Genomic DNA, 57,671 nt, shown 5'->3' on the forward strand with positions numbered 1-57,671 from the left:
TGATTCTATTTCTTGAACAACCTGAAGCTTAAAAGAAATCGAATAATCTTTTTGAGTACGCTTTACATACCCACTGTTTTCTGGTGTTTTCATTACACTAAGGTTTGAGTGTATCGCTATTGCAGGACGGGACAATTGAATCAATTAAAAAAAAATCCTAATATGACATTAGGATTTTTTTTGTGAGTTATACGAAGGACTACTAAAATCAATTTACTAATGCAGTTTTGTTTCGATTTTTAGATTTTCCAACAAATAAACTAAGGGTTATACTGGCCGTTAAGCCTCCAATAGATGTTGCGGCTACATCAGCTGCATCAAATTTATTCTGAGGCTGGGTACTGTCATAAACCTCTTTGGCAATACCAATTAGAGTTGAAGTTCCTAAGCTGTACCAAAATGCTTTCTTTTTGTTTTTAGTATTGGAATACACTAGTGTATAAGTTATGGCAGATACCGCTGCACCAGCAAGAACATGATATTCTCCATTATTTGAAATAAATTGTGCATGACCAATACTTGAAATCATAAAAAGCATGATTAAAAAAGGGAATGTAATTTTCATTGGGATTAATTTTATGGTTGGTTGTAATAAAACTATCCATTAAAATTATAAAATTGTCATATATCCGTTTTTTTCAAATATTTTCACGATAAAGTGAATCATTTTTTATTCGTTTGATGCTTAATTATTAGAAACATTTATTAAAACCCATCAAAAACAGTAGTTTTAATGTCGTCCCATTCCTCTTTCAAAATCCCATAACAGCAAGTATTCCGTTTAAAACCATCAAGCATTAACGTGTCTTTTCGTAAAATACCTTCAAGTGTAGCACCTAATTTTTCAACCGCTTTTCTCGATTTTATATTGCGCTCATCAACCCGAAACTCTACCTTATCAAACTCTAAAGTTTCAAATGCATATTGTAGCATTAAAAATTTCATGTGTTTGTTCAATCCGTTTCCTTGAAATTGACTTCCAATCCAAGTCCAACCAATGTGCAGCACTTTATGATGCCAGTTTATAAGTCCAAAACGGGTGCAACCGGCATAAGTATTCGTCTGTTTATCAAAAATTATAAATGGTATAGCGGTTTTATGGTGATAATCATCAATGGCGGTTTGTACATATGCTTTTAAATCCTCGGGAGTATCAATTTTGCTAGGCGAATAGAAAACCAAATTGGGTTGTTTAGCTATATCTAGTAGATGTTCGTAATTATTCAAATCTAAAAGTGATAACTTAACTCGTGGGTTTTCTAAGGTTACTACATTCATAAGTTTGTTATTTTGTTCAACTAGAAAGCTTTATAATTGAAACTGATTTTTTATAGTCTTTCCATGCGTATTTTGTACTTTTACATGCAAGATTAAAAATACAATATTTTATGATTTTAACTAAAGAAACTGTCATTGCCAAAGCAAATGAGGCAAGCAAAAATACGTTAATGGAAACATTGGGTATTGAAATTATAGATTATGGTGATGATTTCTTAGTAGCGCGTATGCCCGTAAACTCTAGAGTACATCAACCTGATGGTGTATTGCATGGCGGTGCAACAGCGGCATTAGCTGAAAGTGTTGGTAGTTTTGCATCGCATATTTTTATAGATACCGAAAAGTTTTTTGTACGTGGTATTGAAATTACAGCAAACCATTTAAAGAGTATAAAGGAGGGGTTTGTGTATGCCAAAGCAACATTTATTCATAAAGGCAAAACAACGCAATTACTCGATATTAGAGTAACCGATGAAGCTAATAACCTGATATCGGTTTGTAAATTATCGACCATTTCGTTACCAAAAAGAGATAATTAATGACTTTGGAAGATTTTTTTGCCCGTATTGAAACCCAATACAACAACCAATTACCTTTTGTTGCATACAGAAAACCGAGAGAAAACAAATTAATTGCTTTATTTCAAACTACCAATGAGATACATAAGGTAAACGATTTTACTGAAAAAGGCTTTGTTTTTGCACCATTTGATGATGCTGAAACTTCAATTTTAATCCCTTTTGATGATTCTGAGCTTATTTCTACAAATTCTGAAATATTATGTTCAAATGAAATGTTTAAAGCAACTAATTTTATCGATGAAAAAGAAAAATTTCAACATGTAAATTTAGTCGCCAAAGCTATTAAATCCATAAAGGATAAAGCATTTGAAAAAGTGGTACTATCAAGAAAAGAAGAGGTTTTAATTGAGGAAATCAATCCTGTTTTCATATTCAAAAGGCTTTTAAGTTCCTATACATCATCGTTTGATTATTGTTGGTACCATCCCAAAATAGGCTTATGGTTAGGAGCTACACCCGAAACGCTTGTAAAAATTGAAGGCAGCCAGTTTTCTATTATGGCATTGGCGGGTACTCAGGTTTATAAGGAGAATTTGGATGTTGTTTGGCAAGATAAAGAAATAAAAGAACAGAAATTTGTAACCGATTTTATTGTTGAAAGTTTAAAACCTTCAGTTGAAAGTTTGAGTATTTCGGACACCGAAACCGTAAAGGCAGGTAATCTGGTGCATTTAAAAACCATGATTTCTGCACGATTAAAACCCAATTCTACATTAAAAGATGTTATTAACGCCATTCACCCAACACCAGCTGTTTGTGGGGTTCCAAAAGTAATTGCAAAACAATTCATTTTAAATAATGAACATTATAACCGTGAATTTTATACAGGTTTTTTAGGTGAGCTAAATTTTGAAACTACCACTGCGCCACGCTCTGGAAAGCGGAATATTGAAAATAGAGCTTACGCCATTACTAAAAAAAGGACACAATTGTATGTTAATTTACGATGCATGCAAGTAAAAAACAATAAAGCCATCCTATATATAGGTGGAGGCATTACAGCAAATTCGAACCCCGAAAGTGAATGGGAAGAAACCGTATCAAAATCTTTAGTTATTAAAAATATTTTGTAATTAGCTAATATTAAGCCCTATTTATTACATTTACATATTGATTCAAGTATATGATTTATCCAAAAATTCCTCTAGCCCAAACCGTTGTAGAGCTTTTTAAAGCTAAAGGTATCAAGCACATTGTTATTTCTCCAGGTAGCAGAAATGCGCCATTGACCATAGGGTTTACCAATAACCCGTTTTTTACATGCTACAGTATTGTAGATGAACGTAGTGCTGGCTTTTTTGCTTTAGGAATAGCACAGCAACTAAAAAAACCAACTGCTGTTATTTGTACATCGGGTAGCGCCGTAGTAAACTATTATCCAGCTATTACCGAAGCTTATTATAGTAATATTCCATTGGTGGTAGTTTCGGCAGATCGCCCTAAACATTTAATTGGAGTTGGAGATGGACAAACCATTAACCAAAAAAATATTTTTGAAAACCATATTCTATATTCAGTTAATTTAAAATTGGATGTTAAGGACGAAAATAATATTCCTGAAAACGAAGAATTGCCTATGTTGAAAAACCTTGAAGGTAAATTAGAACGTTTTTTAGGATTGCAAAAAGATATTCAAACACATAATGAAGAAGAAATTAATGAAGCATTGAATTTTGCTTTGTTAAAAAATGGCCCTGTGCATATTAATATTCCTTTTGATGAACCACTTTATGAAACGGTTGAAAAACTAAGGGTAAATCCTAAAGCAACCAAACCAGTAATAAAACCAAAAGTAATTGAAGAATATGTGCTTAACGAGTGTTTAGAAGATTGGAATTCTACATCCAAAAAAATGATACTTGTAGGTGTTAATCAACCTAACATAGTTGAACAAAAATGGTTAGATGAATTGGCGCAAGATGACAGTGTAATTGTGTTTACAGAAACAACGTCTAACTTGTATCAAGACAGCTTTTTTCCATCTATTGATCAAATTATTTCTCCGTTAACCGAAGAAGAAAAAAAGGCGCTACAACCAGATATCTTATTAACTTTTGGCGGGTTGATAGTGTCTAAAAAAATAAAAACGTTTTTACGAAAATTTCAACCTAAATATCATTGGCATATTGATGAGAAAATGGCTAATGATACGTTTTTCTGTTTAAGCAATCATATTGATGTGTCGCCAAACCAGTTTTTCTCCACCTTTTTGCCAAAAATAACGCATTATGTTAAGAGCAACTATAACGCTTATTGGACAGAGGTTAAGAACAACCGTTTAAAAAAGCACGATGCCTATATAAAAAGTATTCCTTTTACCGACTTAAAAGTGTTCGATATGTTGTTTAAAAACATACCACATGGCACTATTTTACAAATAGGAAATAGTTCGGCAATACGTTATTCACAATTATTTAATATCAATAAATACAACACGGTATTTTGTAATAGAGGCACTAGTGGTATTGACGGGAGCACTTCTACCGCGATAGGTTGTGCTGTGGTGAATGATAAACCCACTACGTTAATAACGGGCGATTTAAGTTTTTTATACGATAGCAATGGGCTATGGAACAATTATATCCCTAAAAATTTTAGGATTATTGTGATTAATAACCAAGGTGGAGGTATTTTTAGAATCCTCCCAGGGCATAAAGACACCAAGAATTTTGAAACTTATTTTGAAACCACACACCACTTAAATGCCAGACATTTATGTAGAATGTATGGTTTTGCTTATAAAAGCGTTTCAAAAGAAAAACCATTGGAATATTATTTAAAAGAATTTTTTGTGGAAGAAGAACGCCCTAAATTATTGGAGATTTTTACACCTAAAGATTTGAATGATGAAGTATTGCTTCAGTATTTTGAATATTTAAAATAAATAATTTTGTGACTTTCTTACTTTAATTGTGTCTAAAAAATAGGTATCTTTAAAACAGTTATCAATTTAAATATTTATAAACACATTAAAACAATTTATTATGAGTAAACGTGATGAACTTATTGCAAAGTATGCTGCCGATTTAAAAGAAAAATGTGGTGTTACAGCAGACATGGATTTATTAACTAAAGTAACAATTGGTTGTGGTCCATCAATTTACAATGCAGACGCTGCAACGGTTTCAGGCTCGGATGAAAGTGAGCTTGCAACGGTAAAAAACAATTTCTTAATTAAGAAATTAGGATTGAAGGACAGTGCAGATTTAGATAAAGGAATTAATGCAGTTATTGAGCAATATGGTAAGTCTAACCGTAATAAATACAGAGCTGTTGTTTATTATTTATTAACGAAACATTTCAAAAAAGAGTCTGTTTATAAATAAAAAACAGATTTAATGATAATAAAGCGTTGCAATTTACATTGTAGCGCTTTTTTTTTGAGTTTACCTTTTTAAATAATTCAATTTTAACTAGCTGGGAGCTTTGATAGCAAATATGCCCGCGTTAGGGAGTGTACTGGAAAGCCTACAGCGACGCAGGAGCGAGGACTTGTAAGGGAACGCCCGACCCGATAGGGGAACGCCCAATACATTTGTTTAAAAATATGATGAATATTGTTACCTTTGCGGCATGATAAGAATTGGGCAAGTTAATACATTGGAAATACTACGTGAAACCGACCACGGCGCGTATTTGGTAGATACAGAAGATAATGAGGTTTTATTACCAAACAGGTATGTGCCTGAATCGTTTAAAATTTGGGATAAGTTAGATGTTTTTGTTTATTTAGATAATGAAGAACGCCCTGTAGCAACTACAGATATGCCGTATATAAAGGTGGGTGAGTTTGCCTTATTGCGTTGTAATGCCGTAACCGAATATGGTGCTTTTTTAGATTGGGGTTTGGTGAAGGAATTGTTCTGCCCATTTAAAGAACAAGCTTTTAAAATGAAGCCCAAAGGTTGGTATTTGGTATATTGCTATTTAGATGAAAAAACCGGACGATTGGCAGCTTCGAGCAAAACCAATAGTTTTTTGGATAATAAAGTGCTAACCGTTAACCAGTTTGATGAAGTAGATTTAATTGTGTCGCATCCATCGGATATTGGTATGAACGTGATTGTTAATAAAGTGCATACTGGATTGATTTACAATGACCAAATTTTTACTGAACTAAGTGTTGGTGATAAGTTAAAAGGTTTTGTAAAAAAGATAAGACCAGGAAATAAATTGGATATCTCATTAGGACAAATTGGTTATAGAAATATTGAACCTAATGCCGAACGTATTATGCACGAACTTCATGATAATGGTGGGTTTTTAAACTTAACCGATAAATCGGATCCTGAAGCGATAAAAGAAATGCTCCAAATGAGCAAAAAGAACTTTAAAAAGGCTGTGGGTACTTTGTATAAGCAGAAACAAATTGAGATTAAACCAGACGGTATTTACTTAGTTTAAGCTAGCTTAACTGCAATTTTACTAACTTATTGTTTACTGCTTCAAATGCTGCATGTAAGCTATCATAGTTTATTTTACCTTTTTTGTAAAAGGTGTTTTCTATTTCAGCATTCATTTTACTTGCAAGATTGTGGCCTACAACGGCATAAGCACATAAATTTTTCAATTTTTTTCTAAATAAATCTAAATCCATTAGATTTACGGAATAGGAGTTTACTCTGTTTGCTATCACTCCAAAAGGTTTGGAGTTACCATAATAGTAATCTAACTCCTCAAATATTTGATCGGAATTATAAATGTCTATGTGTACGCCTTCATTAAATTCTATCACAGCAAAATTGTGGAAAAAATAAATATCTCCTAATTTCAATTTTTTTGAGTTTAAAATATGATTAGAAAAAACTGAAGCACTAATTTTCATGGACTATTAATTATTTGACTTATATTATTTAAGACACCATAATTTATTTAAAGTCACATAGTTAAAAATTTATTTATAATTTAAAATGAGATGTTACGTAAAAAAAACTATGTACGCATAGTATTTATAGGGGCTACAGCTGTTTTAAAAAATTTTAAATTAAGCCATATATTTTATTTTTTTAATCGTAAGTCAAAATATCAAATCTATTATGACGTATATTCTACTATATTTTATAAAAAGAGCGTGGTATTTAGCATTTCAAATTTAGTATTTTTGCTGCATGATACATCACGACACCATAGTAGCATTAGCGACACCATCGGGTGCGGGTGCCATTGCCGTTATTCGCTTGTCAGGAAAAGATGCGGTTGCAATAGCCGACGCATGTTTTAAATCCGTTAAAAACCTAAAGAAGCTTAGCCTACAAAAGACACATACCATTCATTTAGGGCATATTATAGATGGAAATAAAACTATAGACGAGGTATTGGTTTCGGTATTTAAAAACCCGAATTCCTATACAGGTGAAGATGTGGTTGAAGTATCGTGCCATGGTTCCAATTATATTCAACAGGAAATTATACAATTATTTCTTAGAAAAGGTTGCCGAATGGCTACAGCGGGCGAATTTACCTTGCGTGCCTTTTTAAATGGGAAGTTGGATTTAAGTCAAGCCGAAGCAGTTGCCGATTTAATTTCATCGGATAATGAAGCATCACATCAAATAGCCATGCAACAAATGCGTGGAGGGTTTTCATCTGAAATAGCAAAACTACGTGAAGAATTACTCAATTTTGCGTCGTTAATAGAATTAGAATTAGACTTTGCTGAAGAAGATGTTGAGTTTGCCGATAGAACCCAGTTTAAAGAGTTGGTAGAGCGCATCAGTTTTGTTTTAAAACGTTTGATAGATTCATTTGCAGTTGGTAATGTTATTAAAAATGGTATTCCAGTAGCTATTGTGGGCGAACCCAATGTTGGGAAATCAACACTTTTAAATGCGCTTTTAAATGAAGAGCGCGCCATTGTATCGCACATTGCAGGAACTACCAGAGATACTATTGAAGATGAAATCTCCATAGGTGGTATAGGCTTCCGTTTTATTGATACCGCAGGTATCCGTGAAACTAAAGATGTAGTTGAAAGTATTGGTATTAAAAAAACCTTTGAAAAAATAGATCAAGCACAAGTAGTTGTTTTTCTTGCAGATAGTTTAAATTTTAAAGTAGATGTGTTCATCAATTCTTTTAAAATTGAAATTGAAAAAATTAAAAATAAATATCCTTTAAAACCCTTATTGATTGTTGCTAACAAGGTTGATAAGTTGAATGAAAATCAGATAAAATCAATAAAAAGTGAGATTCCTCAAATTCATTTTCTATCAGCAAAAAAAGGTATTGGAGTCGATGAATTAAAAGACAAACTCTTAAGTTTTGTAAATACGGGTGCATTAAGAAATAATGACACTATAGTAACAAATTCAAGACATTACGATTCTTTATTGAAAGCCTTGGATGAAATTGAAAAAGTGAAACACGGCTTGCAATCTGGCTTGTCTGGCGATTTGTTGGCGATTGATATTCGTCAAGCTTTGTATCACTTCGGTGAGATAACAGGTGAAATAACCAATGATGATTTGTTGGGGAATATCTTTGCTAATTTTTGTATCGGAAAGTAATTTACCTTCCTTTGATTGTTAACTCCCTGTTTTTCTTCACTTTATATTCTTTTGTTTGTTGCTTATTTGCCATTTTTTCATTATATTTGTTGTATATCTGTTGCCCTATTAATGGATTTGTTGCCCAAATCCGCTGGCAAAGAGATTGGCGAAATGATGCACCATATTGCCCCACGTTGCACCATAACGCTATATAAAGCACCATTTATGAGCAGTAATTTATTCATTCCGAAAACCTGTAAACATTGCGGTAAGGCTTTTACTGCTCGTACTACTGTCACTAATTATTGCGGTGATACCTGTGCGAAGAAAGCTTATAAAGCACGCAAGCGCAATGAGAAAATTCAAACTACACTTGATAACGCTGTGCAACAGTCAAAAGAAATCATTAACCACTACAATTCAGATGCTATAAACAACAAGGATTTTTTAAGCGTTACAGAGGCTTCTCAACTTATTGGAGTAAGTAGATGGACCATCCAAAGAATGATACAACAAGGACGTTTAAAAGCTGTTACTTTTGGCAGAAAGCATATTGTTGCCCGTTGGCAAATTGAAAACCTCTTTAATTGATTTACTATGAAAGTTACATTAAGACAGCGCAAAAAAAATGATAGTATCAGTTTGTATTTAGATTATTATCATAAGGGGAAACGTAAAACGGAGTATTTAAGATTATATCTTACGCCTAATCCTCAAACCAAAACAGAAAGAGAAGTCAACAAGAAAACCAAGCAATTGGCTGAAACCATTTGCGCACAACGGCAAGTTGAAATACAAAATGGTATATATGGGTTCCATGACATAGAAAAATTAAAGGGAAGTTTCATAACTTACGTAACCACTTTAGCAGAAAAGAAAAACACCAGTGCTGGCAATTATGGGAATTGGAATAGTATGCTCAAACATTTAAAACTCTTTTGTCCATTGGATGTAAGTTTTCAGGATGTAGATAAAACATTCGTTCAGAGGTTCAAAGATTATTTAGATAAGAAGGCGATGGGTAAGGCAGGAAAAAAATTATCTCAAAATTCAAAGTATTCCTATTTTGGGAAGTTTTCAGCAGCTTTAAAGCAAGCGGTAAAGGATGGAATTTTAAAAATGAATCCTGCCAACGGTGTTGAGTATTTCAAACAAGGAGAACCTCAACGAGAATTTTTAACGCTTGATGAATTACAACGAGCTGCCAACACAGAATGCGAGTTACCTTTACTAAAGAAAGCCTTTATATTTTCAGCAATAACCGGATTAAGATGGTCAGACATTGAAAAGTTAATATGGTCAGAGGTACAGCATTCTAAAGAGATGGGATATTATATTCGATTTAGACAAAAGAAAACAAAAGGAGCGGAAACTTTACCTATTTCTGAACAGGCTAGGGAATTACTAGGTGAAGAAGGCGAGCCAAAAGATAAAATTTTCAAAGATTTACATTACAGTGCCTGGTCTAATTTAAAATTACAACAATGGATAATGAATGCAGGTATAACAAAAAGTATTACTTTTCACTGTGCACGCCATACATATGCAACTTTACAATTGACTTTGGGTACTGATATTTATACAGTGTCAAAGTTGTTAGGCCATAAAGAATTGAGAACGACACAGATTTACGCAAAAGTTATTGATGATAAAAAGAAAGATGCTGCCAACCGTATACAATTAGACCTATAATGAATCAAAATATATTTTCAAGTTTAGTGTCAATCACAAAGGGATTACATCGAGACCAAAAATCTGAAAGAGAATTTAAAATGTTGCTTGGTGATTTAAAATTGAAACCAGTTGCAGAAAATGCCGTTTTTCACTTACAATTTAAAAAACCATTAAACAGTAAAAAGGAGTATTATCAAATAAATATTTTTAATAATACTCAAGATACAATTACCAAATTTCAGGATGACTTTCCTCAAGACGCTACGACGGCCGAGAATAAATATTCTTACACAGCTCTGTCAAATAAGCTTGAAAAGTATCTAAATGATATTGCTAAATATATTAACGACCGGAATATTACTAATGATTTGGCGGATGACTCCAATTACATTATTAATTATCTGAAAGCATCAGCAATCAAACTATATGCAGAATTGCAATCACAATATGGACACTATTCGGATGCTCATTTATATACAGTTCCAGAATTAGCCGAAAAATATTTCTATGATAGCAACTTTGATGAATCCTCAATAAAACAATTAGATGCAATTCAACCAAAAAACACTAATAAGGCTAAACCAATTCGAAAGCCAAAAACCTCTTTTGGCTTTAAAAGTCGTGATATATCAATTCTTCTAAAAGTTCTCCAGGATTTGCAATTAAAAATTGATTTATTGCAGAACAGAACTAAAGTTGAAGATTTGCATAAACTTTTATCTGCTGATGATTTTAAGCTTTTAGATTATCAAGTTTATTTTGGTTGTGAAACCACACAATTAAGTTACATAGTAAAACAACTCAAACCTTTTTTTAATAATTTTAATCCTACTTCAATGGAACGGTCTGGAAAATTTAAAACTACATCAGACACACCATTAACTGCAAATAATCTTCACAAAAATCAAGTTCATAATCCCAAAGGAAAAGAAGAAATAGACAAAATCATCCAACAACTGCAATAAAAAACAGTAAGAATAGTAATAAATCTTACTCTTGTCTTACCGTTGTTTTACACCCTTACTAAAATCAACTTCCCATTTTTCAACCTTTGTCCTGTTCTTGAAAACCAAGAATGACATTAGGCCTGATGTCCTTATTTATTTTAATCACAGATAAAGATGGACTCAAACATCACAGAACAATTAGACCGCATCGAAAAAATGTTGCAGGAGCAACATAGGATGCAAAAGCAAGTATTGAATTTCAATGAAACTTGCAATTATTTAGAACTTTCCCAATCACACTTGTATAAATTGACAAGTACGGGAGCCATTCCACATTATAAACCGAATGGCAAAAAGATTTACTTCCAACGTGAGGAATTAGACCGTTGGTTACTGCGTAACCGTATGGACTCACAAGATGAAATCGAGCAGCAAGCTGCCGACTTCTTAATTAAGAAAGGAGCGGTGAAGTTATGACTGAAATCATCGATTTAATCTTGTCAATTTCCCAAGAAATTAAAGACATAAAAGCCCGAATAGAAATTTTTAGACAATCAAGGGCAGAACTATTAAAGGAAACATGGTTGGACAACCAAGACGTATTGCAAACCTTGCATATTAGCAAGCGAACGCTACAAACCTTTAGGGATAATGGAACATTGCCATACAGCAAAATACAAGGGAAGTTCTATTACAAAGTGTCAGATTTAGAGCAATTGCTTCAAGACAACTACTATAACCATAATTTCAAACAAAATGGAAGTAAGTAGGCAAGCAATTTTGGATAGAACACATTATGGTTTAAATATTTACGCCTATGTGTTGAGACAGTATTATCCTGAAACTACAGTCCTTTCCGTAAAAGGAAGGGACTGCGGGATAACCAGAAACCCTTTTAATGGTGGTAAAGAAACGCTTCGTATTCATATCGATGGTGTGATTGCAACCCATAGAGATACCGAACTTGAAACCTTCCAAGGCGATGTATTCGATTTTGCGCAATACCACTTTAAAATGGCTGATGAAACAGATGTATTGCAGATGATAAATCAAGAATTGCATCTGAATTTAGAAATAAAGGTAAAAGATGAATTGGTATGGTTGAATGGTCCAGACGATACCTGGTATGCGCGCTGTAGTTTTTTTAAAGCACCTGTTCGCAATGTGTTTCCTGTGGAAACCTTGCGATTGCATCAAGTATTCGAATTAATCACAAGTGATAAATACAAAAAAATCACTGATGCCTTAAGAGCGATTACAGATATAAAAGAAGCTCGGAAATTCAAAGCGAATCATTTTGACTACGTCACTTTTTCAGGAACTTTTGAAAAACGTAATGACAGCAATTTATTGAAGCACTCAAATTTATTGACAATTGATTTTGACCACTTGGAAAACCTTCAAGAATTAAAAGAACAGTTGTTGAATGATGAATACTTTGAAACGGAAATGCTATTCACTTCACCTTCTGGAGATGGTCTTAAATGGATAATCAGAATTGACATTTTAGAAGTATCTCATAATGAATATTTCAAGGCAATAGCAAATTACATTAAGCATACTTATAACATAGAGGTTGACCAGTCAGGTAAAGACGTTTCCAGAGCGTGTTTTTTACCATACGACCCAACAGCCTTTTTACATAAAAGACACCAAGCCTTATGAGCAAAACATTTAACCCAAAAGATTGGTTGGACGTTCCACAAGAGCAACAAAAACCAGCAGTCAGCAATAAAGCAACAACGAAATTTGTTGCTGTTGCTAATAACGACATAGAATCCTACATGGTAGCAATTGAGCAATCAGGGATGGATATAACAGGTAATTATGGAACTTGGAGAGATTTAGGCTTTGCGTTGGCTGAAGAATATGGAGAATTAGGCAGAGAGTATTTCCACCGAATAAGTAAAAATTATGCAGGATATGATACCAAAGAATGTGATGAACAATTCAATAAATGTCTAAACGCCAAAGGACACGGAATAAGTATCGCAACCTTTTATCATCATGCACATCATGCGAATATTAAACCGACAAAAAATGAGGTAATTCAGCCGCAACAAATTGAGGAAAGGGAACAGCAAAACATGCCAACATTTCCCGAAAAAGTGTACGAAAGTATGCCCCAGTTTTTGCAACAAGTAATAAACCCAGCAAATAGTCCAGAGGAAAAGGACATTTTGTTGTTAGGAGCTTTGACGGCTTTTAGTGCCTGTTTCCCAAAGTTATTTGGTGTTTACGACCAAAGGAAAGTATTTAGCAATTTATACCTATTTGTAACCGCACCTGCTTCTGCAGGTAAAGGAAGGTTGAACCAAATCAAAAATTTGGTAGAACCTGTGCATAAATTAAAACGAGAGCAAGCCAAAGTATTAAAACAGCAATTTGAAACAGAAACAGCGGTCTATAACATGAATAAGGGCAAAGATGAAAACTTGGAAAAACCGAGCAAACCACCTGAAAGAATGTTATTCATTCCTGCCAATAATAGTGTAACCGGTGTCTATCAGTTGATATCTGATAACGAAGGTAGAGGCTTGATTTTTGAAACCGAAGGCGATACCTTGGCGCAAGCTTTTAAAAGTGATTATGGGAATTATAGTGATGGATTCCGTAAGGCCTTTCATCACGAAACGATTTGTTATTATCGAAGAACCGATAGAGAATATGTGGATATTGATAAACCCTGTTTATCAACAGTCCTATCTGGCACACCAAAACAAGTGGCAACCTTAATCCCAAATGCCGAAAACGGTCTATTCAGTAGGTTTATGTTTTACTATATGAACATCAAGCCTACTTGGAAAAATGTCTTCCAAAACAATCATAAATTAGGATTGGATGATTATTATAACCAGTTGGGCAGCGAATTTTTGGAATTATATAAAACCCTTAAAAATAACCCAGAAATTGAAGTAAGGTTAAAGACAGCACAACAAGAGCAATTCAACACATTTTTTGAATCACTGCAAACGAAATACATCAATTTACAACCTGAAGAATATATTGCAACCATTCGTAGATTAGGTTTGATTGCCTTTAGAATAATGATGCTATTTACAGTATTTCGCATCATGGAAGATGGTGATGTAAATGCAGTTAAAGAATGTGAAGATACGGACTTTGCCAATGCACTTACCATAATTTCAATTCTTGTAAAACATAGTAGTAAAGTCTTCAATGATTTGCCTATAGAACAGAAATCTGCAAAACGATTGAATCGAAAAGAACGATTTTTAGACACTTTGCCCACTCAATTTAGTCGTCAAGACTATTTAGATTTAGCTACACAACAAAGCATACCACATAAAACCGCAGAGGGCTATATCACTAAATTTGTGGATGCTGGGCTTATCCATAGAGATACCCATAACAACTACTCTAATCTTCAAAAGAGTAATTAAGGAATTGAGGATTTTAAGGAAATGCGAATTGTATTTCTTTAAAATCCTTTAAATCCTCAATATTCTCAACATTAATTTTTCATGATACGGTTTCCCGCATAAATACTGAAATGTTAAAAACTACTTTTAAAATAGTGTTTGTTGTTGGTTGGGTGTTGTTTTCTTTTTCTTATTTTAGACAAATATTGACAAGTCAATTTTAGAACTATGAGATTCGGCGAACACATAAGGCAATTAAGAGAAAAAAAGAATTTATTATTGCGGCATTTAGCAAGTGATTTAGACATAGATACAGCTATGATGAGTAAAATTGAGCGTAGCGAGCGTAAAGCGAAACGTGAACTTATTCCGCAATTGGCTAAACTTTTAAATACTTCGGTAACAGAATTACAAACCCTTTATATGGCAGACCAGATAATAGAATTAATTGATGATGAAGAAAATCCTCAAGATATTTTGAATGCTGCTGAAAAGGAAATTAATCAAATTAAAAAACAAGATAGTTAGACAATAATGGAAAACACACTTCAAATTAAAGACAACAAAATATATGCGCCATTATTGGAAAAATGGTTGGTACTAAAACCAGAGGAGTTAGTTAGGCAAACATATATTCTAAGACTAATTGATAATTATGGATTCTCACCAGACCAAATGGCGCAAGAATTGAAGGTTAGCAACTCCCAACGTGGACAGGGTAGAGCAATGGCTGATATTGCTATTTGGAAGTCGAAAGAAGATAAAAATAAAAGAAAACATGCCTCCATTGTTGTGGAATGTAAAGCAGAACATTTAACGATTCGAGAAGAAGATTATTTTCAAGGATTAAATTATGCAACATGGGCAGGAGCTGATTTTTTTGTGACGACAAATCTAAAAGAGACAAAGATATTCAAAGTTGTAAAAGGGCATATTCCTGATAGATTGGATGAGGTTATTGACATTCCAAACGCAAATATGATTACTAATGCGAAAAAGGTTGATGCTTTATTAAAGCAAACAAAAGCGTTTACTCGTGATGAGTTTTCTAAACTACTATTCAAGTGTCATAACATTATTCGTAATAATGATAAATTATCACCGGAAGCTGCATTTGATGAAATTAGCAAAATCCTATTCATCAAAATTAGATACGAAAGAGAAAATTCTAAAGCACAGGTATTTTCACAAGAACAATTTTTAAAAGATAAAGAAGCCTACAATCGATATTCTTCTTCTTCAAGTAGACCGTTTTATCAACAGTTGTTTGAAAACACTAAAGAAGAATTTAAAGATGATGATTTGTTTGACCCTAATGAATCAATTAGAATTAGAGAAAATAGTTTTGAAGCGATTGTAAAGGAGTTAGAAACATACAATCTCTCTACAACGTCAGATGATGTAAAAGGGATAGCTTTTGAGCAGTTTTTAGGAAGAACATTTAGAGGAGAGTTAGGACAGTTCTTTACACCTCGTACGATTGTAGATTTTATGGTAGAAGTATTAGACCCACAAGAAGGAGAAATAATTTGTGACCCCTGCTGTGGTTCTGGTGGTTTCTTAATTAAAGCATTTGAATATGTAAGGGCAAAAATTGAAGAAGATATCCACGAAGAGAAAGAAAAAATCAAAAGTATTTATTATACGGAAGAATACGAGAAGCTTACAGAAAGTAAAAAAGAAGAAGTGGACGAGATAGTAAACGAGCTATTCAACAAACTTAATCAAGAGTTGGATATCACCAATCCAAAAAGTCGTTTAAGAGTATTGAGTTACGAATGTATTTTCGGTACAGATGCCAATCCTAGAATGAGCCGCACCGCAAAAATGAATATGATTATGCACGGTGATGGTCATGGAGGTGTGCATCATAATGATGGATTATTGAACGTGAACGGCATATTTGATAATCGTTTTGATGTCATTCTTACAAATCCACCATTCGGTTCAAGAGTAGAAAAGAGCTTAAAAATCACAGAGGCAGATAAGTATAAAGATTTAGACCGTATTCTGAAATATAAGGAAAGGTATGATGTTCCGGGAAATCCAGCATATACAAATGCTCTAAAACAAATAAGTGATAACATTGGTAAGCCTTTATTAAGCTTATATAAAACAGGTACTATGAGTTCCCTTACTGAAGTCTTATTTATAGAGCGATGCCTTAACTTATTAAAACCAGGAGGAAGAATTGGCATTGTATTGCCCGAAGGTGTTTTAAATAATTCCAATCTTCAAAAAATACGTGACTTTGTAGAAAGCAAAGCTAAAATTGTGTTGATTACTTCCATACCGCAAGATGTATTTATTGCTTCTGGTGCAACTGTAAAACCAAGTTTGCTGTTCTTTAAAAAGTTTACTGAAGAAGAAGTTAAACAATACAAGGCAATCGTAGTGTCAGCCACAAAAACTATAAATGTCAAATTCAAACCTCAAGAGGAAGAAGCGTTGACAAATTATAAGAATATAGAAACTGCGTATAACGAAGCGGCTAAAACCTTAAAAGATATTAATAATTTAAAAGGTCAAAAGAAGGGAAATATAAAGCTAAACCCTAAAGAATATGACGATTTATTGTATAAGGTTGGCGATTTAAAAGAAAAAGAAAAGGAAGCCAAAAAAGAATATAAAAGTACTATAAAAACCATAGCACAAGAAAAAGAAATTGAAAAGAAAGCTTTAATAAAAGAAAAGTTCAATTACGAAATACCAATTGCAGAAGTTGAAAAGGCAGGGATTAGTACTACAGGGGCTAAAATTGATAATGAGCTTGAACCTTTAGCGAAGGAGTTTACAGAATATCGTGAACAAAATCATCTTTGGGAAAACATCATTAATAAAGTAGAATACCAAATAGTGGACGATAAAAAAATGTACCGCATTCCTTTATCTGGTGAGAACAAAGCACAAGAACCTGAAATATTTTATAATTAATAGATGGCAGAATTAGTAAAAATACCCTTAACAAACCTTATTAATTGGAGTGTAAGATTTCTGCTTGAATCTAGTTTTAATTATAATCCAGATTTTGAGTTAGTTCATATAGATTCCTTATTGAAAAAAAATAATAACAGAATACAAATTGAGAATGATGTACTATATAAGCGCATCACTGTTAAGTCTAAAAATAATGGTGTTATATTAAGAGATGAAGTTAAAGGGGAACAAATTGGAACTAAAAATCAATTTAAGGTTAAGAGTGGTCAATTTATATTATCAAAAATAGATGCTAGAAATGGGGCTTTCGGCATTATTCCCACAGAATTGGACGGGGCTATTGTAACTAATGATTTTCCTACTTATGATATAAATAAAAAACTAGTAATTCCTGATTTCTTTTTATTGATAACAACAACTAAAGAATTTATAAAGTTTGCCCAAAGTTGTAGTGTTGGCACTACCAACAGGCAAAGAATTGATATGGAAATGTTTCTAATGCAGCAAATTCCATTACCAACTTTAACAGAACAAAATCGTATTGTGTCACAATACGGACAAAAAATAAAATTGGCTCAACAGCAACAAGAAGAAGCAGATATTGTTGGAAACGGTATTGAAGAGTATTTGATGAATAGATTAAGTTTAAAAAAACTTGAATTCAAGGAAAATATAAAAGGGTTACAATTAATTAGTTTTAAGAATATTGATAGATGGGATATTCTTGCTAAAGATATGCGTATCCTTAATGGACTGGCAACCTCAACATTTCAATTAAGAAAATTAGGTGATGTATTTAGTTTTGCAAATCGCTCTTGGAATAAAAAAGATTATGACAAAGAGACATTCAGATATATCGAATTAGGTGCTATTGATACTATTGAAGGTATTACAGAAGTGAAAGAATTGAATGTAAAAAAGGCACCAAGTAGAGCTACTCAACAAGTCGTTGAAGGAGATTTTTTGATTGGAACTACAAGGCCCTATTTAAAAAGATTTGTAATAATTGACAGTAACTATGATGGTGATATTTGCTCTTCAGGATTTGCAATTTTAGAACCAAATCAAAAAACTGAATTAGCCTATCTGAAAGAATTTTTAATGTCTTACTATGGTTTAGAGCAGTTGAAAAATAGAATGACAGGAGCAACATATCCTGCAATTACTTCAAGTGAACTTAAAGAAATCCTTGTTCCTTTTCCACCAAAATTCATTCAGACTGAAATTGCTTCTGAAATTAAGAAAATGAGGGATAAAATTAGGGAACTTCAAAATAAAGCACAACTAAATAAAGGTGAAGCCTTAAAGCAGTTTGAACAAGAAATATTCAACTAATGAAAATAACAAATCTCAAAATTGAAGGTTACAAGAACCTAGAAGCTAAATTAGTTGCTAGCGCAGATATTATTGCATTAATCGGGAATAATGGAAGTGGCAAAAGTAATTTACTCGAAGCTATTAGTTATATTTTTAGGAGCTTATACCGCAGCAATGAAAACGTATCTTTTGATTATCTTATTGAATATACAAATAGTAACAATCAAAAAATCAAGATTGAAAAGAATCGTTCAAAAGTTACATCATTTGTAGATGGCGTTGCCACAATAAACATAAAAGAGTATCTGCCAAAAAAAGTAATAGCAATTTATAGTGGCGAGGAAGATAGATTATGGAATAAGTGCTTCTTCCCTTTCTACGATGATTATGTTAAGAATATAAATAAATCAAGCAACACAGGTATTTTAAAGGCTACATCTTTAATGCCTCAAATGCTTTATTTAAATAAATTTTATTGGCATCTCTCTTTATTAAGCTTATTACTTTCAGATTTAGATGATAATAAGGCATTTGTTGAAAATGTTTTAAACATAACACAGGTAGATAAAATATCGATAAGCTTTAATAAATCTAATTACACTCAATACAATGAAGGATTGGTATTGGATTTTATAAAGAAAATCGATAAAAAAAGTGAATATACATTACAAGAATTCAAACAACTTATTGAGGGAGAGGGTTATATTCCCGATGACGTATACAAACTGTTGTACATCGCTTTTTCACCAAAGAATACAAAAATTATTACTGATATTATTATCCGTTTCAATCAGCATCTCACAATTGAAGATTTAAGTGAAGGCGAAAAAAAATTGCTGCTTATTAAAGCGGCATTTGAATTTGCAGAGCAAGAAGATAGCTTGTTTATATTAGATGAACCAGATGCACATATACATTTAAATAATAAAGAGCAAATAGTAAAAACATTTGAACCTTATAAAAATAATAGACAAATTGTGATTACAACTCATTCACCTACAGTTACAAAAGCAATGAATGATGATTGTTTATTTATGGTGAATGAGGGTAAAATAATATCAAAAGAAAAACAAGAGATAATTGATGATTTAGCGGGAGATTTTTGGAACAAACATCAACAAAGCACATTTCTTTCAAGTAATAAAAATTTAATTTTATTAGTAGAAGGTGAGCATGATAAAATCCATATAAAAAACGCCCTGAACAAATTAAAACCAAAGTTCAAAGATTTGGACTTTGATATATTTTCTTTTGGTAGTGAGTCTAAAATCCAACCCTTTATGCTTGGATTATTTGAAGCAAACTTAAATAATAATAAAACTTATGTTGCTATTTATGATAATGATTCACCCGGTCAAAATTCATTAGGAAAATTTCAGAATGAAGAAAATCAAAATGGTTTTAGAAAAGGGCTTAAGGTTGAACCAGAAAAACAACAATGGAATAACAATTTTTATGCAATAACATTGCCTAAACCTAGTGGTCATTCAGCGGATTGTACAATAGAAAACATGTACGAATCTGTTAAGTTTGAGGAAGCTTTTGAAAAAGCATTTCAAGATAAAAAGGGCTTTTTCTCAAATTTATCAATCGAAAAAATTGGTTCAGATTTAAAAAAATCAGCAAAAAATATTTTAGCTCAAAATTGTGTGTCTTTTGAAATAAGTGACTTAAAACATTTTGAACCTTTGTTTGATACTATCCAAAAAATAAAATTAGATATGTTATCAACGCAAACAGCAAAAGTCGCAAAAGAAATGGTTACTAAAAAGGTAAATAAAAAACCTAATTTGAAAGAACTTGTTCCACTTACTATTGTAAGAAAAAAATACACAGAAGAAGACCACTTCAAAAAGGGCACACCCAGAACAATTAAAATATATAAGGAACTAAAGGCTGCGATTTCAAAATTAGACGCTAATATTAAGATTCAGCCTTTAAAAGATTATATAGCGTTCAAGAAGAATACAAATATTTTGGATATCTCAATCCAAACTAAACAAATAAAGATGTGGATTAATCTTAAAAAAGGGAAGCTAAAAGACCAAAAAGCCTTAACTCGGGATGTGTCAGAAATTGGTCATTGGGGTAATGGTGATTATGAATTAACTATAAAAGACAATTCAAATTTTGAATACATAATAAGTCTAATCGAGCAGGCGGTAGAATGAACACGGAATATATTATGGCAACAGAAGAAATGAAAGCAAAAAGACTTGAAAACTTTTTAGATAGAGCTTTTAGGTTAGATAAACGTATTACAAGACCCTCAAAAGGAGAATATTATACCCTTACAAGAGCAGAAGTAAAGGGGAATAGTCAGAAGGAGTTATCCGTTCTGAAAAAAAGAATAGAACAAGCAATAGACATCTTTTTTAAGCAAGATTTGAGCTATGAGACTCAAGAAAATTTAAAGATAATTTTATCCTTAAATGCACAAGCTAAATCCAGTAATGATATTGTAGATGTAATAGATAGGGGTTTGGTATTTACACAACAATTTAAATAAATAAAATTCCTCTTATTAATAGAAAAAAACTAAAGTATGTAAAAACCCATCACCCGCTTAATCCATGCAAGAACACCTAAAAACCAACATCCTCAATTTCAATTGGCCTAATCCAGCTCCTACATTCTACTTTTTTATAGAAGAAATAGAAGGAAGTCATCCCATTCACAAATCAAAGTTTTCTGGTCAAATCAAAGAGGCCTTCCTTGATAAAGATTTGTCTAAATCAGACCAAATTTTCACTTCTTACACGCAATCTACACCAAATGCCAAAAGTATCAAAATAGACCTAGAGGATGATAAAGAGTTGAGCATTTATAAGCAGTATTTAAAACTGCAGCTTCGGGAATATTTTAAGGCAAAAGGTTTTATCGTCGTAAAGAATTTTGTGCGCGATGTTCAAGTTTGGTTACCTTCAAAAAATGGCAATACTACTGATTATAATTTGTATTATAAATTTTCTTTTAAAATACAGTATGCCCAACTTACAGACCTACCAGAGCTTGTGGTAGCATATGATGGCACGTCAAAAGTTCTCACAAAATCCGTTATGGATATTGAGGATACAATGCATATCAAACGCTGCGTGTATGGTCAAAAAACGTTCAATTATCAAATGAATTTAGATAGTGACGACAAACAGGAGTTCTTTAACAGTATTGACTTTTCTATTTCCTTTCCCATTTTCAATTTGCAATTGGCGAAAGACTTGAACATTCCCCTTGAAGAACTTGAAAGAGGCAAAAATCGATATCAAAAATATGTGTCCCTCATTGGTACATTTGCCAAACAACAGCTTTTTACGTCAGAGTTCAAAACCATTTTTCCCTTTGTACAAGATGCCTTTATCGATGTTCCAGAAAACCGCATTAATCATATCGACCCAAACCTCGGCTTATTAGAGTTCGGGAAAGACCATAACGGCAATAAAAAAACACATTTAGTGCCAAAAATTGCCCTGAACTATCTTAATCCATATCGACGTCCTGATAAACCAAACATTAAGATATTTTTCATTTGCCATACATCGCATAAAAATTCAGTACTTTCATTTTACCAGAAATTAATAAAAGGTGTCACATTAGAGGATAAGAAAAAATACTTTTTTGGATTGGAAGCCTATATGAATATTAAGGCATCAGCTTCAAAAGAACATTTCATAGAATTTGACAATGCAAATGACCCAATACCGGAGATTATCCAAAAACTGGAAGAATTAAAATTTGACCAAGAAAATGTGTTATATGCAGCATTTTATATAAGTCCTTTTGATAGATACACTCCAGAACCTGAAGACCGCGAAATTTACATCCGCATTAAAGAATTATTCTTAAATGAAGGTATCGTAACCCAAGTGGTCGATTATGAGAAGATGGTGCTGAATATTGAGGACCAATATAATTTTCAGTTTTCTCTTCAAAATATGTCTTTGGCCCTTCATGCTAAATTAGGTGGTGTCCCATGGAAGTTGGCAGTAACAGATAAAAAGGAATTGGTAATTGGAGTAGGGGCATTTACCCATCAGGATGAAAACCGACGCTACATCGCAAGTGCCTTTAGTTTTCAAAATAATGGTCTCTTTAGAAATTTCGAATACTTCAATCAAAACCAAACAGATTTATTGGCCTCAAGTATAAGTACGGCAATTCGTGATTTTACTTCAAAGGCACAGGCGGACAAGGTGGTGATACATTTCTATAAAGAAATGAGCTACGAAGAACTAAAGCCAATTAGAGAGCGAATGAATAAGTTAAGCTTAAAAGTTCCCTTGTATATTTTGAATATAAATAAAACCGACGCAGAGGATATTATTGCATACGACCTTAATTGGGGAGATAAATTGATGCCTGTAAGCGGCACATATATTCGCATTGCCGAAAATCAATTTTTATTGTTTAATAATGCTAGGTATCCCACATCTCAATATTATGCTGACACAGATGGGTATCCATTTCCTATCAAAATTAAAATTAGCAGTCCAGATGAAGATGCTTTTGAAGATGTTGAGGTAGTTGACGAATTATTGACCCAAGTGTATCAATTTAGCAGATTGTATTGGAAGTCTCTACGTCAACAAAATGTACCCATCACCATAAAATATCCCGAAATGGTAGCACAAATAGCACCACGTTTCAAAAGAGGTATTAAAGATGAAGCTAAAGATAAATTATGGTTTTTATAATTAAATTTAGAGCTAAAATTATACATCCTTCTTAAAATCCTGGCAGTATTAATTTAGCAGTTAAATATTTCCCTTATTTTTCTTTATATAGTCAGCATGTAATTGCCCACAAGCGGCTTCAATTCCTGAACCAAATTGTGTCCTCCGTGTTGCGTCGATACCATGTGCATTTAACTGTTCCACAAATTCTGAAACTTTTTCTTTTGTGGGCTGTTGGAAAGATGGATTTGCACCAAAAGCTGGATTATAACGGATGACGCTAACATGAAAAAGTTTGGGTCTTTCACGTAATTTTATCAAATCTACCAATCTTTTCAAATGGTCATTTGTGTCATTTAAACCAGCAATCAGCAAATAAGCGAGGTAAACTTTACGGTTAAACTTCTTCACATAAGTGTCAAGGATGGCTAGATTTTCCTGTAATGAAAAGCGTTTTTCTAGAGGTATTAATTCTGCACGCTGTACTGAAAAAGGTGAATGAACAGAAAGGGTAATGGTCACCTGTGGAAACTGATTAACTAATCGCTCTAAATTAGGAGCAAAACCCACTGTGGAGACAGTCATTCTTCTTTGAGAAATTCCACCATAACCTTTAGTGGTAAATGCTTTAAGAGCCTCAAAAATATTTGGATTCGCAAGTGCCTCACCCATACCCATAAAGGCAATACTGTCAGGTAATTGTTTGTTCCAATGTGAATGAAATACTTGCGCACATATTTCATCAGCGGTAAGATTCTTCATTAAGCCCATTGCTGCTGTTGCACAAAAGGTACAACCCAATCCACAGCCAGATTGTGACGATATACACATGGATGTCCAGCCTTCGCGATAGTGAGATAATACCGTTTCTATTTTCGCACCTGATTTAGTTTCAAAAAGTACTTTTTCTACCTGATTTGCTGAATGAATTACAGCAGGTTTCAAGGGCAGCGGTGTTTCACCAAACTGGACTTTTAGTTTTTGTCTTAAGCTTTTAGGAAGTTCCTGTACATCTTCAAAATATTCAGTTCCATGTTGTAGTGATTGAACTATTTGGTTAAATCGGTAATCAGGCATATCCATAGATTTCAAATACGCTCTAATATCAGCCAAAACACCACCTGTTGGCGGATTGGGATACATGGATGAGGTTCTTATTTGTCTTGTCATTTTAAATTAAATTTTATATGGTGAATGCAATTGTTCGTTTAATGTTTATAGATTCCAAAAAAATCTCATCATGAGATACCACAATCAATGTCCCTTGATATTCGTTAATAGCTGCTGTCAGTATGTCTATGTTTTGAATGTCTAAATTATTGGTAGGTTCATCTAAAATGATGATATCTGGTGCTTGTTTTCCAATGGTCAGACAGCATAGCATCAACCGCATTCTCTCACCACCACTTAAGGCAATACAAGTTTTGTCCCAATCCTCTTGACCAAACAAAAAACGGTTGAGACGTGTTTTGATATCGTGTTCTTCTAACGCTGTTGTATTAAATTGTTGGACTTGTTCATAAACTTTTAAAGTATTGTCAAGCAAAGAATAGTCTTGGTCAATATAGGCAGATTGGTTATCTACTCGGTAAATTGTTCCTGTTGTAGGTTCAAGGTCACCCAAAAGGAGTTTAATAAAAGTTGTCTTTCCTGAACCGTTTTGTCCTTTTAAGGCAATCCTTTCGCCGCTTGTAATTTGAATGTTCAAGTTGTTCTTCCACAGAAATTGCGATGGGTTATATGCGAAATTGATGTTGGTTGCTGTAAACAAAATTTTACCAATGTGCAATGCAGAGTTATCAAACCCAAATTTTATCTTATCAATATCTGGCAATGAAGAACGAAGGTCCATTAAGTCTTGTGCAATACCACCAATTTTTTCGGTGTGAACACTTTTAAGCCTTGATGTACTTTTTTCGGCATCATTTTTCATTTTGTCTCTCATTGCCTTTGGAGTACCTTCTTTGTTTTGTTGTTTTTTTCCTCGTGAATTTTGTTTTTGTTGTCGCTCTAACGTCTCTCTCTCTTTTTCTTTGGCTTTTCGTAATGCTTTTTCTTTGTTCTGTAAATCCTGATTTAAAGTGTTCTTTTCTATCAGTTTTTGTTGTTTATAAAACTCATAATTGCCACCATAAAGTTTAATGCCACTTTTATTCAACTCGCAAATAGTAGTCATAAAACCTAATAATGTTTTGTCGTGGCTCACCACTATCAAAGTACTTTTTGTAGTTTGAATAAATTCATATAAAAGTTGTCGACTTGTAAAGTCTAAATGATTACTTGGCTCGTCTAACAAAATCAATTCAGGCTTATGAATAAAAATTCCTGCCAAAAAAACTTTTGTTTTTTGTCCACCACTCAAAGTTTTCATTTTTTGGGACAGCTCTAAATCTGTCAATTGCCAATGTTGTAAAGCCTCTTTGCAACGCTCTTCAATCGTCCAATCGTCATTTAATGCATTAAAGTTTTCTTCAGAGGTGTTTCCCTTTAAAATTTCTTGCAATGCGTTTATTTTACCTTCAACCTGTAATACTTGAGCAATGCTAAAATCATTGAATTGTCCGAAAAGCTGTGGTATAAAATAGGGCTGCTCATCAACCCTTATATGTCCTTCCGAAGCTTTTAATTTTCCAGTAATAACCTTGAGTAATGAAGATTTACCAGAGCCGTTATTACCTACAATGGCAATTTTATCCTGTTTGTTTACTGTAAGATTTAAATTTTGAAATAGTAAATCAGTATTGGTATGGGTATATGTAAGATGTTGTAAAGTAATCATTAGTCCTTTCTTTAGAGATTCACAAATAGACCAATCATTATAAATATGGTCTTGTTTTATTTGTTTTGAAAGAAACTATTTAATCACATATGGCTATAAAGGTTTTATGAGGGCAAATATAAAGAATTATTGATTTATTGAAAAAATTGTTGTGAAGTCATAATTTGTAAAAGTGGCTTTCTTAAACTGAACTAATTTTAGAGGGCGATTCTCCAAACATCTTTTTAAATACAAAAGAAAAATGCGAAAGGTCTTCAAAACCCAAATCCAAATAAATATCGGAAGCCGTTTTCCCTTTTCGTGTAATTAAATAATAGGCTTGTTCTAACCTTTTTTGCTGAAGCCAACGACCAGGTGAGCTATTAAAAATTGTTTCAAAATCCCTCTTAAAGGTGGCAAGACTTCTACCAGTAAGGTATGCAAACCGGTCAAGTTTAACATTAAAATGGTAATTCTTGTTCATAAAGGCTTCCAAATCAATCTTATGAGGGTCTGTAAAGTCAAATAAAACGTCCTTTAGTTCTGGGTTGGTTATTAATACCAATGTAATGGCTTCTTTTAATTTTAGGTTCATCAGTTCTTGACTCTCCAATCCGCCCATTTTATGATATCTAAACAATGAATCAATGTAACCTAAAAACAAGTTGTTCTTTTGTAAATTCAATAGTTTGATGCTGTTCGGTGTGTGTTTGCCTTCAATACCATACTCCAAACAGTAATCTTTCAGCGTTTGCTGGTCGAGATAAATAGATACGGATTGATACTCCCCATGTTCAGGTGGCTGTTTCAAAAATTTCATTAACTGGTTTCTTCTCAAAAAACGGAATGAACCATTCGAAGAGACATACTCATTGCTGCCATCGTTGAATGTGAGCGAACCTGCTATTTGGTAACTTAATGTATGTTCGGGCACAAAATGTTCACCTTCCCAGTTTTGTTGATGATAACAATGGAAAACTATACTCGATGGTTTTTTATGTTCTTTATCTAATTGCATCCAAATATAAAATTAGTAAACTTATTTGATACTACAGATGTTAATGTGCAGTACCCCTTAACAAATTCACTTTATTTTTTTGCAAAGTTATTTGGATTTAAATAATGAAACTTTGTTGAAAAGCTCAATGGTTGTTTGTTAAAAAGCTCATTTTTAAAAGTTCTTTAAATCAAAATTGCTTTTGGCTCTAATTGTGCTTCTAGTCCATATATTCCACCCTCTCGGCCTATACCCGACATCTTGAAACCACCAAAAGGAGCGTAAGGGTCATGTGCCATAGTATTGATGGAAACCCTACCTGCTTGGATACGTTTTGCCATTAAATTGGCTTTATCAATATCATTACTACTTATAAATGCATGTAAACCAAAAACTGTATCGTTGGCAATACTAATGGCTTCCTCTTCTGTTCGGTAAGTAAGGATAGATAATACGGGACCAAAGATTTCTTCTTTCGCAATTACCATATCTGAAGTTACATTAGCAAAGGCGGTGGGCTTTACAAAATATCCTTTTGTGTTTCCTTTTGGTTTTCCCTCACCACCAATCAACAATTCAGCTCCTTCTTCAATTCCGAAACGGATATAGTTTTGCACTCGTATAAACTGTTTTTCATTAGCCAAAGGGCCAATATCATTTTTTGGATTTCTTGGGTCACCTACTTTAAGGGCTTCAATGCTTTTTACAACTATTTTTTTGACTTCAGGTAGTAATTTTTCAGGGACAAGCAATCTAGAACCTGCAATACAAGCTTGGCCATTATTTTGAAAACAGCATTGTACAGCCATGGGAATTGCTGTTTCTAAATCGGCATCTTCAAGAATAATATTGGGTGACTTTCCACTTAATTCCAAAGTTAAACGTTTCATGGAGTTTGATGCGTTACGGGCGATTATTTGACCTACTTGAGTAGAACCCGTAAAGCAAATTTTTGAAATATAGGGATGCGTAGAAAGTAATTCGCCTAATATAGCGCCTCGGCCATTAATGACATTTATAACCCCAGAAGGTAAATTAGCCTTATGGAAACATTCCATCAGGATTTGTGTTTGTTGTGCACTAAATTCACTCGGTTTTATAATTACTGTACATCCTGCGGCTATGGCAGCGGCAAGCTTTACACATATAGAACCTGCACTAGAGTTCCATGCGGTTAAAATAACTGTTACACCAACAGGTTCCATAACTACGCGGGAATTTCCAACTGTTTTTTCAAATTCAAATTCATCCAATACGTTTTGAAAGTAAAGAAAAATATCCGCAGCATATTGGTTTGACCATAACGCGCGTTGCTCGCTGGCACCATATTCTTCAACTGTAGCTTCCTTGAGCATATCCATTTTTTCTGTTAAGGCATCATGCAAGCTTTTCAAGTAGCTTTTTCTTTGTTGAACCGTAGTTTGTGAAAAGTGTTCCATGGCATTTTTAGCAGATTCTATAGCTTTTAACGCATCGGTTTCTGTGCTCATACGAACCTCGGTGATAACTTCTTCGGTAGTGGGATTTTTTAGGAACAGTACTTCATCACCTAATATATCGATGAAAGTACCGTTGACATAATTTTGATTAAATATTCTCATAATAAAAATTTTCAACAAAATTATAGCCTTACTTCTGTAACCATATTGTTAAATGGCTCTAGGTTGCATTGTTGAAAAGCTCATATGTTTCAATCATCTTAAATAACCCTTATTCATTTTTTGAGCCTTACAGCATATCAAAATTGAGCCAACTAGCATAATTGAAAATTGCTTTCAATAATAATTTTGTTCATCAAAAATTAAATAATTAAACATGAGAAAAGTATTAATAACGGGAGCAAATAAAGGTTTGGGCTTTGAACTTGCAAAATTTCTGTTAGAACAGGGGTATTTTGTGTATTTGGGCTGTAGAAGTATTGAACAAGGAAAAATAGCTTTTGAAAAGCTAAAAGAAGAAAGATTGAATAATTGCCAATTCCTGAAGATTGACATATCCAATCAAGATTCTATATCGGAAGCAGTAGAAACGCTTGCATCAAGCACAGAAGTACTCGATATTCTAATCAATAATGCAGGAATTTTAGGTAAAAGACAGAGTTTAAATGACCCGTTGACAGTTAAGGATGTTCGGGAAGTATTTGAAACCAATTTTTTCGGAACAATAATGGTGACTGAAGCTTTTTTGCCGTTTTTAAAGAAATCTTCACTTGCAGTTATAGAAAACATTACGAGTGATTTGGCTTCACTTACGTGCCATCAAAATGAAGATTGGCATCTCTATAAAGCTAAATCCATTAGTTATGGACCTTCTAAAACAGCTTTAAACGCCTATACAGTTGCATTAGCCTATGAATTGAAAGATTTGAATTTTAAAGTCAATTGTGTGACTCCAGGTTGGACATCCACAGATTTCAATGGTCATAGCGGTGGAAAATCGGCTAAAGAAAATTGTATCAATCTTTCTAAATATGCTATGCTAGATGAGAATGGTCCAACTGGTAAATATTTTGGTGAACATGGAGAATTGCCTTGGTAAAATGTATTAGAAAGAATAATCATTAATGTCTAATTTTAATTGCAATGACAACAAAAAAACAAAAAACAATTTATAGGATTGGAATAGCATTAACCTCAATATGGTTTGGCTTAAGTGGCTTATTTGAAATTACAAAAAATCCAACTGTATGGGATAAAACCATCGCGTTAGGCTATCCCGCCTACTTTATAATAACATTAGGAATAGTAAAACTTCTTGGTATTGTGTTGCTAATAATTCCTATGAAATCGACCTATAGCTGGGTAAAAGAATGGGTTTTCGCAGGACTCTTTTTTGATATTTTCTTCGCACTGGTTTCTGGATGTGTAGTATTTGGACCTTCTGAAATTATTGCTCCAGCTATCGCTTATGCTATTGTGTTCAATACCTATATTTTTTACAGGAAAATTAAGCTGGCAGAATCAAACACACAATAGTCATGAAAAAGCGAACTATAAAGATTGTACTAATAGCTCTAACTGGAATTATAATACTATTTCTGATTCTTCAGTTTGCTGATAAACCGTTGGAGAATAGACCTGTTATCTCCGAAGTAAATATTAATCCTGAAATTAATGCGGTTTTCCAACGTGCTTGTTACAATTGCCATTCTAATGAAGTGTCTTTGAAATGGTTCGACAAAGTGGTTCCAATTTCATGGATTGTAAAAAGAGACGTATCATATGCTCGGGAAGTAATGAATTTTTCAGAATGGGATAGTACCCCTGCTGCTGAAAATGGAAAGTTATGGGCTATTTTAAATATGGTAAAATCTTATAAAATGCCTCTCGAAAATTATTTAACGGTACACCCTGAAGCCAATGTTACAGACCAAGAGATAGCACTTATTGAGGGTTACGTTCGGGCATTGCCAGATGAAAACTTTGCAAAAGACACCCTTCGTAAAAAGATTTCTGACGACGAATTTAAGCTATGGAGAAATATAGAACACCATATGGACTCTGTCCCTTTATCTCCTAACGGTATTAAATACTCCGACGATTTCAAAAACTGGAAGGTATTAAGTCTAAATACACTTTACGGAGAAACCATGCGCGTAACATATGGTAATGATATCCTTGTAAAAGCGATAGAATCCGAACAATTTAATTCGATACCAGATGGAGCCATAGCTGTAAAAGCCGTTTGGGAACAAACACAAAATAAATATGGTGAAATAACACCTGGTAAGTTTATTAATGTTCAGTTTATGGTAAAAGATGCTAAAAAACATAAGGATACAGAAGGCTGGGGTTTTGCAAAATTCTCAACACAAAACTTGATACCTTACGGAAAAACACCGGATTTTGCTGTGAATGCCTGTATAAGTTGCCATCGTTTGAAGGCTAAAGAAACAGGATATCTATTTAATGTTCCCGATAAAATCACCTTCAAAAAATAAATTGATATGAAGTATATGGTAAAAAATAAAACTCTGGCTCTTTTGTCTGCTCTATCTATAATGGCTTGCAGTAATAAACCAATTGCGGAAACGGACTCTAAAAGACTCATTTTTGACCATGAAAGTATGATAGTTATAACAACAGTTATCAATCCGAAATTAGAAACTATGGCTGTACTTTATGGTAACAAAAGAGCCTATCAAGCGGCACTTTTAGAAAATGACGTACACAATCCCGGAGAGGAATATATCTATGTAACATGGAAATATATTGAAAACCCTCGATGGTTTGGTAGTAATATAAGCAAAGATTTAGTCTCGGTGGAACGTATAAGAGTAAAGCAGGATGAAGAAAGAGAATATCTAGTTTTTGATTACAGAATCGAGAAAGGAAATCCACTTCCAGTGAATGGTGTTCAGTTAAATAAGAAGGCACGAATGGACTATATATTCGAATATCGACCTTCTGTGTTACCTTAAATACGAGAACCTTTATAGTAAAAGCATATAATCTTAAATTAAAATCAAAAGTCATGAAAAACGAAATTCAAAAAGTATTGTACACAGCCAAAACCCATACTATAGGTGGGAGAGACGGAAAAGCAATAAGTAGCGACGGCAAACTGGACATTAAACTTACACCTCCAGGAATAAAATCTGAAGGCACCAATCCAGAACAAATGTTTGCGGCTGGCTGGTCTGCCTGTTTTCTGGGCGCATTAGGATTGGCAGCTAAAAAGAGTGAGGTGATGTTACCTTCAGATACGTCAATAGATGCCGAGGTTGATTTAGGTACAACAGTGGATGGCTTCCAGTTAGAAGCTCGTCTTAAAATAAACATGCCAGGTCTTGACAAAGATTTAGCGAAGCAACTTGCTGAAATGGCTCATCAAACTTGTCCATACTCGAAAGCCGTAAAAAGTAATATTAATGTTACTATTGAGGTAGGAGTAGAAATATTAAAACTTCAAAACTCTTGAAAATGAAAACCATTTTAAGAATAAAACCATTTGTAATTTCAGTGGTTTTAATAACAGTGTTGGGATTTGTAGATGTCACACATTCACAAAATTCAAATGTGAAGAATGTAGTGTTAGTTCATGGAGCGTTTGCCCCACGTTCGGGATGGCAACAAGTGTATTCAATTTTAACCAAAAATGGATATCATACAACCGTAGTGCAAATCCCCTTGACATCCCTTGAAGATGATGTAGTGGCTGTTAATCGAGCATTAAATAAATTGGACGGTAAAGCTGTTCTTGTAGGACATTCATGGAGTGGAACTGTAATTACTGAAGCTGGAGTACATCCAAATGTTGCATCATTAGTCTTTATCAGTGCCTTTCAGCCTGATGTTGGGGAAAATACCTTACAGTGGGTGCAATCTGAACCTTCAGCTCCAGAAAGTGGACTCTTGCCTCCAGATGATAAAGGCTTGGTGTATTATGATAAAGAGAAATTTCATGCTGGTTTTGCAGCCGATTTAACCAAGGAACAAGCAAATTTTATGGCAGATGCTCAACAACCTATTGCAGCCTCTTGTTTTACAGATGTGATTTCAAAGGCTGCTTGGCATGATAAAAAATCTTTTGCAATCCTTGGTTCTGAAGACAAGAGTATCAACCCACTCATTTTAAGAAAAATGTATGAACGCTCTGGAACACAATTAACAGAGATTAAAGGAGCGAGTCATGTAGTATTTATGTCACATCCTAAAGAAGTTGCAAACCTCATCATTTCAGCCGCCAATTAGCCAAGTTAAAAATATGAGAATTGCTTCATTTTGTTGATTATAAAATGAAGCAATTTCCTGTGTCTTTAACATTCATTAGCGTTATATACATAATTAACGCTGGTATTGAGAATTTGGGGGGCAGGTAATAAGGTGTTCGTCAGTCGTTCATTTTGTTCCATAAAACATATCTGCAAGCCATACAGTATTTTCAATATCATTCCAATCAAGGCGAAGCACTCACTCAATCAATTTTATTAGTATCTTCAAAGGGCTTGCATATACCATAAATAGCACCACTGCGGCGACACGTCCTCGTTGGCGCTATTTATTTGTTTTACTTCACACATTGCACTCCTTCCTCACCCGCAGCTACTCTTGTACCCAAACCCAATAAGGTTGCGCTTCGCGCGCTCTTTTAATTGGGTACAACCGCTGCTTCACTTTATGCGAGCCTGCGGGTCGCTTCGGGCAAAACCCACAGTCAAATTGTTATACCATAAGATCATTCGACAATAATAAAATATAGGATTACTTCAAAATCATCCTATTTAAAACTGTGGGTTTACGGGTGTCACATTTTTTGAACGTCCCAAGTTTGCAAATAAGATAACCGCAGTACAATTCAGAAAATTTGTTATTGAATTGACAATTTTGTATTTAAGGATATCTTAAACTTCAATTAACACTGCGGATTATCCTATTTTGCAAAGTGTACACAAGAGCAACTCATTCAGTCCGCAAATTCCATCCAACGCTCAATAGTTTTTACATTCCGGGTTTGCCTTACTTTAGAATGGAATGAATTGATTCCTCAAAATCCTATAATTCCTCAAACCCTATTTGCGTAGGATATTTGGCAATCCCAAAATGAAAACTATTCCCAGCCCTTCCATTTGCTTCCTTCAATCCTTGCACTTGCATAAACTTGAATATTTTGAACTACCCATAAAAATCCACCTGATACAATATAAAAATCAAAAAATGCGCCACCCTTGCGGTAAACCGTTGCTGTGGTACGCCCTTTTGCAGAAAAATGCAATGGGCTATTACCACACCACCCTTGCTCAACTCGCAGCCGGCTCGCGCCTTTTAGATTACCTGCTAAATAGAAGTTCCAATTGAAATTAGATGGAATATAAAGACAATCAGCTTTTTGATTTTTATTGAATATTGATAGACTTTAAACGTCAAATCCGATTATATAAAAAAAACTCATACATAAAGCAAAGGTACAGGCGTGCGGATGCGAGAGCCACAAGGGTTCACTACGCCTGTTGAAAAAAATCTCCACCCTTGCTTTTTGCTTGCATTATACTTTTTATTGTTAATCATACTGCGTACTGCTATTGAACACTGTGAACTAAAACACGGGTAGTATTTTTTTTACAGCCCTTGCGTCAATCGCACCGTCCTGTGAAACAAGGGCATTATGTTTAAGTCTTTATTTACAGTCCGTTTAGGTAGCAGATGGTTACTGGCGGGCATACGTACATCAGGTAGTCCATTCCATGTAGGTGTTCATTACGTTGGCTTTAAAGAGTACACGTTGCGCATCTTTTGGTTCGAGTGCTGTCTTTCAGAGCTTCCTTTTTAGGAGGCTCTTTTTTTATTCGCTTCTAAAAAAATACATAAAAGATGGAACCAAAAGAATCTGGAAAAATTATATCCATCAGGAAAAACGGATTGAACAAGTCAAAACATACGGATTTAATGCATTGCTGCGCAATGTCATAATATCCATCTGTCATTAGAACAAAAACCATATAAACCTTTCAACTCTTGACTGCAATGCAAAAGAATGCAATTCTACGCAACATAATCTTGATTGAATTGTATGCATAATTATTGCCATACATTTAATCGGAAGGTATTGCTTCAGGCCAAAGCCGTATCAAGTCCAAACAAAAAATTGTTTCATTTAAATTAATAGAAAAAATGGGTAAAATTGCTCAAGGTATTTTAGGAGGGCTTTCAGGTAAGGTTGGAAACATTATCGGTGGAAGCTGGAAAGGGATTGACTACATTAGAATTAAACCTTCAAGTGTAGCAAATCCAAGAACTGTAGGACAGGTAAATCAAAGAACGAAGTTTACCGCTACTTTAGAATTTATTCAAGCTATTAAACCTTTTATCCAGAAAGGATATAAGTTTTTAGCTGTGAAGAAAACTGCATTTAATGCGGCGATGTCGTACGTGCTAAACAATGCGATTACAGGGATTGAACCCAACTTTGAGGTTGATTATGCAAACGCCCTGGTGAGTAGAGGAGGTTTGTCTGGTGCTTTAAACCCAACTGTAGACCTTGCTGTTGCGGGTGAAGTCACTTTCAATTGGGACGACAACTCTGCCGAGGGTAATGCCAATGTTACGGATAGAGCGATGGTGCTTGTTTATAATCCTTCAAAAAAGGAATCTATGTCCGGTACTGAAGGAGCTGCAAGAACAGTTGGAACGCAAACTGTGCCAATCCCAACGACTTACGTAGGCGATACTGTAGAGCTATTTATGGCATTTATAGCAGCTGATGGTAGTCAGTTATCGAATAGCACTTATTTAGGCTCTGGAATAGCTAATTAAGGCTTGGTGTTTTATGTTTGGAAACCGCTCAAATTGAGCGGTTTTTTTTATGCTATATTCGTTCTTATAGCAATTATAGTTTTGTTTTTAGTTGTTGCAAATATTCCCTTTTTTATCAATTTTTGTATCCTATTTGTTGCCCAAATGCTGTAACCTCAATGGATTCAAGGGTAGTTAGATATTGTATCGGGAAATAATCCGCCATTATTTAAAGAATACCGAAAACACACTAAACCGCTATAAAGCTCTTTAATTAGGTATTCAACTTTAGTAAACAACGCAATACTTACGTTTTATGAATGATAAAAATCAAGCGAAAATAAAATTAACACAGGAACGAAGAGAAGAGTTGTTAAAATTATTAAAAGCACCAACAGAGATTTATATCGAAGTTTCTCCTTCTAAGGAATCAAACTTGCAATTCAGGGAATTAATAGAAAAAGGATTCAAAAAGAGTAAAACCCGGAAACCCTAAATTAGAGCTAAAATTTAAACTTGACTTCTAACTAAGATAATTACATATTACATTCACATTTTATGAAAGACAAAAAAACATCAAGAGGCAAATTAACACCGACGAGAAGAGAAGAGTTATCATTACTCTTAACGTTGCCGAGGGAGATTTGTAAAAAAGTACAGCCATCCATGAAATCCAACATGCAATTCAGGGAGATGATACTAAAAGCGGATTTGGAGGCGGAAACGCCCAAGACTTAAGCCGAACCAACTAAATCAAACCCTTGTATAAAAATATTATTTTGTTATTTCTTAAGTGAAAATTCTGAAAATAGTTATTAATTTAATTTAAATCGGCTAAGTTTTAGAATTAATTATGGACCTAAAATTACAACTAACCGATATTTAGATTAAGTTGTATTCTGTATCGGGAAGTAATTAAATTTAATTAGCACAATTTGAAAGATTTATTTTGCTAATCTCTATTATTTAAAGCTGTAATTGACTACTTATTAAAATTTATAAATTTTTTAAAGTTCAAAGTATCTTTATTTGAATGACTTTAAATTAACCTGGAAATAAGTATCATTCATTTTTAAAATTGATTAAAAATTTTAACATACTTGTTTGACTTTTAATGTTTAAACAATACTTTTGTTGTAGTCATTCTGTAAAGTTTAACTTATGAATCTATTAAGGGGTTTATTATCTAAAATTATAGAAGAAAATGCTTTTGAAAAAAGTGTTCATCTTAAAAAAAATGAATATTTAAAAATTGCTGGAAGTTCAGATACCAATTTGTATTATGTGGAAGAAGGTGCTTTATCTGTTTATTCAGTAGACAAGTTTGAGGAGCACATAGTTTGTATTGGCTATAAGAAATATAATGATTTGGTCTTAGATCTAGAAAGTTTTATTACTGAAAAATCAACGGATTATTATATACAAGCCATAAAGAAATCCGAGGTGAAGGCTATAAGCAAGAAAAGAATAACTTTACTTTTGGAACAATACCCTCATTTAAATAAGGAATGGAGTGAGTTTCTTGAAAAAATAATCCTCATTATGTACGATAGAGTACGAGAAATATTTACATCCACTCCAGACGAACGCTATTTTAATGCTTTAAAGGAAAACCCTCATTTGTTTCAGGAAATTCCATCAAAATATATTGCTTCTTATTTGAGAATGACACCTGAAACTTTATCCAGGATAAAAAAGTATTAAAATTATATCTTCTACCATTCCGCACCAATTTTAATGCTGTAAACATTAAGTTTTTTTAATAAATCTAAATTCTTGATTTCAATCAAGGTTTAGGTAAATACAAGTGCTGATATTTGTCAAAAAAAGCAATGAATATCAATTAAATTATTTAATTAATGATTTAGTTGAAATCATTAGAAGCAATTTAAACCGTGCTGAAGAACTGAAAAAAATTCCTTTGAGGGATCTTGCTATATAGCATCATCATCTTCCTGGACTGTTTTAAAATGCATAGAACATCTGAATTTTTATGGAAGTAACTATTTGCCGGAAATAGAGAAAAGTAAAGCACAACACAATTAATAAAACTAGTATAATTTAAAAAGTTAAAAAATGGCAGCATATTGTTTATTTGACATCATTGAAATTCATAATGAAGAAGCAATGAATACCTATCGAAACAACGTAATCGATGTTGTAGGTAAGTTTAAGGGAAAATACATTGTAATTGGCAATGGCACTGTAAAGGAAGGTTCATATAAGCCCGTATACCCCGTGATGATAGAATTTCCTTCTTTAGATTTGGCTGAGGCTTGGTACAATTCTAAAGAGTATAGTAAGCTTAAAGAATTACGACTAGCAGCTGTTACTTCCAATGCTATTTTCTTTGACGGTTTTGTACCCAACCATGAAACGTATTAATTACAGGAAATCCAAAATCAAGTAAATAGAATGGCTTTTAAATATGTTAAACTATGTTAAAATTTATTAATAATCTGTAACAGAATATTATGACAGTAGTCATAGGGTAGTTCAAAAATCAATTAATCAAAAATCAAAAACGAACAGAATTATGAAAACACACATTTTTAAATTTGCAACAATTGCAGCTGTATTAATGCTAATTGGCTGTAATAATTCCAAAGAAGAGAAACAAGATTACCAAAACAAAGAATCAATTCAAAATCAAATTGAAAGGGGTAAAAATTTAGTTGACGTTATTGGCTGTAACGATTGCCATTCTCCAAAAGTTATGACGGAAAGAGGTCCAATTCCTGACCCCAATAGGTTGTTGTCTGGACATGACTCAAATGAAGTTTTACCTTCGTTTGATCCTGAGGCAGTGAAAGGATATGTATTATTTAATATGAATAGTACCGCCGTAGTAGGGCCTTGGGGAACTTCTTTTGCTGGAAATTTAACACCTGATGATACAGGTATTGGAACCTGGACAGAGGCTCAATTTTTAAAAGCCATGAAGGAAGGGAAATACAAAGGTCTTGAGGGGAGTAGACAATTATTGCCACCTATGCCCTGGCCAGCGTATTCTAATATGCCAGATGAGGACATAAAAGCCATTTTTGCCTATTTGAAAAGCATTAAACCGGTTGAAAATATAGTGCCTCAACCTGTCCCACCAATACAATAAAGATATAGTCATTTTTTACGGTTTTATTCAACATCATTCGTGGTGCAGAGTGAACTATGCCCTTAAAAAACCAAAAAACAGACGTGTTGAGTTTAAAATAATTTAAAATAACAAAAATGAATTTACAAAAAATGAAAAAACGTTTAACAATTATAGTCTTGATGGGAACAAGCATTTTGTTTTCCCAACAATCAAAACCATCTGTATTAGGAAATATAGATTTTTTTTCACTGATAGAATCGGCTCCTGAGTTAAAATCAACAACAGAAGCTGCATTTGAATATGCTTGTAATAATAATATTAACTGTCAAGGTGATTCTCAATTAGAGTTACAATATGAAAAATTTAAGAAAAAGATGGAGAATTATACTAATCAATTGGCATCATCAATACAACATAAGACCCAAAGTTTTTATGGTAATAAAAACCATGACGAAATATTTAATGACACAAAAAATCAAGTAAACCAAAATGAATTGATAAAGCAAATGGGTGGAGTAGATAGAATAAGTCAAATGAGTGAAAAGGAGAGAGAAGAGGTAGCTAAAAGAGAACTTGCCAAAAACACTTCAACGCTGTCATTTAGCCCTTTTTCTGAAGAAGAAATGCAACGTATGATGAATGACCCAGAATATGCCAAGCAAATGGCATCGAAGTATAATAACATGATCGAAAAGCAGAAAGCAGACATGGTTATGAATCAACTTGAAAAAAAAGACATTTATGTATCTAATGAAGAATTTGAAAATAGTTTAAAAAAACGGCAAGTGTACAAAAACACAATGGATATAAATCTGTTTGTAGCTGAGACTACAAAGCAATTAATAAATGCCTTTGAAAATTATAGCTTTAAAATCAAAGAATTTAAAAACACAAATGGAAATCATGATGAGCTAGAGCTTAGTTATGCCAAAGAACATGCTAAAATCCCTTTAGTGGTAATGGGAGAGGGTAGAGAACCAGACCCCAAAATGGAAAGAGAATTAAAATTGAATTATGCTTTAAAACATAAAAAAAGAGCAGCTTTGGAACTTGCACAATTACATGCAGAGCATAAAAATTTAATATCGGTTATTAATAAAACTATTTCGGATTACTATGACTTTTTAGATAAGAATGAGTACCGTGTAAATGGAAAAATGAATAACATTATTGATGGTACCAATACAGAATTGTCACTTGCTCAACTAGAAATGAGTATAGGGGAAACAATTGGCAAAGTTGCAGAAATCTGTTATCATGAAGTTTCTAGCGCTTCAGATTATGAACAAGTGTATCAAATAATATTAAACACGAAATAAATATTTTTTTCAATCATCAATTAAGATTTTTTATCATGAAGCATAAAATTATTAAAAACGGATTCATTGTAGCTGTGCTATTCTTGTCTAGCATTTCATTAAAGGCCCAAATTAAATATGGTGCCCAAATACATGGGCAGTTGAATACGGCATCATTTACAGCCGAAACAAGCCCTCTACCTGATAAAGATTGGAAATTTGGTTATGGCGGAGGTTTCTTTGTTGAAATTCCTATTTCTAGCGCATTTAGTTTAAAACCATCTTTAAATTATCTTCAAAAAGGTGTTAAGACAACTGAAAAACGGCCTGGAGGAGAGGGAGGTGGTACATTTACTCAGAAGACACGTATAAATCTTGATTATATAGAAGTGCCAATATTAGCTATTTATAATTTGGACAATAACCAAAGTAAATGGTATGTTGGAGTCGGTCCGTCATTTGGTTATGGAATTTCTGGAAATGCAGAAGTTTTTGATACCATGCAAGTAGGTCCTCAAACTAATACGGAATTTTTTAAAGTAAAAACATTTAAAGATGTTGAAGATGGGGGTATGGGGTTCAAACGTTTTGATTTTGGGCTTAATGCTATTGTAGGAATTCATTTTTTAGAAAAAGGGATGGTACAATTAGGGTACATTCATGGCTTATCTAATATTGCCAATAAAGATGATTTTGAAGGGAATAAATATAATAATAGAAGCATCCTGTTATCTTTAGGTTATCAGTTTAAATAAGAGGTTTATGTTTTGTTCATTTTAGCATCATTATTTTATTTCAATGTAATTTGGAAGGTGGCTGGATTCTTCAAGGTTAAGCAACAAACAGAATCTTGTGAAAAAGTTTTCATTCTTGATAATGGGCATACAAGAGATATACATAACCCACAGTATAAAAATAGATTCACTTCGTAGCGTTCGAAGACACTAAAGACGTTACAGATAGTTTTAAATCACTATAAAGTTTAAAGTTCATTCTGCAAATCCTGTTGCCGCTGAACAAATAAGGGCTTTTGAATACTTACATATATCATTTAAATAAAGTGGAGTAAACTTGGCATGCAAAAAAATATTCAAATAGACTTTAGAAAGTTTAATGAATTAAATTTTCAAAAAGATAATATAAATGATTATTCAACAAAACTCGAAAACAGGAGTGAGTTAAACTTTTCAGACTTTATAAAAGAACTTAATAAAGCCATTAAAACAGCAGGCGCTACGCCACTTACCAAAAAAGATGAGTTTGAGTGGTTAGAGCTTTTTGAAGACAACAAGAAAAAAGCCCAAGCCCTACAAACCCAAATAACCCAAACCGAAAAAGCAATAGACAAAATGGTTTATGATTTATATGGTTTAACCGATGAGGAAATTGCTAAAGTAGAGCAATCATAATTTTAACAATGTATATTTGACTTGTTATAAAATTTTTTGCAACAGCATTGCATTAAATAATTTATATCTTTGTTTTCGTAATGAAATTAATCATATCCATATCATTGTCAATATTATTTATGCTTCAGGCAATTTTGCCTAGTATGGATATGGGTTGCGAGTTCCAAAAGATTACAGCAATCTATTCACATTATCAAGAACACAAAAGCTTTGATGGGGATTCGTTTTTTGAGTTTATTATGGAAGATTATGTTCTGGGTGAAGAAGGTTCAAAAGAGCATCATGAAGACTCAAATCATCATGAAGCACCTCTTCATAATTCCCACCAATGCAGCCATATAGCGTATTTCATAACGTATCAGTCACAGTTTGTTTTAGAAAATTTTAATTTTAGCGAAAACATACGTTTCGATTATTATAATGCCTTTTTTTCTTCGGCATATTTAGATACTTTATTTCAACCACCTCGGGTTTAAAAATAGCTGTTCTCAATAATTGTTTTGAGAATAAAAAATACAAGCCTTAACATTCCATAAGGCAAAACTGTTTTTTAAATATTTTTAAATCATTTTATATGCTTAATAAAATTATTAGGTACTCTATAACCCATAAATTGGTTATAGGGATACTCACATTGGCGTTAATATTAGCAGGAATTTATTCATTAAAGCAATTGCCTGTTGATGCGGTGCCAGATATTACCAACAATCAAGTACAGGTTATTACCAATTCGCCAACACTTGCCACACAAGAGGTGGAGCGCTTAATAACCTTCCCCATTGAAATTACCATGGCAACCATTCCGCAGATTGATGAAATTCGTTCGTTTTCTCGGTTTGGTTTGTCGGTTGTCACCATCGTTTTTGAAGAAGATGTGGATGTGTATTGGGCACGACAACAAGTAAATGAACGTCTTGCAGATGCACAATCCCAAATACCCGAAGGCATAGGCAAACCGGGTATTGCACCTTTAACCACGGGCCTTGGTGAAATATACCAATATGTAGTAACCACAAAACCGGGTTATGAAGATAAATACGATGCCATTCAATTGCGTACCATCCAAGACTGGGTTATTAAAAGACAACTTTTAGGAACCAAAGGTGTTGCCGATGTAAGTAGCTTTGGTGGCTATTTAAAACAATATGAAATAGCCATTCATCCAGAACGTTTGAATGCAATGCAGGTTACTATTTCTGAAATTTTTGATGCGTTGGAAAATAACAATCAAAATACCGGAGGTGCTTACATTGAAAAAAATGATAAAGCGCTATTCATTAGAAGTGAAGGGTTGGTTGGTTCTGTTAACGATATTGAAAATATTCTTGTTAAACAAACAGAAAGCGGAATCCCTATTTTAATAAGTGATGTAGCTAAGGTACAAATAGGTACTGCGATACGCTATGGTGCAACTACCAGAAATGGTGAAGGCGAAGTGGTCAGTGCCATTGTAATGATGTTGAAAGGAGCAAATTCAGCGCGGGTAATCACAGATGTTAAAGATAAAATTGAAACCATTAGTAAAACATTGCCAGAAGGTGTTGTGATTGAGCCTTTTTTGGACAGAACTAAATTGGTTGATAATGCCATAGGAACGGTTACAACAAACCTTATAGAAGGCGCGCTTATTGTTATTTTTATTTTATTATTGTTATTAGGCAATTGGCGGGCAGGATTAATCACGGCATCCGTAATACCATTGGCTTTATTATTTGCCTTTAGTATGATGCACCTTTTTGGTGTTTCAGCAAACTTAATGAGTCTTGGAGCCATTGATTTCGGATTGATTGTAGATGGCGCTGTCATTATAGTAGAAGCCACTTTATTCCATTTAGGGGCTATGAAGCTTACTCGAAAACTCACGCAAAAAGAAATGGATGAAGAGGTGTACCAATCTGCCAGTAAAATTAGGAATTCGGCAGCGTTTGGAGAAATTATTATTCTTATTGTGTATTTGCCAATTTTAGCATTAGTGGGGACTGAAGGAAAAATGTTCGGTCCCATGGCACAAACCGTAAGTTTTGCCATATTGGGTGCCTTTATTTTATCGTTGACCTATATTCCTATGATGTCTGCATTAGTATTAAGCAAAAAGACAGAGCACAAAAAGAATATCTCTGATAGGATAATGAGTTTCTTTTACCGCATGTATCAACCCATTCTTAAAAAAGCCATGCATACTCGAATGGTCGTTGTTGTAATAACCGTAGTGTTATTTGGTATCGCGTTTATGGTTTTTAGAAATTTAGGGGGAGAATTTATACCAACCCTTGAAGAAGGCGATTTTGCAGTTGAAACTAGAGTCATGACCGGAAGTTCATTAAACAATACGATAAAGGCAACAACGAAAGCAGAAAAAATATTATTGGATAACTTTCCTGAAGTTTTACAGGTTGTTTCTAAAATTGGTTCGGGTGAAATTCCAACAGACCCCATGCCTGTTGAAGCTGCGGATTTAATGATTATTCTCAAAGACAAATCGGAATGGACATCAGCTTCAAACAGAGAAGCGTTGGCAAATAAAATGGCTGAAGCTTTAGAGGTTATTCCAGGCGTTATTTTTGGTTTTCAGCAACCCATACAAATGCGTTTTAATGAGTTGATGACGGGTGTACGTCAAGATGTTGCTGTTAAAATTTATGGTGAAGATTTAGACCAATTATCCAATTATGCCAACCAAATTGGTAAAATAGCTGGTACTGTTGATGGCGCGGTAGATGTTTATGTTGAAGAAGTAACAGGGATACCACAAATAGTAATTGATTATAACCGCGCTCAATTGGCAAAATATGGTTTGGATATAAAATCTGTGAATAATACCATTCAAGCAGCGTTTGCAGGAGCATCATCTGGATTGGTTTATGAAGGGGAAAAGCAATTTGATTTGGTGGTGCGTTTGGAAGGCGACCATAGAACAAATCTTTCCGATGTCCAAAACTTATACATTAATGGTGCTCAGGGGCAACAGATACCGTTACAGCAAGTAGCGAAAGTTTCAATTATAGATGGCCCCTATCAAATTCAACGCGATGATACACGAAGAAGAATTATTACAGCGTTTAATGTGCGAAATCGTGATGTAGAAAGTGTTGTAGATGAAATCAGTAAAAAAATTGAAAGTCAAGTCAATTTAGCACCTGGTTATAGTGTTAGTTATGGTGGACAATTTGAGAATTTGGTAGAAGCAAGACAGCGTTTGTCCATTGCCGTACCAATGGCGCTGTTGCTTATTTTTATTTTGTTGTATTTCACTTTTGGCTCTATCAAGCAAGGTGTTCTCATTTTTACAGCCATTCCATTATCTGCTATTGGCGGTGTTTTTGCACTTTGGCTGCGCGATTTACCATTTAGTATTTCGGCAGGGGTAGGGTTTATTGCCTTGTTTGGGGTAGCTGTATTAAACGGAATTGTTTTAATAGCAGAGTTTAACCGACTTAAAAAAGATGGCGTTTCAGATGTTTTTGAACGTATTTACCAAGGTACAAAAACACGTTTACGTCCTGTAATACTGACCGCCGCTGTAGCATCTTTAGGGTTTTTGCCAATGGCAATTTCTCAAACTTCTGGGGCTGAAGTGCAACGCCCTCTGGCAACAGTGGTTATTGGTGGATTAATTACGGCCACTTTTCTAACGCTTATCGTATTGCCCATTCTCTATTATTATTCAGAAAAGAAAATAAAAATGAAAACAAATAAAACGGTAATGCTGCTGCTTTTCATCTTTTTTACAAGCGTAGTTTCAATAAATGCCCAAACAATCCAAAATGTAAAAACGTTTGATAATCTTGATGCAGTTATTGAGGTGGCACTAAAGAACAATCCAAATATTAAAATTTCAAAACTGCAAACAGCACAAGAGCAAGCTTTAAAGGGAGCGAGCTTCGATATTACAAAAACGGAGTTTGGTTTGGAATATGGGCAAACCAATAGTATAGCAACTAATGATACCCGTTTTAGTGTAAGCCAAACCTTTGCGTTTCCAACCTTGTATGGTAATCAAAATAAATTGTCAAAAGCAAAGATAGTAAAGAGCGAGCTTCATCAAGAGGTTGTTAAAAATGAATTGATAGCTCAAATAAAATCAGCCTATTATCAGCTTTGGTATTTAAAAAGCAAACAACGTTTGTTACAGCAACAGGACAGTATTTATGAAAAATTCCAATACGCGGCGAATCTTCGTTTTAAATCAGGAGAAAGTAATGCGTTGGAACAGGCAACTGCCAATGCAGAAGTAGCAGATATTAACATTGGTTTGAAAAATAATGTTTCAGAAATTAAAGCTTACCAATTGCTGTTGCAAAATTTAACACAGTCAGACAGCCTAATAGACATCAATGTTGGGGAATTGGAGGTTATTTCAAGCCTGTTTTCAGAGGCATTGAAAGACAGTTTAGCTGTGTCTAATAATCCTTTGGTTGCATTTTATAAATCAAAAGTAGCAGTTGCCGACAAAGAGTGCTCAGTGCAGTCAGCAAAAATGCTGCCTGATATTACTTTGGGGTATTTTAATCAATCGTTTATAGGCAATGGCGAAACAGCAAATGGCATGCAAACTGTGTTTGACTCTGGAGACCGTTTTACAGGTGTACAATTGGGATTAAGTATTCCTATCTTTTTTAAATCGCACACCTCAAAAATTAAAGCGGCTAAAATCCAACAAATGGAAAGCGAAACACAACTGGAAGCGGTTACAAATTACACCAAATCACAATTGCAAACAGCAGTGGAAACCTTAAAGAAAGACCAAGACAATATGGGTTTTTACCGACTCAATGCGTTGCCACAAGCTGAATTGTTATTGAAAAGCTCACAACGTGGTTTTCAAGAAGGAGCCATTGAATACATAGAATATGTACAAGGAATCAATCGAGCTTTAGCCATACAAACCAAATACCTGGATTATATCAATCAATATAATCAAACATTAATAACCATTGAAAAATTGACAGCAAATAATTAAAGACATGAAAAATATAGCATATAAGATAATCCTGTGTATTACGCTAATTTTAGCAGTAGGGTGTAAAGAAAAAACAACTGTTGTGGAAGATGCTCACGAAGCCGAAAATGAGAATATTGTTGAGCTCACAGAAGCACAATTAGCACAAACTGAAATTGTTATTGGTAAAGTTGAAAAACGAAAAATAGGACACGAAATTTCTGTTAACGGCATGATAGACGTACCACCTCAGGGCAATATTTCTGTAACTGTTCCTTATGGGGGCTTCTTAAAATACACAACAATGCTTCCGGGAACCAAGTTAAAAAAAGGGCAAATAATTGCTACAGTTGAAAACCCTGAATTTATTGATTTTCAAAGAGATTATTTAGAAGCAGTAGCAAATAATGAATATCTTAAAGCAGATTTTGAACGTCAACAAACGTTGAACGATGCCGAAGTAACATCTAGTAAAGTATTTCAAAAAGCGAAGAGCAATTATATGACCAATAAGGCAAACATTCAAGCTTTAGAAAGCAAGTTGCGGTTAATTGGCATAAATCCCTCAGGCGTAAAAAACGGTAAGATAGCTTCAGTTGTCAACGTGTATTCCCCAATTAATGGTATTGTTCGAGAAGTTTATATTAATACTGGTAAATATTTTAATCCGCAAGATGTATTAATGGACATAACCGATCCTTCTGATTTGCATGTAGAATTAAAGGTTTACGAGGATGATATTCCACTTATTAGAGTTGGTCAGCGTATTCGTTTTAGACTGGCAAACGCACCAAATAAATGGATGGAAGCAGAAGTTTTTCTTATAGGGAACAATGTTCGAGAGGATAGATCCATTACAATTCATGGTCATTTAAAAGAAAAAAATGAAGACTTACTGCCAGGGATGTTTGTAAATGCAAATATTGAAGTAGAAGCTTTAGAGCAATACGCAGTTCCAGAGGAAGCCATTGTTAGATTTGATGGCAAACATTATATTTTTAAATCGTTAGGCAATCGGAAAGAAGGTGAACAGACAATGAATGATTTTGAAATGCTTGAAATTTCGAAAGGTAACGATGAAGGAGGTTTTGTAGCATTATCTTTAGAAAATAAAGAAGAAGACATAACTAAAATTGAAGTTGTTTTAAAAGATGCCTTCACCCTTTTAGCAAAAGCAAAAAACAGTGAAGAAGAAGGTGGACATGGACATTAACAATACGATATGAACGAAATAGAAAAATTATTTGAGTTAAAAGATATCCGTATTACGGCAATGCGATTATTAATTTATAAGTTTCTTGCAGAAAGGAAAGTGGCGGTGACATTAAGTGATATAGAAAATGCCTTTGAAAAGGCAGACAGAACCACACTATATAGAACTATAAAAACCTTTGAAGAAAATGATATTGTGCATCAAATAGATGATGGTACAGGAATCACTAAATATGCTTTATGTGAAAGCGGATGCCATTGTGAAATTGAAACCGATTTGCATTTGCATTTCCATTGTAACAATTGTGGAGAAACCATTTGCTTAACAGACCATAAAATTCCTCAAATAAAAGTGCCAGATGGTTTTGTTTCAGAAAATGTAAACTTGGTTGTAAAAGGCATGTGCGACAAATGTAGTGGGCAATAATTGCACTTCCATTTCACTCATTAAATTATCATCTTTGGATGAGATAAATTTTATTATGAAAAAAAGGAAGCTGAATTTAAGAGATATTAAGCCTAATTCTGAAAAAGAACATAGTCACGATGATGGTCACGACCATAAGGGTCAACCCAATAATTTCAAAGCCTATATTCCAGCAATTATAAGTTTTTCAATGCTTATTATTGGGATAGCATTAGATTATTTTGATATTACTTTTTTCAAAAATGGTGTACGTATTATTTGGTATGGTATTGCTTATATACCCGTAGGATTTCCCGTTGTAAAGGAAGGTTTGGAAAGTATTAAAAAAGGCGATGTGTTTACCGAGTTTTTTTTAATGTCTATTGCCACTATTGGAGCCTTTATTATTGGCGAATATCCAGAAGGTGTTGCAGTCATGTTATTCTACGCAGTTGGGGAATTATTCCAAAATGCAGCAGTTAACAGAGCCAAAGGAAACATAAAAGCTTTGCTTGATGTCAGGCCAAAGGAAGCTCTGGTATATCGTAACAACAATTATGTATCTGTAAACCCTGAAACGGTTGAAATTGGTGAAAAAGTTCAGGTTAGAGTTGGGGAAAAAGTGCCTTTAGACGGTATTTTACTTTCTGAAAAAGGATCGTTCAATACCGCAGCATTAACTGGAGAAAGTAAACCCAATACCATTGCAAAAGGTGAAAAAGTATTTGCTGGGAGCATAAATTTGGACGGTGTCATTGAAGTAGAAACCACCAAAGAATTTAAAGATAGTTCCATTGCCAGAATTTTGGATATGGTACAGAACGCCACAGCACGAAAATCTAAAACAGAATTATTCATTAGAAAATTTGCACGTATTTATACGCCAATAGTTGTTTTTTTAGCCATAGGCGTCACGTTTCTACCTTACTTTTTTGTAGACGATTATGTCTTTAGAGATTGGTTATATAGAGCCTTAATTTTTCTGGTGATTTCTTGTCCTTGTGCCTTGGTTATTTCTATTCCGTTGGGTTATTTCGGAGGATTGGGAGCCGCTTCAAAAAACGGAATTTTATTTAAAGGCGCTTCATTTTTAGATGCCATGACCAAAATAAACACTTTGGTAATGGACAAAACAGGAACGGTTACCAAAGGAGTTTTCAAAATCAAAGAAATTAAAGCTATTGGTTGGGAAGAGTCTGAATTTATGAAGTATCTCATGGCCATGGAAGAGCAGTCCACGCATCCCATCGCCAAAGCCATTTTGGAATATAAAGCAGAAGGCGAAGATTATGAAGCTTCCGAAGTATCGGAAATCGCAGGAAAAGGTTTAAAAGGTATCGTGAATGATAAAACGGTTTTAGTAGGCAACAAAGCCTTAATGGATTCCAATAATATAGAAAGCCCAAAAGAAACAGAAACTATTGTAGAATCGATTGTATTGGTATCTATAGACAAAGCATTTGCAGGTTATGTGATTATTGCAGATGAATTAAAAGAAGATGCAAAAGAAACCATTACAGCCTTACATAAAGTAGGTATCAAAAATATAATGATGCTTTCAGGCGATAAAGATTCCATTACCCAACAAGTCGCAAAAGAATTAAATATTGAAAAGGCTAAAGGAGGTCTATTACCTGAGGATAAATTAAATGAAGTTGAAATTTTAAAGAAAACCGCAGAAAATAAAATCGCATTTATTGGCGATGGCATCAATGATGCTCCAGTGTTGGCCGTAAGTGATGTTGGTATCGCTATGGGTGGTTTAGGTAGTGATGTGGCTATTGAAACAGCTGATGTTATTATTCAAACAGACCAACCTTCAAAAGTGGTAAAAGCCATCAAAATAAGTCGTTCCACTCGCAAAATTGTATGGCAGAACATCATACTGGCATTCGGTGTTAAAGTAATTGTTTTAATTTTAGGAGCAGGTGGATTAGCAACTATGTGGGAAGCAGTATTTGCAGACGTTGGTGTCGCATTATTAGCCATTTTAAATGCGGTAAGATTACAACGGATGAATTGGAGTTAAAGTATAAATACTATGAATAGAAAAGAACATTGGGAAAAGGTTTTTAAAACGAAATCTTTAGATGAAGTGAGTTGGTATGAAGTCGTGCCAGAAACATCTTTATCCTTTTTTAAGGAATCTAATATTTCTAAATCTGCAAAAATCATCGATATTGGTGGTGGCGATAGTTTTTTGGTAGATAATCTTTTAAGGTTGGGGTATAAAGATATCACAGTTTTAGATATATCTGATGCGGAATTAGATAGAGCAAAACTTCGTTTGAAAGACAAATCAAAACATGTGAAATGGATAGTGGCAGATGTAGCAAATTTTTCACCACCTGAAAATTATGATTTTTGGCACGACAGAGCAGCATTTCACTTTTTAACAGATAAACAAAGTATAGATAATTATGTTGAAACGGTTCAAAAATCTCTGAACAAGAATGGTAATTTAGTTATAGGTACTTTTTCTGAAAATGGCCCAAAAAAGTGTAGTGGTTTAGATATAAAACAATATTCAGAAGCGACAATGACTAATCAATTTAAAATGTTTTTTGATAAAGTAAAGTGTATTGATATAGATCACAAAACGCCTTTTGATACAAGTCAAAATTTTGTGTTTTGCTGGTTTAAAAGAAAATAATGTCTTTTAATGTGACGTATGGTTTACCTTTTTTACCATTGTAGCTTAAATTTCAAGGTTTTAAATTTCTGTTAAACAAAATCAGCGTTTGTTAAAATTTTGTAACTTCGTAACCAATATGAAGCAGTTTTTCCATAAAATAATGTCTTTAACCATGGCATTTGTAGTGTTATTCTCTACAATGTCATTCACGCTTAATATGCATTATTGCGGCGATACCTTGGTTGAAACAGCTATGTTTCTTAAAGCAAAAGGTTGCGGTATGGAAATGGAAAAGCCTTCTGCCGACGATTGTTCAATAGCCAAAAAAAATTGTTGCGATGATGAACAGTTAGCAATTCAAGGTCAAGAGGAACTACAACTGCAAGTAGACAAAATTTCATTTGAGAAACAAATTTTTGTTGCATCGTTTGTTTATTCTTATATAAATCTTTTTGAAAATCTTGAAGAAAATGTAGTTTCCTTCAAAGATTATTCGCCACCACTCGTCACAAGGCAAATCTACAAACTTGACGAAACCTATTTAATTTGATTTTTAAACTTTAGACTCAATTATCCAATAACGTAATGTTATGAGGGTAATTTGCTGTATTTGGTGTTTTGCAATGCACCTTTGTCTAACAGTTTAATAATCAACTTACATGCTAAATAAAATTATAAAATATTTTCTTGAGAACAAGTTAATTACTGCGCTCATTCTAATTATGTTCATTGTTTGGGGTGTATCAACATCTCCATTCAATTGGAATACGGGTTTTATACCCAAAGATCCCGTGCCTGTTGATGCGATACCCGATTTAGGTGAAAACCAGCAAATAGTGTTCACCGAGTGGGGCGGGCGCTCACCACAAGATATTGAAGATCAAATAACCTACCCGCTTACTACCTCGCTTTTAGGAATCCCAAACGTAAAATCAATAAGAAGTACGTCCATGTTTGGTTTTTCAAGCATCTACATCATTTTTGAAGAAAAGGTAGATTTTTATTGGTCGCGCTCTAGGGTTTTAGAAAAATTAAACTCGCTACCAGACAATTTGTTGCCTATGGATGCAAAACCCGCATTAGGTCCCGATGCTACCGCTTTAGGGCAAGTGTATTGGTACACTATTGAAGGTCGCGACCCAGAAGGAAATGTGACAGGTGGATGGGATTTAGACGAATTGCGCTCTGTGCAAGACTACTATGTTAAGTATGCCTTAAATGGCGTTTCTGGTGTTTCGGAAGTCGCATCGGTTGGCGGCTATGTAAAAGAATATCAAATTGATGTAAATCCAGATGCTCTTAAAGCCTTTAATATTGGCATCGATATGGTTATGATGGCGGTTAAAAATTCCAATCGTGATATTGGTGCTAAAACCATTGAAATCAATAAAGCTGAGTATTTTATTCGCGGACTCGGATACATTAAAAACATTCAAGATATTGAAAACACCGTGGTAAGTGTCAATAATAACAAACCAATACTTATTAAAGATGTTGCTCACGTAAGTTTAGGACCCGAAACTCGTAGAGGTGTTTTAGATAAAGGTGGTGCCGAAGTTGTGGGAGGCGTCGTTGTAGTGCGGTATGGTTCCAATCCTTTAGAGGTTATCAATAATGTAAAAGATAAAATAAAAGATTTTTCTTCAGGTTTACCTAAAAAAACATTAGCAGATGGCACGGTAAGTCAGCTCACCATCGTTCCGTTCTACGATCGCACCCATCTTATTGAAGAAACTATTAGCACTTTAGAAACCGCACTTTCTCATGAGGTTCTTATTAGCATAATAGTAGTTCTTGTTCTTATGATGAATTTAAGGGCTTCTTTTATCATTTCCAGTTTATTACCCGTAGGGGTGCTTATGACCTTTATTATTATGCGCTATGCAGGGGTAGATGCGAATGTGGTGGCCTTGTCTGGTATCGCAATTGCCATTGGCGTTATGGTCGATATAGGCATTGTGTTCGTTGAAAACATTATCAGGCACTTAGAAATGCCCGAAAACCATGGGGTAAAAGGCAAAGAATTAATGAACGTTATTTACGTTGCCACCAAAGAAGTGGCATCGGCCATCACAACCGCGTTAGCAACAACCGTGGTTAGTTTTGTGCCTGTTTTCGCCATGGTGGGTGCAGAAGGTAAGTTGTTTAGGCCTCTAGCATTTACTAAAACCTTCGCCTTGTTAGGAGCCTTTTTATTAGGTATTATCGTATTGCCGGCTTTGGCGCATTTTGTGTTCGGTATTAATTATGATAAAAAGAAAGTTAAAAGAACCTGGGGAATTATATTAATTGTTGGCGGTTTGTTGTTTGCAATTTATATGCATATTTGGCTGCCTCTTGTTTTATGTGTTTTAGGGTTAAATTCTTTTTTTGAACATAAATTACCACTTCGATTTAATAAGTATTCTAACTATATCAATATAGGGTTAGTCTTATTTATTGCCACATTTTTCTTAGCGGAAGAATGGATGCCATTAGGACCTCAAAACTATCTTATTGTAAATTATTTGTTTGTATTAGTATTAATCGGTTCTATTTTAGGAACATTGCTAACCATCGTGCATTTTTATGAACCCGTGCTTAAATGGTGTTTGAACAACAAAGGAAAGTTTATGTTAATCCCATTGTTCACATTGTTGTTTGGCGTTTTCATTTGGGTTGGTTTTGATAGCACTTTTGGGTTTGTTTCCAAGGGATTTGATAAAATGGGATGGAAGATTAAAGAAACTAAAGTTTGGACTTCCATCTCGAAAACATTTCCGGGTATTGGCTCGGAGTTTATGCCAACCTTAAATGAAGGAAGCTTTTTATTGATGCCTTCGGCGATGCCACATGCTGGTTTGGAAGAAACTAAAAGCATCGTTCAAAATCTGGATATGTTATTAGCCAATATACCTGAGGTTGATGTGGCTGTTGGAAAACTAGGAAGGGTTGAAAGTGCTATTGACCCAGCACCTATTTCTATGTTTGAAAATATTATCAATTATAAACCCGAGTATATAGTTACCTACGACGGAAAATCAAAACGATTTAAGGTTGATAAAGATGATAAATTTGTGTTGACTAATGGAACGTCACTATCTAATGATGATGCCTTACTTCAAGACATAAAAGAAGCTGATTTAGTAACAGATGACGATGGTGAATTTTTTAGAAACTGGCGTTCCCATATTAGAAACTCCGATGATATTTGGAAAGAAATCGTTAAAGTTTCAAATCTACCTGGAGTTACTTCTGCACCTAAATTACAGCCTATAGAAACCCGTTTAGTCATGTTACAAACAGGTATGCGCGCTCCTATGGGAATAAAGGTTTATGGCCCCGATTTAAAAACAATTCAAGACTTTGGTATAGCATTAGAAGGAATTTTAAAGCAAGAACCTTCCGTAAAGGCCGAAGCGGTTTTTGCCGATAGAATTGTAGGGAAACCATATTTGCAAATAAATATCAATCGTTCCGCCATTGCTCGATACGGATTAAGTGTTGAAAAAGTTCAGCAAGTTATTGAAACTGCCGTTGGGGGCATGAATGTAACAACCACGGTTGAAGGTAGGGAACGCTATCCGGTAAGAGTTCGATACCCAAGGGAATTACGCGACGATCCAGAGAAAATTAAAAAAATATTAGTGCCTACACCAACAGGGGTACAGGTGCCTTTAGGGGAATTGGTTGGTTTGGAGTTTGTTCGAGGACCACAAATGATAAAAAGTGAAGAGACTTTTTTAGTTGGCTATGTGTTATTTGATAAAAAAGAAAATTTCGCAGAGGTTGATGTTGTAAACAATGCCCAAGATTTAATAAAAGAAAAGATTAATACAGGTGAATTAATAGTTCCTAAAGGTGTGAGCTATAAATTTTCTGGTAGTTATGAAAATCAAATTCGAGCGGTTAAAAAATTATCCATAGTTATTCCAATAAGTTTGATTGTGATATTCTTGCTATTGTACTTTCAATTTAAAACAATCATTGCTTCATCCATTCATTTTTCTGGTGTGTTTGTTGCTTTTGCAGGCGGTTTTATCATGTTGTGGTTATATGGACAAGATTGGTTTTTGAATTTTTCAGTTTCTGGTGTTAACATGAGGCATTTATTTCAAATACATCCAATCAATTTAAGTGTTGCCGTTTGGGTTGGGTTTATCGCCTTATTTGGTATTGCTACAGATGATGGGGTTATTATGGGAACCTACATTCACCAAGTATTTGAAGAACGGCAACCTGATACTATAGAGGGTGTTCGAGAAGCCGTTTTGGTTGCAGGTAAAAAACGAGTACGACCCGCAATGATGACGGCAGCAGTTGCCATTATTGCCTTACTGCCTGTTTTAACATCCACAGGTAAAGGAGCAGATATTATGATTCCTATGGCAATTCCAGTTTTTGGAGGGATGATTATTCAGCTCATGACCATGTTCGTGGTGCCAGTACTACAAGCTTTTTGGAGAGAGACCGTAATTAAAAGAAATCAATAATGAAAACAAAAAATAAATATAAGATATTGAATATAAGATATTTAATTCTTGTTTTGGTGTTATACGCTACAAATGTGAAAAGCCAAACATTGCAGGATTATTTAAGTATGGCATCTCAAAATAACCCTGAGATACAATCGGTATACAAAGAGTTTGAAGCGGCGTTACAAAAGGCTCCTCAAGTTAGTTCGTTGCCAGATCCCAGCTTAACCGTAAGTGCTTTTGGACGTATGATAGAAACCAGAGTGGGTGCTCAAGAAGCGCGTTTTAGCTTAATGCAAATGTTTCCATGGTTTGGTACTTTGGAAGCTAAAAAGAATGCTGCTAATTTAATGGCAGAAGCATCGTTTCAGAAATTTATAGATGCTCGAAATGAAGTGTTTTTAGAAATTAAGAAGGCCTATTCAGGACTTTATGAAATCAATAAAATGATTCAGCTTGAAACAGAAAATCTTCAAATTCTAAATGATTATCGAGAGCTAGCCTTGAGCAAATTTAAAAATGGAAAAGGCGCTATGGTAGATGTGGTGAGAATTGATATTAAAAGAAGCGAGAGTGAAACCAATATTCAATTATTAAAAGATCAAATCCATCCACTTCAAGTAGAATTTAATAGTTTGCTGAATAGAGATTTGAATGCGCTTATTAATATTCCTGAAGCATTACCACTGGTTGAAAATACAATGCCTATTGAAAAAGACAGTTTATTTAATTCTAACCCAAAATTATTGGCATTAGATAAAAAAATGGCATCCTTTGAGGAACAAAAAAAGGTAGCTAAGAAAGATGGTTATCCAATGATTGGATTGGGCATAGATTATTCGATTATTTCAAAACGCGATGTACCCGATTTGGAAATGAATGGGCAAGATGCCATTATGCCAATGCTAACAGTTACCTTACCCATTTTCAGAAAGAAATACCATGCCATGCAAAAGGAAGTGGATTTCATGCTTGAGGCTACAAAATTTGATAAACAGGCAGTAAAAAACAATTTGCAGTCTAAATACAGTTTGTCTAATTATAATGTTTCAAAAGCAAAATCATTAAAAGAATTATACAAAAAGCAAACCGAAAGCACGAATCAAGCCATTTCTTTATTAATAGCGGCTTATAGCAATTCCGGAACCGACTTTGAAGAAATTTTACGAATGAATCAGGATTTATTAATGCTTCAAACGGCAACAGTTTCTGCTAATAAAAATCAATTTATAGCACAATCAACCATAGATTATTTAATTTCTAAAGAGAAATAATGATGAATACAAAAAATAAAAATATAATAAAAATGGTAGGTGTTCTATTTGTAGGACTTCTGCTAGGATGGATGATTTTTGGAGGCAATGATGCTTCAAAATCTGAGCATGACCACAATGCGGAAGAAGGCACAGAAACCATATGGACCTGTTCCATGCATCCACAAATTCAAATGAAAGAACCTGGGCAATGCCCGTTATGCGGCATGGATTTAATTCCTTTGGAGTCGAATGAATCGGCCATGGATCCAAATGCGATACAAATGACCGAAGATGCCATGAAATTGGCTAATATTCAAACCATGATAGTAGGTGGTGGTAACGGCGCGAATAAAAAATTGGCACTTAATGGAAAAGTGCAGATTGACGAACGTAAATTATATACACAATCCACGCATATTCCAGGTAGAATTGAAAGATTGATGATTAATTTTACAGGTGAAAAGGTAAACCGAGGGCAAACTTTAGCCATGGTATATTCGCCTGAAATGGTAACGGCTCAAGAAGAATTATTACAAGCGAATCGTATTAAAGAGGCGCAACCAGAATTGTTTGAGGCAGCAAAACAAAAATTAGGTAATTGGAAAATAGGATCTGCTACAATAAACAAAATATTAAGTTCAAATAAACCCATTCAACAGTTTCCTATTACGGCAGATGTTTCTGGAATTATTACGGCTAAAAAAGTGGACCTAGGCGATTATGTTGGTCAGGGGATGCCCATATATGAAATAGCCGATTTATCATCACTTTGGGTACTTTTTGATGTTTATGAAAGCGATATGCCATGGGTAAAAGTAGGTAACAAGATTAGTTATACCATTCAATCTTTGCCTGGTGAAACTTTTGAAGGGGTAGTTTCATTTATAGATCCTTTAATCAATCCACAAACCCGAGTAGCGTCAGCAAGAGTTGAGGTAAAAAACTCTGAAAATAAATTAAAACCTGAAATGTTTGCCTCTGGTATCGTGAACAATATTTTAGCGACTACAAGCTCAAAAGGTATGGTGATTCCAAAATCTGCGGTTATGTGGACGGGTGAACGTTCGGTAGTTTATATTAAAAGTATCGTTTCCAATAAAGTAAGTTTCAAATTAAGAAATGTCACTTTAGGAGCTTCACTTGGAGATGCTTATATTATTAAAGATGGCCTTTCTGAAGGAGAGGAAATAGTTATAAATGGTACGTTTGCTGTAGATGCGGCTTCACAATTGGCAGGAAAACCAAGCATGATGAGTCCAGACGGAGGAAAAGCAATAATAGGGCATAATCATGGGAATGAAACCTCACCAGTGTCTAATGTTTCAGAAACAAAAGGTAAGAACACTAAAAGCGTATCAATAAGTCAAAAAGCAAAGGATAATCTAAAACCTATTTTTGAAAACTATTTGGAAATGAAAGACGCGCTGACAAACGATAATTTAGAAGCTGCCAAAAAATCTGGCAATAATTTACTTAAATCGGTTGAAAATGTCAATATGGCATTATTTACAGGCGAATCGCATAATATTTGGATGAGTTTGAGTACCGAATTAAAAACGTCTCTTGAACATTTAGGGCACTTTAAAACTTTAGAAGAACTTCGGAAAGCCTTTCTTCAAGTATCTAATTCCATAATCAATTTAGAGACGACCTTCAATCCGAATGATAAACCATTATATGTATTGCATTGTCCCATGGCAAATAATA

General features: G+C 34.0%; 50 protein-coding genes (1 of these 50 running past the window's edge). 43 read left to right on the top strand and 7 right to left on the bottom strand.

The window, feature by feature from the left end; genetic code table 11:
- Positions 1-208 precede the first annotated feature (208 nt).
- The gene (locus J8H85_RS00005; protein WP_209651440.1) at positions 209-565 is read right to left on the bottom strand and encodes a hypothetical protein; all 357 of its coding nucleotides are present in this window, start codon (positions 563-565) and stop codon (positions 209-211) included.
- Positions 566-705: 140 nt separating this feature from the next.
- Positions 706-1,278 carry a GNAT family N-acetyltransferase gene (locus tag J8H85_RS00010; RefSeq protein WP_209651441.1) on the bottom strand — a complete coding sequence of 191 codons (573 nt, stop codon included), beginning with the start codon at positions 1,276-1,278 and terminating at the stop codon, positions 706-708.
- A gap of 110 nt (positions 1,279-1,388) precedes the next feature.
- Between J8H85_RS00010 and J8H85_RS00015 the strand changes: the two genes are divergently transcribed.
- The 5 genes from J8H85_RS00015 (at position 1,389) to J8H85_RS00035 (ending at position 6,263) form a co-directional block, all read left to right on the top strand.
- Positions 1,389-1,817, top strand: coding sequence for a PaaI family thioesterase (locus J8H85_RS00015; protein WP_209651442.1), 429 nt, complete (start codon positions 1,389-1,391; stop codon positions 1,815-1,817).
- On the top strand, positions 1,817-2,932 hold the full coding sequence (locus tag J8H85_RS00020) for a chorismate-binding protein (protein ID WP_209651443.1): 1,116 nt from the start codon (positions 1,817-1,819) through the stop codon (positions 2,930-2,932). The genes J8H85_RS00015 and J8H85_RS00020 overlap by 1 nt, the downstream gene beginning before the upstream one ends.
- Before the next feature lie 50 nt (positions 2,933-2,982).
- Positions 2,983-4,743, top strand: coding sequence for a 2-succinyl-5-enolpyruvyl-6-hydroxy-3-cyclohexene-1-carboxylate synthase (gene menD, locus J8H85_RS00025; RefSeq protein ID WP_209651444.1), 1,761 nt, complete (start codon positions 2,983-2,985; stop codon positions 4,741-4,743).
- Positions 4,744-4,843: 100 nt separating this feature from the next.
- Positions 4,844-5,185, top strand: coding sequence for a DUF2853 family protein (locus J8H85_RS00030; protein ID WP_209651445.1), 342 nt, complete (start codon positions 4,844-4,846; stop codon positions 5,183-5,185).
- Positions 5,186-5,432: 247 nt separating this feature from the next.
- Positions 5,433-6,263, top strand: coding sequence for a CvfB family protein (locus J8H85_RS00035; protein ID WP_209651446.1), 831 nt, complete (start codon positions 5,433-5,435; stop codon positions 6,261-6,263).
- 1 nt (position 6,264) lies between these two features.
- On the opposite strand, the gene J8H85_RS00040 is transcribed toward J8H85_RS00035, so the two are convergent.
- On the bottom strand, positions 6,265-6,633 hold the full coding sequence (locus J8H85_RS00040) for a hypothetical protein (protein WP_209651447.1): 369 nt from the start codon (positions 6,631-6,633) through the stop codon (positions 6,265-6,267).
- A 334-nt stretch (positions 6,634-6,967) separates the two neighbouring features.
- On the opposite strand from J8H85_RS00040, the gene mnmE reads away from it, so the two are divergent.
- From mnmE to J8H85_RS00110, 14 genes are all read left to right on the top strand, one after another.
- A complete protein-coding gene (mnmE, locus tag J8H85_RS00045) occupies positions 6,968-8,365 on the top strand; it encodes a tRNA uridine-5-carboxymethylaminomethyl(34) synthesis GTPase MnmE (RefSeq protein WP_209651448.1) in 1,398 nt (465 codons plus the stop codon).
- A gap of 111 nt (positions 8,366-8,476) precedes the next feature.
- Entirely contained in the window at positions 8,477-8,938 is a 462-nt protein-coding gene (locus J8H85_RS00050) for a helix-turn-helix domain-containing protein (protein WP_245243694.1), read from the top strand.
- A gap of 6 nt (positions 8,939-8,944) precedes the next feature.
- Positions 8,945-10,039, top strand: a complete 1,095-nt coding sequence (locus J8H85_RS00055; RefSeq protein ID WP_209651449.1) for a site-specific integrase — start codon at positions 8,945-8,947, stop codon at positions 10,037-10,039.
- Positions 10,039-10,986 carry a DUF6617 family protein gene (locus J8H85_RS00060; protein ID WP_209651450.1) on the top strand — a complete coding sequence of 316 codons (948 nt, stop codon included), beginning with the start codon at positions 10,039-10,041 and terminating at the stop codon, positions 10,984-10,986. Before J8H85_RS00055 ends, J8H85_RS00060 begins: the two co-directional genes overlap by 1 nt.
- A gap of 156 nt (positions 10,987-11,142) precedes the next feature.
- The gene (locus tag J8H85_RS00065) at positions 11,143-11,445 is read left to right on the top strand and encodes a helix-turn-helix domain-containing protein (RefSeq protein ID WP_209651451.1); all 303 of its coding nucleotides are present in this window, start codon (positions 11,143-11,145) and stop codon (positions 11,443-11,445) included.
- Positions 11,442-11,738 (top strand): helix-turn-helix domain-containing protein, encoded by a 297-nt coding sequence (locus J8H85_RS00070; RefSeq protein ID WP_209651452.1) that lies wholly within the window; start codon positions 11,442-11,444, stop codon positions 11,736-11,738. The genes J8H85_RS00065 and J8H85_RS00070 overlap by 4 nt, the downstream gene beginning before the upstream one ends.
- Positions 11,725-12,633, top strand: coding sequence for a BT4734/BF3469 family protein (locus J8H85_RS00075; RefSeq protein WP_209651453.1), 909 nt, complete (start codon positions 11,725-11,727; stop codon positions 12,631-12,633). Before J8H85_RS00070 ends, J8H85_RS00075 begins: the two co-directional genes overlap by 14 nt.
- Positions 12,630-14,372: a DUF3987 domain-containing protein gene (locus tag J8H85_RS00080; RefSeq protein WP_209651454.1), complete on the top strand. Its 1,743-nt coding sequence runs from the start codon at positions 12,630-12,632 to the stop codon at positions 14,370-14,372. Before J8H85_RS00075 ends, J8H85_RS00080 begins: the two co-directional genes overlap by 4 nt.
- A 207-nt stretch (positions 14,373-14,579) precedes the next feature.
- Entirely contained in the window at positions 14,580-14,879 is a 300-nt protein-coding gene (locus J8H85_RS00085; RefSeq protein WP_209651455.1) for a helix-turn-helix domain-containing protein, read from the top strand.
- Between the two features lie 6 nt (positions 14,880-14,885).
- Positions 14,886-17,285: an N-6 DNA methylase gene (locus J8H85_RS00090; protein ID WP_209651456.1), complete on the top strand. Its 2,400-nt coding sequence runs from the start codon at positions 14,886-14,888 to the stop codon at positions 17,283-17,285.
- A 3-nt stretch (positions 17,286-17,288) separates the two neighbouring features.
- Positions 17,289-18,623 carry a restriction endonuclease subunit S gene (locus tag J8H85_RS00095; RefSeq protein WP_209651457.1) on the top strand — a complete coding sequence of 445 codons (1,335 nt, stop codon included), beginning with the start codon at positions 17,289-17,291 and terminating at the stop codon, positions 18,621-18,623.
- Positions 18,623-20,776, top strand: a complete 2,154-nt coding sequence (locus tag J8H85_RS00100; RefSeq protein ID WP_209651458.1) for an AAA family ATPase — start codon at positions 18,623-18,625, stop codon at positions 20,774-20,776. Before J8H85_RS00095 ends, J8H85_RS00100 begins: the two co-directional genes overlap by 1 nt.
- 14 nt (positions 20,777-20,790) lie before the next feature.
- Positions 20,791-21,114, top strand: coding sequence for a hypothetical protein (locus tag J8H85_RS00105; RefSeq protein ID WP_209651459.1), 324 nt, complete (start codon positions 20,791-20,793; stop codon positions 21,112-21,114).
- Between the two features lie 64 nt (positions 21,115-21,178).
- Positions 21,179-23,296 (top strand): Piwi domain-containing protein, encoded by a 2,118-nt coding sequence (locus J8H85_RS00110; RefSeq protein WP_209651460.1) that lies wholly within the window; start codon positions 21,179-21,181, stop codon positions 23,294-23,296.
- A 60-nt stretch (positions 23,297-23,356) separates the two neighbouring features.
- On the opposite strand, the gene J8H85_RS00115 is transcribed toward J8H85_RS00110, so the two are convergent.
- The 4 genes from J8H85_RS00115 to J8H85_RS00130 all read right to left on the bottom strand — a co-directional run bounded on the left by J8H85_RS00115 (position 23,357) and on the right by J8H85_RS00130 (position 28,631).
- Positions 23,357-24,445, bottom strand: a complete 1,089-nt coding sequence (locus J8H85_RS00115) for a radical SAM protein (RefSeq protein WP_209651461.1) — start codon at positions 24,443-24,445, stop codon at positions 23,357-23,359.
- Between the two features lie 13 nt (positions 24,446-24,458).
- Positions 24,459-26,054, bottom strand: a complete 1,596-nt coding sequence (locus tag J8H85_RS00120) for an ABC-F family ATP-binding cassette domain-containing protein (RefSeq protein WP_209651462.1) — start codon at positions 26,052-26,054, stop codon at positions 24,459-24,461.
- A gap of 181 nt (positions 26,055-26,235) precedes the next feature.
- Complete coding sequence (locus J8H85_RS00125; RefSeq protein WP_209651464.1) at positions 26,236-27,051, bottom strand: AraC family transcriptional regulator; 816 nt, start codon at positions 27,049-27,051, stop codon at positions 26,236-26,238.
- Positions 27,052-27,215: 164 nt separating this feature from the next.
- Positions 27,216-28,631, bottom strand: a complete 1,416-nt coding sequence (locus J8H85_RS00130; RefSeq protein WP_209651466.1) for an aldehyde dehydrogenase family protein — start codon at positions 28,629-28,631, stop codon at positions 27,216-27,218.
- Between the two features lie 214 nt (positions 28,632-28,845).
- Between J8H85_RS00130 and J8H85_RS00135 the strand changes: the two genes are divergently transcribed.
- The 24 genes from J8H85_RS00135 to J8H85_RS00250 all read left to right on the top strand — a co-directional run.
- Complete coding sequence (locus tag J8H85_RS00135) at positions 28,846-29,568, top strand: SDR family NAD(P)-dependent oxidoreductase (protein ID WP_209651468.1); 723 nt, start codon at positions 28,846-28,848, stop codon at positions 29,566-29,568.
- 44 nt (positions 29,569-29,612) lie between these two features.
- The gene (locus tag J8H85_RS00140) at positions 29,613-30,005 is read left to right on the top strand and encodes a DoxX family protein (protein ID WP_209651470.1); all 393 of its coding nucleotides are present in this window, start codon (positions 29,613-29,615) and stop codon (positions 30,003-30,005) included.
- A gap of 2 nt (positions 30,006-30,007) precedes the next feature.
- Positions 30,008-30,970 carry a heme-binding domain-containing protein gene (locus tag J8H85_RS00145; RefSeq protein ID WP_209651471.1) on the top strand — a complete coding sequence of 321 codons (963 nt, stop codon included), beginning with the start codon at positions 30,008-30,010 and terminating at the stop codon, positions 30,968-30,970.
- Between the two features lie 6 nt (positions 30,971-30,976).
- Positions 30,977-31,450 (top strand): hypothetical protein, encoded by a 474-nt coding sequence (locus tag J8H85_RS00150; protein WP_209651473.1) that lies wholly within the window; start codon positions 30,977-30,979, stop codon positions 31,448-31,450.
- 53 nt (positions 31,451-31,503) lie between these two features.
- Entirely contained in the window at positions 31,504-31,950 is a 447-nt protein-coding gene (locus tag J8H85_RS00155) for an organic hydroperoxide resistance protein (RefSeq protein WP_209651475.1), read from the top strand.
- A gap of 98 nt (positions 31,951-32,048) precedes the next feature.
- Positions 32,049-32,723, top strand: coding sequence for an alpha/beta fold hydrolase (locus J8H85_RS00160; protein WP_317194974.1), 675 nt, complete (start codon positions 32,049-32,051; stop codon positions 32,721-32,723).
- Positions 32,724-34,640: 1,917 nt separating this feature from the next.
- Positions 34,641-35,282, top strand: a complete 642-nt coding sequence (locus J8H85_RS00165) for a DUF6266 family protein (RefSeq protein ID WP_209651479.1) — start codon at positions 34,641-34,643, stop codon at positions 35,280-35,282.
- 295 nt (positions 35,283-35,577) lie between these two features.
- Positions 35,578-35,757, top strand: a complete 180-nt coding sequence (locus J8H85_RS00170; protein WP_209651481.1) for a hypothetical protein — start codon at positions 35,578-35,580, stop codon at positions 35,755-35,757.
- A gap of 665 nt (positions 35,758-36,422) precedes the next feature.
- The gene (locus J8H85_RS00175) at positions 36,423-36,965 is read left to right on the top strand and encodes a Crp/Fnr family transcriptional regulator (protein WP_209651483.1); all 543 of its coding nucleotides are present in this window, start codon (positions 36,423-36,425) and stop codon (positions 36,963-36,965) included.
- A 372-nt stretch (positions 36,966-37,337) separates the two neighbouring features.
- Positions 37,338-37,646, top strand: coding sequence for a DUF1330 domain-containing protein (locus J8H85_RS00180; RefSeq protein ID WP_209651485.1), 309 nt, complete (start codon positions 37,338-37,340; stop codon positions 37,644-37,646).
- A gap of 151 nt (positions 37,647-37,797) precedes the next feature.
- Positions 37,798-38,373 carry a c-type cytochrome gene (locus J8H85_RS00185; RefSeq protein ID WP_209651487.1) on the top strand — a complete coding sequence of 192 codons (576 nt, stop codon included), beginning with the start codon at positions 37,798-37,800 and terminating at the stop codon, positions 38,371-38,373.
- A 116-nt stretch (positions 38,374-38,489) separates the two neighbouring features.
- Positions 38,490-39,674 carry a hypothetical protein gene (locus J8H85_RS00190; protein WP_209651489.1) on the top strand — a complete coding sequence of 395 codons (1,185 nt, stop codon included), beginning with the start codon at positions 38,490-38,492 and terminating at the stop codon, positions 39,672-39,674.
- Positions 39,675-39,709: 35 nt separating this feature from the next.
- On the top strand, positions 39,710-40,408 hold the full coding sequence (locus tag J8H85_RS00195; RefSeq protein WP_209651490.1) for a porin family protein: 699 nt from the start codon (positions 39,710-39,712) through the stop codon (positions 40,406-40,408).
- A gap of 321 nt (positions 40,409-40,729) precedes the next feature.
- On the top strand, positions 40,730-41,062 hold the full coding sequence (locus tag J8H85_RS00200; protein WP_209651492.1) for a hypothetical protein: 333 nt from the start codon (positions 40,730-40,732) through the stop codon (positions 41,060-41,062).
- Between the two features lie 119 nt (positions 41,063-41,181).
- A complete protein-coding gene (locus J8H85_RS00205; RefSeq protein ID WP_209651494.1) occupies positions 41,182-41,538 on the top strand; it encodes a hypothetical protein in 357 nt (118 codons plus the stop codon).
- Between the two features lie 98 nt (positions 41,539-41,636).
- Positions 41,637-46,022, top strand: coding sequence for a CusA/CzcA family heavy metal efflux RND transporter (locus J8H85_RS00210; RefSeq protein WP_209651495.1), 4,386 nt, complete (start codon positions 41,637-41,639; stop codon positions 46,020-46,022).
- A gap of 4 nt (positions 46,023-46,026) precedes the next feature.
- Complete coding sequence (locus J8H85_RS00215; RefSeq protein WP_209651497.1) at positions 46,027-47,214, top strand: efflux RND transporter periplasmic adaptor subunit; 1,188 nt, start codon at positions 46,027-46,029, stop codon at positions 47,212-47,214.
- Between the two features lie 9 nt (positions 47,215-47,223).
- Positions 47,224-47,640 carry a Fur family transcriptional regulator gene (locus tag J8H85_RS00220; RefSeq protein ID WP_209651500.1) on the top strand — a complete coding sequence of 139 codons (417 nt, stop codon included), beginning with the start codon at positions 47,224-47,226 and terminating at the stop codon, positions 47,638-47,640.
- Positions 47,641-47,695: 55 nt separating this feature from the next.
- On the top strand, positions 47,696-49,648 hold the full coding sequence (locus J8H85_RS00225) for a heavy metal translocating P-type ATPase (RefSeq protein WP_209651502.1): 1,953 nt from the start codon (positions 47,696-47,698) through the stop codon (positions 49,646-49,648).
- 12 nt (positions 49,649-49,660) lie between these two features.
- Positions 49,661-50,272, top strand: a complete 612-nt coding sequence (locus tag J8H85_RS00230) for a class I SAM-dependent methyltransferase (protein WP_245243695.1) — start codon at positions 49,661-49,663, stop codon at positions 50,270-50,272.
- A 118-nt stretch (positions 50,273-50,390) separates the two neighbouring features.
- On the top strand, positions 50,391-50,804 hold the full coding sequence (locus J8H85_RS00235; RefSeq protein WP_245243696.1) for an HYC_CC_PP family protein: 414 nt from the start codon (positions 50,391-50,393) through the stop codon (positions 50,802-50,804).
- Between the two features lie 109 nt (positions 50,805-50,913).
- Positions 50,914-54,726 (top strand): efflux RND transporter permease subunit, encoded by a 3,813-nt coding sequence (locus tag J8H85_RS00240; protein ID WP_209651504.1) that lies wholly within the window; start codon positions 50,914-50,916, stop codon positions 54,724-54,726.
- Entirely contained in the window at positions 54,726-55,982 is a 1,257-nt protein-coding gene (locus J8H85_RS00245; RefSeq protein ID WP_209651506.1) for a TolC family protein, read from the top strand. Before J8H85_RS00240 ends, J8H85_RS00245 begins: the two co-directional genes overlap by 1 nt.
- Positions 55,982-57,671, top strand: the 5' portion of a protein-coding gene (locus tag J8H85_RS00250; protein ID WP_245243697.1) for an efflux RND transporter periplasmic adaptor subunit. 101 nt of this gene lie beyond the right edge of the window; the window shows 1,690 of its 1,791 coding nt (coding positions 1-1,690); the start codon lies at positions 55,982-55,984; the stop codon falls past the right edge of the window. The genes J8H85_RS00245 and J8H85_RS00250 overlap by 1 nt, the downstream gene beginning before the upstream one ends.

Origin of the sequence: Mariniflexile gromovii, assembly GCF_017814435.1 — a bacterium.
In the GTDB taxonomy this organism is placed as follows: domain Bacteria; phylum Bacteroidota; class Bacteroidia; order Flavobacteriales; family Flavobacteriaceae; genus Mariniflexile; species Mariniflexile gromovii.

Bases quoted from the DNA above. Each gene is read 5' to 3' on its own strand.
- J8H85_RS00005 (WP_209651440.1), bottom strand. From the start codon at position 565: ATGAAAATTACATTCCCTTTTTTAATCATGCTTTTTATGATTTCAAGT.
- J8H85_RS00010 (WP_209651441.1), bottom strand. From the start codon at position 1,278: ATGAATGTAGTAACCTTAGAAAACCCACGAGTTAAGTTATCACTTTTA.
- J8H85_RS00015 (WP_209651442.1), top strand. From the start codon at position 1,389: ATGATTTTAACTAAAGAAACTGTCATTGCCAAAGCAAATGAGGCAAGC.
- J8H85_RS00020 (WP_209651443.1), top strand. From the start codon at position 1,817: ATGACTTTGGAAGATTTTTTTGCCCGTATTGAAACCCAATACAACAAC.
- menD (WP_209651444.1), top strand. From the start codon at position 2,983: ATGATTTATCCAAAAATTCCTCTAGCCCAAACCGTTGTAGAGCTTTTT.
- J8H85_RS00030 (WP_209651445.1), top strand. From the start codon at position 4,844: ATGAGTAAACGTGATGAACTTATTGCAAAGTATGCTGCCGATTTAAAA.
- J8H85_RS00035 (WP_209651446.1), top strand. From the start codon at position 5,433: ATGATAAGAATTGGGCAAGTTAATACATTGGAAATACTACGTGAAACC.
- mnmE (WP_209651448.1), top strand. From the start codon at position 6,968: ATGATACATCACGACACCATAGTAGCATTAGCGACACCATCGGGTGCG.
- J8H85_RS00050 (WP_245243694.1), top strand. From the start codon at position 8,477: ATGGATTTGTTGCCCAAATCCGCTGGCAAAGAGATTGGCGAAATGATG.
- J8H85_RS00055 (WP_209651449.1), top strand. From the start codon at position 8,945: ATGAAAGTTACATTAAGACAGCGCAAAAAAAATGATAGTATCAGTTTG.
- J8H85_RS00060 (WP_209651450.1), top strand. From the start codon at position 10,039: ATGAATCAAAATATATTTTCAAGTTTAGTGTCAATCACAAAGGGATTA.
- J8H85_RS00065 (WP_209651451.1), top strand. From the start codon at position 11,143: ATGGACTCAAACATCACAGAACAATTAGACCGCATCGAAAAAATGTTG.
- J8H85_RS00070 (WP_209651452.1), top strand. From the start codon at position 11,442: ATGACTGAAATCATCGATTTAATCTTGTCAATTTCCCAAGAAATTAAA.
- J8H85_RS00075 (WP_209651453.1), top strand. From the start codon at position 11,725: ATGGAAGTAAGTAGGCAAGCAATTTTGGATAGAACACATTATGGTTTA.
- J8H85_RS00080 (WP_209651454.1), top strand. From the start codon at position 12,630: ATGAGCAAAACATTTAACCCAAAAGATTGGTTGGACGTTCCACAAGAG.
- J8H85_RS00085 (WP_209651455.1), top strand. From the start codon at position 14,580: ATGAGATTCGGCGAACACATAAGGCAATTAAGAGAAAAAAAGAATTTA.
- J8H85_RS00090 (WP_209651456.1), top strand. From the start codon at position 14,886: ATGGAAAACACACTTCAAATTAAAGACAACAAAATATATGCGCCATTA.
- J8H85_RS00095 (WP_209651457.1), top strand. From the start codon at position 17,289: ATGGCAGAATTAGTAAAAATACCCTTAACAAACCTTATTAATTGGAGT.
- J8H85_RS00100 (WP_209651458.1), top strand. From the start codon at position 18,623: ATGAAAATAACAAATCTCAAAATTGAAGGTTACAAGAACCTAGAAGCT.
- J8H85_RS00105 (WP_209651459.1), top strand. From the start codon at position 20,791: ATGGCAACAGAAGAAATGAAAGCAAAAAGACTTGAAAACTTTTTAGAT.
- J8H85_RS00110 (WP_209651460.1), top strand. From the start codon at position 21,179: ATGCAAGAACACCTAAAAACCAACATCCTCAATTTCAATTGGCCTAAT.
- J8H85_RS00115 (WP_209651461.1), bottom strand. From the start codon at position 24,445: ATGACAAGACAAATAAGAACCTCATCCATGTATCCCAATCCGCCAACA.
- J8H85_RS00120 (WP_209651462.1), bottom strand. From the start codon at position 26,054: ATGATTACTTTACAACATCTTACATATACCCATACCAATACTGATTTA.
- J8H85_RS00125 (WP_209651464.1), bottom strand. From the start codon at position 27,051: ATGCAATTAGATAAAGAACATAAAAAACCATCGAGTATAGTTTTCCAT.
- J8H85_RS00130 (WP_209651466.1), bottom strand. From the start codon at position 28,631: ATGAGAATATTTAATCAAAATTATGTCAACGGTACTTTCATCGATATA.
- J8H85_RS00135 (WP_209651468.1), top strand. From the start codon at position 28,846: ATGAGAAAAGTATTAATAACGGGAGCAAATAAAGGTTTGGGCTTTGAA.
- J8H85_RS00140 (WP_209651470.1), top strand. From the start codon at position 29,613: ATGACAACAAAAAAACAAAAAACAATTTATAGGATTGGAATAGCATTA.
- J8H85_RS00145 (WP_209651471.1), top strand. From the start codon at position 30,008: ATGAAAAAGCGAACTATAAAGATTGTACTAATAGCTCTAACTGGAATT.
- J8H85_RS00150 (WP_209651473.1), top strand. From the start codon at position 30,977: ATGAAGTATATGGTAAAAAATAAAACTCTGGCTCTTTTGTCTGCTCTA.
- J8H85_RS00155 (WP_209651475.1), top strand. From the start codon at position 31,504: ATGAAAAACGAAATTCAAAAAGTATTGTACACAGCCAAAACCCATACT.
- J8H85_RS00165 (WP_209651479.1), top strand. From the start codon at position 34,641: ATGGGTAAAATTGCTCAAGGTATTTTAGGAGGGCTTTCAGGTAAGGTT.
- J8H85_RS00170 (WP_209651481.1), top strand. From the start codon at position 35,578: ATGAATGATAAAAATCAAGCGAAAATAAAATTAACACAGGAACGAAGA.
- J8H85_RS00175 (WP_209651483.1), top strand. From the start codon at position 36,423: ATGAATCTATTAAGGGGTTTATTATCTAAAATTATAGAAGAAAATGCT.
- J8H85_RS00180 (WP_209651485.1), top strand. From the start codon at position 37,338: ATGGCAGCATATTGTTTATTTGACATCATTGAAATTCATAATGAAGAA.
- J8H85_RS00185 (WP_209651487.1), top strand. From the start codon at position 37,798: ATGAAAACACACATTTTTAAATTTGCAACAATTGCAGCTGTATTAATG.
- J8H85_RS00190 (WP_209651489.1), top strand. From the start codon at position 38,490: ATGAATTTACAAAAAATGAAAAAACGTTTAACAATTATAGTCTTGATG.
- J8H85_RS00195 (WP_209651490.1), top strand. From the start codon at position 39,710: ATGAAGCATAAAATTATTAAAAACGGATTCATTGTAGCTGTGCTATTC.
- J8H85_RS00200 (WP_209651492.1), top strand. From the start codon at position 40,730: ATGCAAAAAAATATTCAAATAGACTTTAGAAAGTTTAATGAATTAAAT.
- J8H85_RS00205 (WP_209651494.1), top strand. From the start codon at position 41,182: ATGCTTCAGGCAATTTTGCCTAGTATGGATATGGGTTGCGAGTTCCAA.
- J8H85_RS00210 (WP_209651495.1), top strand. From the start codon at position 41,637: ATGCTTAATAAAATTATTAGGTACTCTATAACCCATAAATTGGTTATA.
- J8H85_RS00215 (WP_209651497.1), top strand. From the start codon at position 46,027: ATGAAAAATATAGCATATAAGATAATCCTGTGTATTACGCTAATTTTA.
- J8H85_RS00220 (WP_209651500.1), top strand. From the start codon at position 47,224: ATGAACGAAATAGAAAAATTATTTGAGTTAAAAGATATCCGTATTACG.
- J8H85_RS00225 (WP_209651502.1), top strand. From the start codon at position 47,696: ATGAAAAAAAGGAAGCTGAATTTAAGAGATATTAAGCCTAATTCTGAA.
- J8H85_RS00230 (WP_245243695.1), top strand. From the start codon at position 49,661: ATGAATAGAAAAGAACATTGGGAAAAGGTTTTTAAAACGAAATCTTTA.
- J8H85_RS00235 (WP_245243696.1), top strand. From the start codon at position 50,391: ATGAAGCAGTTTTTCCATAAAATAATGTCTTTAACCATGGCATTTGTA.
- J8H85_RS00240 (WP_209651504.1), top strand. From the start codon at position 50,914: ATGCTAAATAAAATTATAAAATATTTTCTTGAGAACAAGTTAATTACT.
- J8H85_RS00245 (WP_209651506.1), top strand. From the start codon at position 54,726: ATGAAAACAAAAAATAAATATAAGATATTGAATATAAGATATTTAATT.